Annotated in this window: 52 protein-coding genes (2 of these 52 cut by a window edge); 22 read left to right on the forward strand and 30 right to left on the reverse strand. The window is 71.5% G+C overall.

Translation table 11 applies throughout. The features are described from left to right. Window positions 1-314 carry the end of an Rv2231c family pyridoxal phosphate-dependent protein CobC gene (gene cobC, locus ACIQM4_RS20650; RefSeq protein WP_401593424.1) on the forward strand. It extends 736 nt beyond the left edge of the window, so only the last 314 of its 1,050 coding nucleotides appear in the window; its start codon lies off the left edge, out of view; the stop codon is at window positions 312-314. 83 nt (window positions 315-397) lie between these two features. Here cobC and ACIQM4_RS20655 read toward each other — a convergent pair whose 3' ends face one another. After that, on the reverse strand, window positions 398-949 hold the full coding sequence (locus ACIQM4_RS20655; RefSeq protein ID WP_401593426.1) for a MarR family winged helix-turn-helix transcriptional regulator: 552 nt from the start codon (window positions 947-949) through the stop codon (window positions 398-400). A gap of 130 nt (window positions 950-1,079) precedes the next feature. Between ACIQM4_RS20655 and ACIQM4_RS20660 the strand changes: the two genes are divergently transcribed. Continuing rightward, a complete protein-coding gene (locus tag ACIQM4_RS20660) occupies window positions 1,080-2,165 on the forward strand; it encodes an alkene reductase (protein ID WP_401593429.1) in 1,086 nt (361 codons plus the stop codon). A 166-nt stretch (window positions 2,166-2,331) separates the two neighbouring features. Here ACIQM4_RS20660 and thpD read toward each other — a convergent pair whose 3' ends face one another. From thpD to ACIQM4_RS20685, 5 genes are all read right to left on the reverse strand, one after another. Beyond that, the gene (thpD, locus tag ACIQM4_RS20665) at window positions 2,332-3,252 is read right to left on the reverse strand and encodes an ectoine hydroxylase (RefSeq protein WP_401593431.1); all 921 of its coding nucleotides are present in this window, start codon (window positions 3,250-3,252) and stop codon (window positions 2,332-2,334) included. A gap of 3 nt (window positions 3,253-3,255) precedes the next feature. Next, entirely contained in the window at window positions 3,256-3,654 is a 399-nt protein-coding gene (locus ACIQM4_RS20670) for an ectoine synthase (protein WP_401593433.1), read from the reverse strand. A 50-nt stretch (window positions 3,655-3,704) separates the two neighbouring features. Beyond that, on the reverse strand, window positions 3,705-4,973 hold the full coding sequence (gene ectB, locus ACIQM4_RS20675; protein ID WP_401593436.1) for a diaminobutyrate--2-oxoglutarate transaminase: 1,269 nt from the start codon (window positions 4,971-4,973) through the stop codon (window positions 3,705-3,707). 127 nt (window positions 4,974-5,100) lie between these two features. Next, window positions 5,101-5,652, reverse strand: coding sequence for a diaminobutyrate acetyltransferase (gene ectA, locus ACIQM4_RS20680; RefSeq protein ID WP_401593439.1), 552 nt, complete (start codon window positions 5,650-5,652; stop codon window positions 5,101-5,103). A gap of 337 nt (window positions 5,653-5,989) precedes the next feature. Continuing rightward, complete coding sequence (locus tag ACIQM4_RS20685; RefSeq protein WP_401594136.1) at window positions 5,990-7,096, reverse strand: pyridoxal-phosphate-dependent aminotransferase family protein; 1,107 nt, start codon at window positions 7,094-7,096, stop codon at window positions 5,990-5,992. A gap of 73 nt (window positions 7,097-7,169) precedes the next feature. Between ACIQM4_RS20685 and ACIQM4_RS20690 the strand changes: the two genes are divergently transcribed. Continuing rightward, complete coding sequence (locus tag ACIQM4_RS20690; RefSeq protein ID WP_401593442.1) at window positions 7,170-8,267, forward strand: amidohydrolase family protein; 1,098 nt, start codon at window positions 7,170-7,172, stop codon at window positions 8,265-8,267. Between the two features lie 280 nt (window positions 8,268-8,547). Further along, window positions 8,548-9,504: an SCO1860 family LAETG-anchored protein gene (locus tag ACIQM4_RS20695; protein WP_401593445.1), complete on the forward strand. Its 957-nt coding sequence runs from the start codon at window positions 8,548-8,550 to the stop codon at window positions 9,502-9,504. A 195-nt stretch (window positions 9,505-9,699) separates the two neighbouring features. Here the strand turns inward: ACIQM4_RS20695 and ACIQM4_RS20700 are convergent, their stop codons facing one another. Further along, a complete protein-coding gene (locus tag ACIQM4_RS20700) occupies window positions 9,700-10,779 on the reverse strand; it encodes an aminotransferase class V-fold PLP-dependent enzyme (RefSeq protein WP_401593447.1) in 1,080 nt (359 codons plus the stop codon). Between the two features lie 134 nt (window positions 10,780-10,913). Next, entirely contained in the window at window positions 10,914-11,618 is a 705-nt protein-coding gene (locus ACIQM4_RS20705; protein ID WP_401594139.1) for a DsbA family oxidoreductase, read from the reverse strand. Window positions 11,619-11,819: 201 nt separating this feature from the next. On the opposite strand from ACIQM4_RS20705, the gene ACIQM4_RS20710 reads away from it, so the two are divergent. Beyond that, the gene (locus ACIQM4_RS20710) at window positions 11,820-13,277 is read left to right on the forward strand and encodes a peptidoglycan D,D-transpeptidase FtsI family protein (RefSeq protein ID WP_401593450.1); all 1,458 of its coding nucleotides are present in this window, start codon (window positions 11,820-11,822) and stop codon (window positions 13,275-13,277) included. Window positions 13,278-13,337: 60 nt separating this feature from the next. On the opposite strand, the gene ACIQM4_RS20715 is transcribed toward ACIQM4_RS20710, so the two are convergent. Beyond that, window positions 13,338-14,678 (reverse strand): S28 family serine protease, encoded by a 1,341-nt coding sequence (locus ACIQM4_RS20715; protein ID WP_401593452.1) that lies wholly within the window; start codon window positions 14,676-14,678, stop codon window positions 13,338-13,340. Window positions 14,679-14,788: 110 nt separating this feature from the next. Further along, on the reverse strand, window positions 14,789-15,475 hold the full coding sequence (locus ACIQM4_RS20720) for a TIGR03086 family metal-binding protein (protein ID WP_401593455.1): 687 nt from the start codon (window positions 15,473-15,475) through the stop codon (window positions 14,789-14,791). 216 nt (window positions 15,476-15,691) lie between these two features. Here ACIQM4_RS20720 and ACIQM4_RS20725 point away from each other — a divergent pair, with 216 nt between their 5' ends. Further along, window positions 15,692-16,504, forward strand: coding sequence for an NAD-dependent epimerase/dehydratase family protein (locus ACIQM4_RS20725; protein WP_401593458.1), 813 nt, complete (start codon window positions 15,692-15,694; stop codon window positions 16,502-16,504). 238 nt (window positions 16,505-16,742) lie between these two features. Here ACIQM4_RS20725 and ACIQM4_RS20730 read toward each other — a convergent pair whose 3' ends face one another. Continuing rightward, on the reverse strand, window positions 16,743-17,714 hold the full coding sequence (locus ACIQM4_RS20730; RefSeq protein WP_401593461.1) for an AraC family transcriptional regulator: 972 nt from the start codon (window positions 17,712-17,714) through the stop codon (window positions 16,743-16,745). Between the two features lie 93 nt (window positions 17,715-17,807). On the opposite strand from ACIQM4_RS20730, the gene ACIQM4_RS20735 reads away from it, so the two are divergent. The 3 genes from ACIQM4_RS20735 (at window position 17,808) to ACIQM4_RS20745 (ending at window position 19,773) form a co-directional block, all read left to right on the forward strand. Then, on the forward strand, window positions 17,808-18,026 hold the full coding sequence (locus ACIQM4_RS20735) for a hypothetical protein (RefSeq protein WP_401593464.1): 219 nt from the start codon (window positions 17,808-17,810) through the stop codon (window positions 18,024-18,026). A 223-nt stretch (window positions 18,027-18,249) separates the two neighbouring features. After that, the gene (locus ACIQM4_RS20740) at window positions 18,250-19,488 is read left to right on the forward strand and encodes a TerD family protein (RefSeq protein WP_401594142.1); all 1,239 of its coding nucleotides are present in this window, start codon (window positions 18,250-18,252) and stop codon (window positions 19,486-19,488) included. A 99-nt stretch (window positions 19,489-19,587) separates the two neighbouring features. Next, the gene (locus ACIQM4_RS20745) at window positions 19,588-19,773 is read left to right on the forward strand and encodes a hypothetical protein (protein WP_401593466.1); all 186 of its coding nucleotides are present in this window, start codon (window positions 19,588-19,590) and stop codon (window positions 19,771-19,773) included. 107 nt (window positions 19,774-19,880) lie between these two features. Here the strand turns inward: ACIQM4_RS20745 and ACIQM4_RS20750 are convergent, their stop codons facing one another. Then, window positions 19,881-20,108 (reverse strand): hypothetical protein, encoded by a 228-nt coding sequence (locus ACIQM4_RS20750; RefSeq protein WP_185025425.1) that lies wholly within the window; start codon window positions 20,106-20,108, stop codon window positions 19,881-19,883. A 358-nt stretch (window positions 20,109-20,466) separates the two neighbouring features. Between ACIQM4_RS20750 and ACIQM4_RS20755 the strand changes: the two genes are divergently transcribed. Further along, a complete protein-coding gene (locus ACIQM4_RS20755) occupies window positions 20,467-23,001 on the forward strand; it encodes a PQQ-binding-like beta-propeller repeat protein (protein WP_401593469.1) in 2,535 nt (844 codons plus the stop codon). A gap of 269 nt (window positions 23,002-23,270) precedes the next feature. Continuing rightward, entirely contained in the window at window positions 23,271-24,041 is a 771-nt protein-coding gene (locus ACIQM4_RS20760) for an SDR family NAD(P)-dependent oxidoreductase (protein ID WP_401593472.1), read from the forward strand. Window positions 24,042-24,228: 187 nt separating this feature from the next. On the opposite strand, the gene ACIQM4_RS20765 is transcribed toward ACIQM4_RS20760, so the two are convergent. Next, window positions 24,229-25,701 carry a hypothetical protein gene (locus ACIQM4_RS20765; protein WP_401593475.1) on the reverse strand — a complete coding sequence of 491 codons (1,473 nt, stop codon included), beginning with the start codon at window positions 25,699-25,701 and terminating at the stop codon, window positions 24,229-24,231. Between the two features lie 234 nt (window positions 25,702-25,935). On the opposite strand from ACIQM4_RS20765, the gene ACIQM4_RS20770 reads away from it, so the two are divergent. Then, window positions 25,936-27,798, forward strand: coding sequence for an endonuclease/exonuclease/phosphatase family protein (locus ACIQM4_RS20770; protein WP_401593478.1), 1,863 nt, complete (start codon window positions 25,936-25,938; stop codon window positions 27,796-27,798). Window positions 27,799-27,969: 171 nt separating this feature from the next. Here ACIQM4_RS20770 and ACIQM4_RS20775 read toward each other — a convergent pair whose 3' ends face one another. After that, window positions 27,970-28,704, reverse strand: a complete 735-nt coding sequence (locus ACIQM4_RS20775; protein ID WP_401593480.1) for a DUF4232 domain-containing protein — start codon at window positions 28,702-28,704, stop codon at window positions 27,970-27,972. 145 nt (window positions 28,705-28,849) lie between these two features. Between ACIQM4_RS20775 and dapA the strand changes: the two genes are divergently transcribed. Continuing rightward, window positions 28,850-29,752 carry a 4-hydroxy-tetrahydrodipicolinate synthase gene (gene dapA / locus ACIQM4_RS20780; protein WP_401593482.1) on the forward strand — a complete coding sequence of 301 codons (903 nt, stop codon included), beginning with the start codon at window positions 28,850-28,852 and terminating at the stop codon, window positions 29,750-29,752. 41 nt (window positions 29,753-29,793) lie between these two features. Here dapA and dapD read toward each other — a convergent pair whose 3' ends face one another. After that, the gene (gene dapD, locus ACIQM4_RS20785) at window positions 29,794-30,783 is read right to left on the reverse strand and encodes a 2,3,4,5-tetrahydropyridine-2,6-dicarboxylate N-succinyltransferase (protein ID WP_401593485.1); all 990 of its coding nucleotides are present in this window, start codon (window positions 30,781-30,783) and stop codon (window positions 29,794-29,796) included. A gap of 92 nt (window positions 30,784-30,875) precedes the next feature. Then, window positions 30,876-31,196: a DMT family transporter gene (locus ACIQM4_RS20790; RefSeq protein WP_401593487.1), complete on the reverse strand. Its 321-nt coding sequence runs from the start codon at window positions 31,194-31,196 to the stop codon at window positions 30,876-30,878. A gap of 296 nt (window positions 31,197-31,492) precedes the next feature. Here ACIQM4_RS20790 and ACIQM4_RS20795 point away from each other — a divergent pair, with 296 nt between their 5' ends. Then, window positions 31,493-32,653, forward strand: coding sequence for a hypothetical protein (locus ACIQM4_RS20795; protein WP_401593489.1), 1,161 nt, complete (start codon window positions 31,493-31,495; stop codon window positions 32,651-32,653). A 107-nt stretch (window positions 32,654-32,760) separates the two neighbouring features. Here ACIQM4_RS20795 and ACIQM4_RS20800 read toward each other — a convergent pair whose 3' ends face one another. The 8 genes from ACIQM4_RS20800 to ACIQM4_RS20835 all read right to left on the reverse strand — a co-directional run bounded on the left by ACIQM4_RS20800 (window position 32,761) and on the right by ACIQM4_RS20835 (window position 39,318). After that, complete coding sequence (locus tag ACIQM4_RS20800) at window positions 32,761-33,099, reverse strand: metal-sulfur cluster assembly factor (RefSeq protein WP_266655253.1); 339 nt, start codon at window positions 33,097-33,099, stop codon at window positions 32,761-32,763. Next, complete coding sequence (gene sufU / locus ACIQM4_RS20805; RefSeq protein WP_401593492.1) at window positions 33,096-33,560, reverse strand: Fe-S cluster assembly sulfur transfer protein SufU; 465 nt, start codon at window positions 33,558-33,560, stop codon at window positions 33,096-33,098. The genes ACIQM4_RS20800 and sufU overlap by 4 nt, the downstream gene beginning before the upstream one ends. 15 nt (window positions 33,561-33,575) lie before the next feature. Further along, entirely contained in the window at window positions 33,576-34,832 is a 1,257-nt protein-coding gene (locus ACIQM4_RS20810; RefSeq protein WP_401593494.1) for a cysteine desulfurase, read from the reverse strand. Next, window positions 34,829-35,593, reverse strand: a complete 765-nt coding sequence (gene sufC, locus ACIQM4_RS20815) for a Fe-S cluster assembly ATPase SufC (RefSeq protein ID WP_401593497.1) — start codon at window positions 35,591-35,593, stop codon at window positions 34,829-34,831. The genes ACIQM4_RS20810 and sufC overlap by 4 nt, the downstream gene beginning before the upstream one ends. A gap of 7 nt (window positions 35,594-35,600) precedes the next feature. Next, entirely contained in the window at window positions 35,601-35,918 is a 318-nt protein-coding gene (locus ACIQM4_RS20820; RefSeq protein WP_401593499.1) for a non-heme iron oxygenase ferredoxin subunit, read from the reverse strand. Beyond that, window positions 35,918-37,099, reverse strand: coding sequence for a Fe-S cluster assembly protein SufD (gene sufD, locus ACIQM4_RS20825; RefSeq protein ID WP_401593502.1), 1,182 nt, complete (start codon window positions 37,097-37,099; stop codon window positions 35,918-35,920). The genes ACIQM4_RS20820 and sufD overlap by 1 nt, the downstream gene beginning before the upstream one ends. Window positions 37,100-37,162: 63 nt before the next feature. Next, window positions 37,163-38,587, reverse strand: coding sequence for a Fe-S cluster assembly protein SufB (gene sufB, locus ACIQM4_RS20830; RefSeq protein WP_401593506.1), 1,425 nt, complete (start codon window positions 38,585-38,587; stop codon window positions 37,163-37,165). Then, window positions 38,584-39,318 carry a helix-turn-helix transcriptional regulator gene (locus ACIQM4_RS20835; RefSeq protein ID WP_401593508.1) on the reverse strand — a complete coding sequence of 245 codons (735 nt, stop codon included), beginning with the start codon at window positions 39,316-39,318 and terminating at the stop codon, window positions 38,584-38,586. The genes sufB and ACIQM4_RS20835 overlap by 4 nt, the downstream gene beginning before the upstream one ends. A 334-nt stretch (window positions 39,319-39,652) precedes the next feature. On the opposite strand from ACIQM4_RS20835, the gene ACIQM4_RS20840 reads away from it, so the two are divergent. The 3 genes from ACIQM4_RS20840 to ACIQM4_RS20850 are packed head-to-tail and all read left to right on the forward strand — an operon-like array spanning window position 39,653 to window position 42,388. Continuing rightward, complete coding sequence (locus ACIQM4_RS20840; RefSeq protein WP_401593510.1) at window positions 39,653-40,579, forward strand: ABC transporter ATP-binding protein; 927 nt, start codon at window positions 39,653-39,655, stop codon at window positions 40,577-40,579. Beyond that, window positions 40,576-41,343, forward strand: coding sequence for an ABC transporter permease (locus tag ACIQM4_RS20845; protein WP_401593512.1), 768 nt, complete (start codon window positions 40,576-40,578; stop codon window positions 41,341-41,343). Before ACIQM4_RS20840 ends, ACIQM4_RS20845 begins: the two co-directional genes overlap by 4 nt. 55 nt (window positions 41,344-41,398) lie before the next feature. After that, window positions 41,399-42,388 (forward strand): heme A synthase, encoded by a 990-nt coding sequence (locus ACIQM4_RS20850; protein ID WP_401593515.1) that lies wholly within the window; start codon window positions 41,399-41,401, stop codon window positions 42,386-42,388. Here the strand turns inward: ACIQM4_RS20850 and ACIQM4_RS20855 are convergent. From ACIQM4_RS20855 to ACIQM4_RS20865, 3 genes are all read right to left on the reverse strand, one after another. After that, entirely contained in the window at window positions 42,368-43,462 is a 1,095-nt protein-coding gene (locus ACIQM4_RS20855; RefSeq protein ID WP_401593517.1) for an amidohydrolase, read from the reverse strand. The genes ACIQM4_RS20850 and ACIQM4_RS20855 overlap by 21 nt on opposite strands. A gap of 76 nt (window positions 43,463-43,538) precedes the next feature. Continuing rightward, entirely contained in the window at window positions 43,539-43,919 is a 381-nt protein-coding gene (locus ACIQM4_RS20860; RefSeq protein WP_401593520.1) for a hypothetical protein, read from the reverse strand. Window positions 43,920-44,011: 92 nt separating this feature from the next. Next, window positions 44,012-44,968 carry a heme o synthase gene (locus tag ACIQM4_RS20865; RefSeq protein ID WP_401593523.1) on the reverse strand — a complete coding sequence of 319 codons (957 nt, stop codon included), beginning with the start codon at window positions 44,966-44,968 and terminating at the stop codon, window positions 44,012-44,014. A 358-nt stretch (window positions 44,969-45,326) separates the two neighbouring features. Between ACIQM4_RS20865 and tkt the strand changes: the two genes are divergently transcribed. Genes tkt through pgl form a run of 5 tightly spaced genes read left to right on the forward strand, consistent with a single transcriptional unit; the run spans window position 45,327 to window position 52,007 of the window. Further along, a complete protein-coding gene (gene tkt / locus ACIQM4_RS20870) occupies window positions 45,327-47,414 on the forward strand; it encodes a transketolase (protein WP_401593525.1) in 2,088 nt (695 codons plus the stop codon). Window positions 47,415-47,454: 40 nt separating this feature from the next. After that, window positions 47,455-48,573: a transaldolase gene (tal, locus tag ACIQM4_RS20875; protein WP_401593527.1), complete on the forward strand. Its 1,119-nt coding sequence runs from the start codon at window positions 47,455-47,457 to the stop codon at window positions 48,571-48,573. 4 nt (window positions 48,574-48,577) lie between these two features. Then, window positions 48,578-50,101 carry a glucose-6-phosphate dehydrogenase gene (gene zwf, locus ACIQM4_RS20880; protein ID WP_401593530.1) on the forward strand — a complete coding sequence of 508 codons (1,524 nt, stop codon included), beginning with the start codon at window positions 48,578-48,580 and terminating at the stop codon, window positions 50,099-50,101. After that, window positions 50,098-51,225 carry a glucose-6-phosphate dehydrogenase assembly protein OpcA gene (gene opcA, locus ACIQM4_RS20885; protein ID WP_401593533.1) on the forward strand — a complete coding sequence of 376 codons (1,128 nt, stop codon included), beginning with the start codon at window positions 50,098-50,100 and terminating at the stop codon, window positions 51,223-51,225. Before zwf ends, opcA begins: the two co-directional genes overlap by 4 nt. After that, window positions 51,225-52,007 (forward strand): 6-phosphogluconolactonase, encoded by a 783-nt coding sequence (pgl, locus tag ACIQM4_RS20890; RefSeq protein WP_401593535.1) that lies wholly within the window; start codon window positions 51,225-51,227, stop codon window positions 52,005-52,007. Before opcA ends, pgl begins: the two co-directional genes overlap by 1 nt. 361 nt (window positions 52,008-52,368) lie before the next feature. Here pgl and ACIQM4_RS20895 read toward each other — a convergent pair whose 3' ends face one another. The 3 genes from ACIQM4_RS20895 to pgi all read right to left on the reverse strand — a co-directional run. Next, window positions 52,369-53,892 (reverse strand): PH domain-containing protein, encoded by a 1,524-nt coding sequence (locus tag ACIQM4_RS20895; protein WP_401593537.1) that lies wholly within the window; start codon window positions 53,890-53,892, stop codon window positions 52,369-52,371. Further along, a complete protein-coding gene (locus ACIQM4_RS20900) occupies window positions 53,889-54,347 on the reverse strand; it encodes a PH domain-containing protein (RefSeq protein WP_401594145.1) in 459 nt (152 codons plus the stop codon). The genes ACIQM4_RS20895 and ACIQM4_RS20900 overlap by 4 nt, the downstream gene beginning before the upstream one ends. Window positions 54,348-54,425: 78 nt before the next feature. Continuing rightward, a protein-coding gene (gene pgi / locus ACIQM4_RS20905) for a glucose-6-phosphate isomerase (RefSeq protein WP_401593539.1) crosses the window boundary here: on the reverse strand, window positions 54,426-55,907 show its 3' portion. The gene runs 210 nt beyond the window's last position; only the last 1,482 of its 1,692 coding nucleotides appear in the window; its start codon lies off the right edge, out of view — the gene reads right to left on this strand; its stop codon occupies window positions 54,426-54,428.

The raw sequence follows: 55,907 nt of genomic DNA on the forward strand, positions 1-55,907 counted from the left end.
CGACGCCCGAGGCACTGGCCGAGGCCGCGCGGGCCGCGGTGCGGACCGACGCGGACCGGGAGCACCTGGTCACCGGGCTCCGCGGGCTCGGCCGGGACCGCGTACGGGTGGTCGAGGGGGCGCGGGCCCCGTTCGTGCTGGTGCGGACGGTGGACGCCATGGCGGTACGGGCGCGGCTGCGCGCACGTGGTTTCGCGGTACGCAGGGGGGACACCTTCCCCGGGCTCGGCGAGGACTGGCTGCGGATCGCGGTCCGGGACACCGGAACGACGACCCGCTTCCTCACCGAACTGGAAGCCGCACTACCCGGCTGAACGCGCCCACGAGTGCTGACCGCCGGCATGAGTGCGCAAGCGCGCCCACTCCAATGACCGACCACCCTCCCCCGTCGCGCCCGCTACCCGGCGCATCCCCGCGTGCCCGGCTCCGTCGGCCCGCTCTCCTCGCACGGCATTCCCTCCGCGCCGGGCACCGCCCGGTCCCCCTCCGGGCAGAGGTTCGTCTCCACCTTCCCCAGCAGCCGCAGCAGCTCCTCCCGCTCCCCCTGATCCAGCCCCGCCAGCGTCCTCGCCTCCAGCTCGGCCCAGGCGGCCACCACCCGCTCGCGCAGTCCGCAGCTCTCGCCCGTCGCCTCGACGAGTGAGGCGCGCCGGTCGGCGGGGTCCGGTCGGCGGCGTACGTGACCCGCCTGTTCCAGCCGCTGGAGGGACTTGGTGACCGTGGAAGGGTCGAGGCCGACCGACTTGATGAGTTCGGACTGGCGCACCGCCCCGGCCTCCCACAGGTGCATCATCACGAACTCCTGGCCCGGGTAGAGCCCCAGGCACCGCAGCACCCTGCCCGCCGCGATCCGGTGCAGTCTGGCCACCACCGACAGGGAGTGGCTGACCGGGCCGCCGATGGCGGCCGCGGGGACGGGGGCGGAACAGAGCGGGTCGTCGGAGTTCATGGCGGTTCCTCGGGTGCGGGGAAAGTTCTCTCCCCCACTTTAACTTGGTCGGCCAAGTAATGAGCTACAGTGAGTCCATCGGTATTACTTGGCCGACCAATAGTCGGCTGTTCCCCTGGAGGCATCCGCCATGACCAGCACCGCGTTCCAGTCCTACGACCTCGCAGGCACCACTCTCGCCAACCGCATAGCGATGGCGCCGATGACCCGCAGCCGGGCCGGCGCGGGCGGCGTGCCGACCGAGCTGGTGGCCGAGTACTACGCCCAGCGCGCCTCCGCCGGGCTGATCGTCACCGAGGGCGTGCAGCCGTCCGTCGTCGGACAGGGCTACCCGTTCACGCCGGGCCTGCACACCCAGGAGCAGCTCGCCGGCTGGCGCAAGGTCACCGACGCCGTGCACGCCGAGGGCGGCGTGATCTTCGCCCAGCTGATGCACGCCGGCCGGATCGGCCACCCGAGCCTGCTGCCGGACGGCCTGACCCCGGTCGCGCCCTCCGCCGTGACGCCCGCGGGCCAGCTCTTCACCGCTGCCGGCCCCGTCGACTTCACCGAGCCCCGCGCCCTCACCGCCCACGAGATCACCGAGACGGTACGGGACTTCGCGCGGGCCGCCCGTAACGCCGTCGAGGCCGGCTTCGACGGCGTGGAACTGCACGGCGCGAACGGCTACTTGATCCACCAGTTCCTGTCCGCCAACGCCAACCTGCGCACCGACGAGTGGGGCGGCGAGGTCCAGAACCGGATCAGGTTCGCCGTCGAGGCCGTCAAGGCGGTCGTGGCCGAGATCGGCGCGTCCCGGACCGCGATCCGGCTCTCGCCCGGCAACCCGTACAACGACGTCGTCGACGTCGAGAACGCGCGCGAGGTGTACGAGGCCCTGGTCGACGCCATCGAACCGCTCGGCCTCGCCTATCTGCACACCCTCGAAACGGGCCCCGAGCAGCGGGAGTTCAGCACCGCGCTGCGGGCGAAGTTCTCCGGCACCTTCATCCTGAACCCCTTCACCGAGGGGCCGACCGACCACCGTGCGCTCAGCCTGCTGGACGACGGGGCCGCGGACCTGCTGGCGTTCGGCGCGCTGTTCCTGGCCAACCCGGACCTGCCCGCCCGGCTGGCCACCGAGGGCCCCTACAACACCCCGGACCCGGCCACCTTCTTCGGCGGCACGGAACAGGGCTTCACGGACTACCCGGCGCTCAACGAGGTCGCCGCGTAAGGCCACGTAAGGCCGCGTAAGGCCGCGTAAGGCCGAGCGGAGCTGCCGGACGGCGGGAAGCACGGAAAAGGTGGGGCGGAACCTCTTCGCGAAGAGGTCCCGCCCCACCTTGTCCTACGGCCTTGTCCTGCGGCCTTGCCCTACGGCCCTGTCGCCTCCGCCGTGGTCAGCGCACCGGGGTGAAGTCCCGTGCGCCGATGAAGTCCGGGCGGCCGACCGGGGCCGCGAACGGCTCCACCGCCTGGTTCTCCACGCTGTTGAACACGATGAAGACGTTGCTGCGGGCGTAGGGGGTGATGTTGTCCCCCGAGCCGTGCATGCAGTTGCAGTCGAACCAGGTCGCCGAACCGGCCCGCCCGGTGAAGAGCTTGATGCCGTGCGCGTCGGCCATCCTGGTCAGCGCCTCGTCGGACGGGGTGCCCGCGTCCTGCATCTGGAGCGACTGCTTGTAGTTGTCCTTCGGCGTCTCGCCCGCGCAGCCCAGGAAGTGCTTGTGCGAGCCGGGCATGATCATCAGCCCGCCGTTGGTGTCCAGGTTCTCGGTGAGCGCGATCGAGACCGACACGGTCCGCATGTTCGGCAGACCGTCCTCGGCGTGCCAGGTCTCGAAGTCCGAGTGCCAGTAGAAGCCGGAGGCGCCGAAGCCGGGCTTGACGTTGATCCGGGACTGGTGGACGTACACGTCCGAGCCGAGGATCTGGCGGGCCCTGCCCACCACCCGCGGGTCCCGCACCAGCTGGGCGAAGACGGTGCTGAGCTTGTGGACCTCGAAGACCGACCGTACGTCCTGCGACTTCGGCTCGATGATCGAGCGCTCGTCGGCCCGCACCGCGGGGTCGGCGACCATCCGGTCCAGCTCCGCCCGGTACAGCGCGACCTCGTCGTCCGAGATCAGCTGGTCGACGGTGAGGAAGCCGTCCCGCTCGAAGCCGGAGAGGTCACCTGCCGAGATCGGGCCCTCCGCGTCCGGGACCCAGAGGACCGGGTCCTGGCGGGGGGTGGTCACCTCGGTGGCACCGCGGGTCGGGTAGAGATCGCCGGTCACGGAGCCCGTCGGGTTGGTGACGTCCGTCGAAAGCGCACTCATGGCTCAGACCTCCTCGGTCAGCAGCGGGTACACGCCGTTCTCGTCATGGTCCTCCCGTCCGGTCACGGGCGGGTTGAACACGCACACGCACCGGAAGTCGGTCTTCGGGCGCATGGTGTGACGCTCGTGGCCGTCCAGCAGGTACATCGTGCCGGGCTCGATCCAGTGGGTCTCGCCCGTCTCGTCGTTGGTGAGTTCCGCCTCGCCCTCGACGCAGAGCACGGCCTCGATGTGGTTCGCGTACCACATCTCGGTCTCCGTACCCGCGTAGAGGATGGTCTCGTGGAGGGAGAACCCGACCTTCTCCTTGGCGAGCACGATGCGCTTGCTCTCCCAGGTTCCGGTCTTCGCCTTCACATGGCGGTCGGTTCCTTCGATGTCCTTGAACGAGCGGACAATCACGGTGACTTGGACCTTTCTCTTACGACGAAAATGGCAGGGGTGACGAGGTGTCAGGCGGTCTCGCGGACCGCGCGCGCCAGGATGCGCAGACCCTCGTCGAGTTCGTCCGCGGAGATCGTGAGCGCCGGGAGCAGCTTCACGACCTCGCTCTGCGGCCCTGAGGTCTCCAGGAGCATCCCGAGTTCGAAGGCGCGGCGGCACACCGCGGTGGCCCGCTCCTTGTCGGTGAACTCGATGCCCCAGACCAGGCCGCGGCCGCGGAAGCTCACGCCGGCCTCGGCGTTCTCGTCGGCGATGGCGAGCAGCGCGCGCTCGACCAGCTCGCCGCGGGCCTGGGTCTGCTTCTCCATCTGGCCGTCGGCCCAGTAGGCGTTGAGGGCGGCGGCGGCGGTGACGAAGGCGGGGTTGTTGCCGCGGAAGGTGCCGTTGTGCTCGCCGGGCTCCCAGACGTCGAGCTCCGGCTTGAACAGGCAGAGCGACATGGGCATGCCGTAGCCGCTGATCGACTTCGAGAGGGTGACGATGTCCGGCGTGATGCCCGCCTCCTCGAAGGAGAAGAACGCGCCGGTGCGGCCGCAGCCCATCTGGATGTCGTCGACGATCAGGAGCATGTCCTGGCGGTGGCACAGCTCCTGCAGGGCGCGCAGCCACTCGGCGCGGGCGACGTTGATGCCGCCCTCGCCCTGGACCGTCTCGACGATCACGGCGGCGGGCTTGTTGAGGCCCGAGCCCTGGTCCTCCAGGAGGCGCTCGAACCACATGAAGTCCGGGACCGTGCCGTCGAAGTAGTTGTCGAACGGCATCGGGGTGCCGTGCACGAGCGGGATGCCGGCGCCGGCGCGCTTGAAGGCGTTGCCTGTGACGGCGAGCGAGCCGAGCGACATGCCGTGGAAGGCGTTGGTGAAGGACACGACCGACTCGCGGCCCTTGACCTTGCGGGCCAGCTTCAGCGCCGACTCGACGGCGTTGGTGCCCGTCGGGCCGGGGAACATCACCTTGTACGGCAGGTCCCGGGGCCGCAGGATCACGTTCTGGAAGGTCTCCAGGAAGGCCCGCTTGGCGGTGGTCGCCATGTCGAGGCCGTGCGTGATCCCGTCGCGCTCGATGTAGTCGATCAGGGCGCGTTTGAGGACCGGGTTGTTGTGCCCGTAGTTGAGGGAGCCCGCACCGGCGAAGAAGTCCAGGTAGGTGTGGCCGTCCTCGTCGTGGAGGTGGCTGCCCTGCGCGCGGTCGAACACGGCGGGCCAGCTGCGGCAGTAGCTGCGGACCTCGGACTCAAGGGTTTCGAAGACACTGAGGGCGGGGGGCGTGATGGTCACTGCGGTCTCCTGGGATGGGGAGAGGGCGGGTGTACGAAAAAGAAGTTCAGGGGCCGCGGAGCTCGGGCCGCGACGGGTCCGCCGCCGGTGTTGTCACCGGCGTCGGGAGCTGGGCCGGACCTGACGTTCAGGCCGCGACGGGGCTGATCCGGTACAGCACCTCGGGCAGGTGCGTCTCGCCCGAGTCCGCAGGGAACAGCCCTCCGTCGAAGAGGACCTCGCGGGTCAGGGACGCGCCGCGGCGCTCCGCGTAGGAGGTGAACAACCGGTCGGACGGGACGTTGTCCGGCGTGATGGTCGTCTCCACGGTGCTGATGCCGTGACTGGCGGCGACCTTCGTGGTCAGCGCCTCCAGCAGGGTGCCGGCCAGACCGCGGCCGCGGTGCTCGCCGTCCACCGCGACCTGCCAGACGACCAGCGTCTCGGGGCGCTCCGGGCGGACGTACCCGGTGATGAAGGCGATCGGGTCGCCGCCGGGCCGGTCGCGGGCGACCACCGAGGTCGTCGCGAAGTCGCGACACCACAGGAGGTAGCTGTACGAGGAGTTCAGGTCCAGGACCTCGGAGTCGCGGGCGATGCGCCAGATCGCTGCTCCGTCCTCCACTCGTGGGCTGTCGATCTCCAGGCTGCTGTTTTCCAGAAGCTGCGTAGTTGCTGGGTCTGCTTGTGCGGCAGTCATGTCGATGAAATTTACCGAGGGAATTCAAAAAATGCATGGTGGTGCGGGGTTGGCCAAGGACGCCTTTCGTGTTATCGCGCGAGGTTGATCTTGAGGCGCACCGGTCGCAAATCAAGACGATTTGCCCGGTAATTTCCGGGCAAATCTCCTTGCGTGTGGGGTCGGTCACACCCCCGTAACCAGCGCGAACCAGCCGCGAAACCTGGGTGTTTAGCCCCAGGGGAAGCGGGCATAAGGAAACGGGAAGCTGCGGAGGATAAGCAGCTTCCCGTTTTCTGTGAATTCCCTTGGAGACCGAAGTGGCACCACAGGGAATTCCGCGTAATGCAATCGCGAATTATTCGCCCGGCCAGGTTTCCGTCACCGCGTTCCGGGCAGAAGCGAGGTCCGGCTCCTGCCCGAGCGCCGCCAGCGCCCCGCCGATGGCCGCCAGTGCGGCGAGCACCACGTCGCGCGTCGCGTCGACGCCGTAGTGGTTGACCCGGATCATCTCCTTGGCGAGCGCGCCGCCGCCCGCGACGAGCGGGACGGCCGGGTCGAGGGCGAGCGCCTTCGCGACCACCTCGCTCGCGTCCGGTCCGCCGGTCACCCGCAGGGTCGTCGCCACGGGTGCGGCGTCCTTGCTCTCGTACACGAACGGCTCGATGCCCCCGCCGAGCGCGAGCGCGCCCGCCCGGGTCGCGGCGGCGGCCTTGGCGTGCCGGGCCGTCACGGCGTCCAGGCCCTCGGCCCCGATCCGCTCCAGGCACGCCTCCAGCGAGAGCATCTCCAGCTGGGCGGGGGCGAACAGCAGCGCCTTGCGGCCGCCGTCGATCCAGCGCTCCTTCCAGTCCAGGAGCGAGAGGTAGGAGGCGCGGGGCGCGTCCGGGTTGGCGGCGAACCGCTCCCAGGCGCGGGCGCTCACCGAGACGGCTGACACACCGGCGGGGCCTCCCATCGCCTTCTGTGCGCCGATCACGCACAGGTCGACACCCCACGCGTCGGGGGTGACCGGTTCGGCGCCGACCGACGCCACCGCGTCCAGGTAGAACAGCGCGCCGTGCGCGCGCACCACTTCGCCGATCGCGGCGACCGGGTTGGTGTTGCCCGTCGCGGCCTCGGCGTGCACCAGCGACACGAAGTCGATCTCCGGGTGCGCCGCGAGCGCGTCGCGCACCTGCTCCGCGGTGACGGCCGTGTGGAACGGCACCACGAGGTCGGTCACGGTGGCGCCGCAGCCCCGCAGCCAGTTGCCGAAGGTCTGCCCGTAGGGGCCGGTGACGATGTTCAGCGCGCTCGATCCGCGCGGGGCGCCGGCCCTGATGCACGCCTCCAGCGGCAGCAGCGCCTCGCCCTGCATGATCACCACGTCCTGCCCGGTGCCGAGCAGGGCCGCCACCCGCTGCTCGATGCGGGCGAAGTCCGCGGCGGTGACGGGCGGCAGGTCCAGCAGAGGATGTGTCACGACGGTGCTCATCTCGGATCAGTGTTCGGTGCTCCTCGGCCGAGCGTAGTCCCCCGCTCGTACAGTGCTGGACATGAGTGATCACGAGGTGCTGCACGTGAAGGGGCGGGTACTGGCCGGGCCCGACGACGTACGGGGCGAACTGTGGGCGGTGGACGGCCGCATCACCTACGAGCGCCCCGCCGGACTGCGGGTGGGCGCCACGGTCGAGGGCTGGGTGCTGCCCGGGCTCGTCGACGCGCACTGCCACGTGGGGCTCGACGCGCACGGGGCGGTGGACGCGGAGACGAGTGAGAAGCAGGCCCGCACCGACCGGGAGGCGGGCACGCTGCTGATCCGGGACGCCGGTTCCGCGGCCGACACCCGCTGGATCGACGACCGGGAGGACCTCCCGAAGATCATCAGGGCGGGCCGGCACATCGCCCGCACGCGCCGCTACATCCGCAACTACGCGCACGAGATCGAGCCGGGCGACCTCGTCGCATATGTGGCGGCCGAGGCGCGCAGGAGCGACGGCTGGGTCAAGCTGGTCGGCGACTGGATCGACCGGGAGGCCGGTGATCTGACGCCCTGCTGGCCGCGCGGCGAGGTCGAGGCGGCGATCGCCGAGGCGCACCGGCTCGGCGCCCGGGTCACGGCACACTGCTTCGCCGAGAACTCCCTGCGGGACCTGGTAGAGGCCGGGATCGACTGCGTCGAGCACGCCACGGGTCTCACCGAGGAGACGATCCCGCTCTTCGCGGAGCGGGGCGTGGCCATCGTTCCGACCCTGGTGAACATCGCGACCTTCCCGCACCTCGCGGACGGCGGCGAGGCCAAGTTCCCGCGTTGGTCGGCCCATATGCGGGAGCTGCACGCGCGTCGTTACGACACGGTGCGCGCGGCCCACGACGCGGGCATCCCGGTCTTCGTCGGCACGGACGCCGGCGGCTCGCTCGCACACGGGCTGGTCGCCGAAGAGGTGGCCGAACTGGTGAGGGCGGGCATTCCGGTACGGGACGCGCTGGGCGCCGCCGCGTGGGACGCCCGGCAGTGGCTGGGCCGGCCGGGACTTGAGGAGGGCGCACCCGCCGACCTCGTCGTTTACGACGCGGACCCGCGGGCGGACGTGCGTGTCCTGGCAGCGCCGCGGCACGTCGTCCTGAACGGGCGCGTGACGGACGGGGGGTGACACGGGGGTGTCCGGGGGCGGCTCCGTTCGTTGTACGTCCTCATGGGCGCGCCCCTCCGACGGCGGTACCGGAGGGGCTGAGACGAACGCCCGTGCTTGAGGAAGCGAACGTACGGCCGGAAACCCCCCTTTGGAGTGAACTCACGCCGCGTGCCTGTCCATTCACCCACAGTGCGTAAAGATTCCGGTGTCCCGGTCGTCAACGGCACGCACCCACGGTGTCCCCCGTGGCGGGTGGTGCTGCTCGGCGACCCCTTTCACTTGTGGGGGTTCCACCACCTTGAACAGCTCTCTCTTCCTCCTGCCGGCCCGCCGGAGCGCCGCAGGAGTCGTTGCCGCCGGTCTGCTCGCCGGGCCGCTGGCACTGCTGGCCGCCGGTTCCGCGCAGGCGACCGGCCACCCGTCGGAGTCCGGGCGGGCGAACGCCTCCGTCCTGCGGGTCGGGCTCGACGTTTCACTCCTGAACAAGACGGTGAACGTACCGGTGAAGGCCGCCCTCAACGAGGTGCAGGCACCGGCGAGTGCCGAGCGCACGGCGCTGACCGTACGGGTGGACGGCGTCGACCAGGGGCGGCCGGTCTCGATGCTCAAGGCCGACGTCGCGACCGCGAAGGCGACCGTGGAGGGGGACAGGGCCGAGGGCAGGTCCGAGCTCGCCCACGCGAAGGTGCACCTCCCCGGACTCCCCCTGCTCTCGCTCATCGAGGTCGAGAAGGTCACCTCGAAGTCGGTGTGCGTCGCGGGTTCCCGCCCCGAGGCCGAGGCGAACGTGCTGGGGCGGGTGACGGTCCTGGGCAAGCGGATCACGCTGAGCGCGGGCGGGGTGACCCGGGTCACCGTCCCCGCGGTGGGCGAGGTCGCCCTCACCCTTTCCAAGACCAGCACCTCCACCCGGACGGCGGCCGCGGCCGCGCTGGAACTGAAGGTGTCGGTGAACCCGCTCAAGCTGAACGTCGCGGAGGTGGAGGGGGTGGTGACGCTGGCGGAGACGGGCTGCACCGTGCCGGACGTGCGGACGAGCAAGCCGACGCCGCCCGCCCCGGCGGCGCCTGACGCCCCCGCGGAGGTGAAGCCCCAGACGGTCGGGGTGAAGCAGGCCGGCCCGGCACCGGTCAACCTGGCCGAGACGGGCGGCAGTTCGGCCACGCCGTACCTGGTGGGCGGCGCGGCGCTCCTGCTGGCCGCGGGCGGCGGCGCGCTCGCCCTGACCCGCAGCCGCAGCCGCGGCCGCGGCTGAGCGGAGCTCCGCCGGGAGACGGTGACGGCGGTACTGGACGGGAGACGGTGACGGCGGTACCACCGGGAGCCGGTGACGGCGGTACTCACGGGAGACGGTGACGGCGGTACCACCGGGAGCGGTGACAGCGGTGCCACCGGGAACCCGTATGGGCGGTACCGCCGGGAGCCGTCCCCCGGCGGTGCCGCCGTTCCCCTACTCCGCCGTCGCCAGCACCTCCAGCACCCGCTCCACGTCCTGTGCCGTGTTGTACAGGTGGAACGACGCCCGCAGGTTCCCCGCCCGCGCGGACACCATGACCCCGGAGCGGGCGAGGGTCTCGGCACGGTCGCCGAGCCCCGGTACGGCGACCACCGTCGAGCCGGGCGCGTCGACCGGTGTGTGCCCCAGCGCCGCCAGGCCGTCCCGGAAGAGATCCGCCAGAGCGACGTTGTGCGCGTGGACGGCGTCGACGCCCAGGGACTCCAGCAGCCCGAGCGACGCCACCGCCCCCTCGTAGCAGAGGAACGGCGCGGCGGCGTCGAACTTCCGCGCGGTGGGAGCGAATTCGGTCACCGGGCCGTACGTGCTCCCCCAGGTGTCCGCCGCCGCCAGCCAGCCCGCCTGCACCGGCACGGTCCGCTCCTGGACCTCTTCCGAGACCGTCAGGAACGACGTCCCGCGCGGGCTGAGCAGGTACTTGTAGCCCCCGGCCACCGTGTAGTCGTAACCCCCGGCCGAGGTCGCCAGCCAGCCCACGGACTGGGAGGCGTCGAGCAGCGTGCGCGCGCCGTGCGCGGCGGCCGCGGCGCGTACGGCTGCGCCGTCGGCGATCCGGCCGTCCGCGGACTGCACCGCGGACCAGGCGACCAGGGCCGTTTCCGGGCGCACCTCTGCGGCCAGTTCCGCCAGCGGGACGTAGCGCACCTTCAGGTCGCCGCGCGCGGAGAAGGGAGTGACCAGCGACGCGAACTCACCCTCGGGGGCGAGCACTTCACTGCCCGCCGCGAGGGAGGCGGCGACCACGGCCACGTGCACCGCGACCGAGGTGCCGAGCGCGACACGGTCCGCGCCGACGCCGACCAGCCGTCCGTACGCGGCGCGCGCCTCCTCGAAGGACTCGAAGGAGCCGGGGTTGGCGTGGGCGCCGGTGGCGTTCTGCCGGACGAGCGCGGTGACCGCCTCGACCGTACGGCGCGGGGTCAGGCCGTACGACGAGGTGTTGAGGTAGGTGGTCTCAGGGGCGAATTCCTCGGGAGCCAGGTTGCCGAGTGCGTGCGCGGGAGACGTCGTCATGCACAAGACTGTGCCCGCGCGGACAACTCCCCGTCCACCGGGAATCACTCCCGGCGCTCAACTCCCCGTCCGCCGGGGACCGCTCCCGGCGCTCAACTCCCCGTCCGCCGGGGACCGCTCCCGTGGCGGACTCCCTAGGAGCAGTTGCCGTCCGCGTCACAGGTTTCGCCCTGCTCAGACCCGCCCAGGGGGGTCAGCGGGGCGCGCCCCTGCCACGCCTGCTCCAGCGCCTGGGTGAAGACCTCGGCGGGCTGGCCGCCTGAGACCCCGTAACGGCGGTCGAAGACGAAGAACGGCACGCCGTTCGCGCCCAGTTCGGCCGCCTCCCGCTCGTCGGCGCGCACCTCGTCGGCGTACGCCTGCGGATCGGCGAGCACCTCGCGCGTCCGCGCCTCGTCGAGCCCGGCCGCGACCGCCAGCCCCACCAGCACCTCGTCGTCGAAGACGGAGTGCTCCTCGGCGAAGTTCGCCCGGTATGCGAGATCGAGCAGCTCGCTCTGCAGACCGTGCTCCTTCGCCAGGTGCAGGATCCGGTGGATGTCGAAGGTGGAGCCGTTGTCCCGGCCGTCGACCAGGTAGCCGAGGCCTTCCGCGTGCGCGTGGGAGGCGACGGTGGCCTCCATGGTCCGCGCCTCCTCGGGGGTGCGCCCGTACTTCTGGGCCAGCAGGTCCACGACGGGAACGACGTCGTCCTTGGCCCGGCCGGGGTCCAGCTCGAAGGAGCGGTGCACCACCTCGACGTCGCCGCGGTGAGCGAAGTCGGCCAGCCCCTTCTCGAAGCGGGCCTTGCCGACGTAGCACCAGGGGCACGCGATGTCGGACCAGATCTCTACGCGCAGGGGGGCGGGCGTGGTCATGATTCTTCGTCTCCCGGTCTCACACAAGTACAAGCATCAACAAAAGGAACAACAAGGGGGTCAACCGGAGCGGCCCGGCGCGCATTCCCGCAGCGCGCCCGCGAGGCCATGCCGTATGAAGAAAACATGAGAAGAGGTACGTAACGGAACTACTGCCCTTGCTCGCTCGTCCTCCAGGTCAGGATGAACAAGACGATCAGGCACGCCGCTGTCTTCTGTCTGCTGCTCGTCCTCGCGCTGCTGGTGCGGGTGACCTGGGTGCAGGCGTACGACGGCAAGGCACTCGCGGACAACCCGGACAACCGGCGGAACATCATCGCGCAGTACGCGAACCCGCTCGGGAACATCATCGTGGCCGGCTCACCGGTCACCGGATCGACGAGGACGGAGGGCGGTGACCTCGCGTACAAGCGCACCTACACCGACGGCGAGCTCTACTCGGCCGTCACCGGCTACAGCTCACAGGTGTACGGGGCCAGCCAGCTGGAGGGCATCTACAGCAAGGTCCTCGACGGCACCGACGACCGGCTGAAGAACCCCGCGGACGTGCTCACCGGCAAGCACACCCGGCCGGGCAACGTGGTGACGACCATCGACCCGGCCGTGCAGAAGGCCGGTTTCGAGGCGCTGGGCGACAACAAGGGCGCCGCCGTCGCGATCGATCCGAAGTCCGGCCGGATTCTCGGCATGGTGAGCACCCCTTCGTACGACCCGTCGAAGATCGCCGGGCAGGGCGACGGCGAGGCCTGGCGGAAGCTGTCGGCCGGGGACGACGAGGACAAGGCGATGACCAACCGGGCGATGCGCCAGCCGCTGCCCCCCGGCTCCACGTTCAAGCTGGTCGTGGCGTCGGCCGCACTGGAGAACGGCCTGTACGACTCGGTGGACACCGCGACGGACAGCCCCGACCCGTACACCCTTCCCGGCACCAGGACCGTCCTGCACAACGAGAACAGGTCCGCCCCCTGCGAGAACGCCACCCTGCGTACGGCCCTCAAGTACTCCTGCAACAACGTCTTCGCGAAGCTGGCCGCCGACCTCGGCCAGGACAAGGTGAGGGCGATGGCGGAGAAGTTCGGCTTCAACAACGACAAGCAGGACGTGCCGGTACGGGCGTACGAGAGCGTCTACCCCAAGGGCATGGACAAGGCGCAGACGGCGCTGAGCGGCATCGGCCAGTTCGACGTGACGGCGACGCCGCTGCAGATGGCGATGGTGTCCGCGGCGCTCGCCAACGGCGGGGAGCTGGCGGACCCGCACATGGTGTCCGAGGTGACGAACGCGGGCGGCGACGCGCTGGAGAAGTACGAGGACGGCGAGAGCACCCGGGTCGTCTCGGAGCACACCGCCGAGCAGCTGCGCAGCGCGATGGTCACGGTCGTCGAGGACGGCACGGGCACGAACGCCAAGGTCCCCGGCGCGGAGGTCGGCGGAAAGACGGGCACCGCGCAGCACGGCGTGAACAACAGCAAGACGCCGTACGCCTGGTTCACGTCGTACGCGAAGGACTCCGCCACCGGCAAGGAGGTCGCGGTGGCGGTCCTGATCGAGAGCTCGGGCGCGGCCCGCGAGGAGGTCAGCGGAAACGGTCTGGCCGCACCGGTGGCGCAGAAGATGATGAAGGCCGCACTGAGCGGCTGAGGCACGTGCGGCGGGTGCGGCGGCGGAGCTGCACCGCCGCCGCCGCACCCGCCCCGTCGGCTACTGAACGCCCGCCCACCGCTTCACGGTCGCCTCGGCCTCGGCGCGCTGCTCCGGGACGAGCTTGGAGATCAGGGCGCCGTGGTTGGAGTTCGGCGCCACGTACAGGTGCGAGTCGTGGCGCGAGGGACGGTAGCGCTCCGCGCTCCACGGGTCGTTCTGCCCGTACACGAACATCATCTGCCTGCCCTGCTTGCTGACCCAGCGGTCGACGTCCTTGGCCTCCCAGCCGCTGTACGAGGTGCGCATGCCGGCGGGCAGCAGGGAGTTGGGCTGATAGATGTCCGGGTAGTTGCGCACGTCCCGCAGGTGCTTGAACTTCAGGTCGGCCCAGCCCAGCTGGGAGGCGGCCTGACGGTAGTACGGGCCGGTGCCCGCGGGGCCCGCGTCGGCGTCCGAGTAGATGGACAGGCCGTGGCCGAGCGACCAGTCGTACAGCTCCTTGTCGGTGGCCTTCTTGGCGTCAGGGACGGTCGGGCAGTTGGTGTACGAGCCGGACTGCCAGAAGTTCCAGACCTGGTCCAGGACGGAGAACTCGTAGGCCCTGTCGCTCGTGCCGAGCTGCTTGAAGGTGAGGCCCTGCTCCTTGGACGTGGCCTCGAACAGCGGCAGGATGCTCTCCCGGCGGACCAGCATCTCGCGCTGCACGGCGTCGAGCGCGGCACGGCACTCGGGCGTGCCGACGGTCTTGAAGAAGTCGTCGTAGACCCGGTCGTCTCGGTTGTTCGCGTCGTTGGGCGCGACGTAGGCGACGACGGCGTCGAGGTCCTCCGGGTAGAAGCGCTCGTGGTAGACCTGCGTCATGCCGCCCTTGCTGGCGCCGGTGCCCAGCCACTTCGCCTTGTAGACGCGCTTCATGGCCTGCACGATGCGGTGCTCGTCGGCGGCCTCCTGCTCGATGGTCAGCTTGCGCCAGTCGGTCTTCCCCGCGGGGACCGACTTGTCGAAGAAGCGGTGCTCGACGCTGATCTGGTTGGCACCGAGGAGCGTGGTGATCTCACGGGTGCCGGAGGACAGGGTGTAGCCGCCGGTGTAGTGCACCATGGGGGCGGTCTCGGCCTGGTGCCACAGGGTGAACTGCTGCTCGAAGGAGCCGCGGCGCGGGTTGTCGTGGTCGATGGGCTGTCGCAGCGTCAGGGTGAAGAAGGGGCGGCCCTCCTTCTGGGTCTCCGAGACGATCCGCAGCCCGGGGATCTTCTCCAGCTTCTCGCGAATGGTGGCAGCCGGGGCCGCCGCACCCGCTTCCGCGGTGGGCGCCGCGGTGGCGGCGCCTCCGGTGAGCACGCTGGTGGCGGCTATGAGACCGGCGCAGAACAGGGCGGGAACTACTCTCGTACGCACGCTGATTCCCCTCGGGCGGATGGTGACGCAGTGAGGTGTGCGCCACAGCCACGCATCGTATGCGCGGCCGTCCGCCCGGTGTCAGCCCTCCGGCTGGAGAACCGGGATCTTCACCCGGTACGCCCCTCGCTCCCCGGCACACCTTCGCCTCCTTCGCCTCCTTCGCCTCCTTCGTCCCCTTTCGGGCCGCACGCCCGCGGTGACCATCCCGGGTCGCGGCCGCCGAGGCCCACCACACGGTCCAGGAAGGGCGATCCGTACGGCACGTCGACGACCGGGGCGAACATCGGGGCACGGGCGGGGTTGTCGGCCTCCGGGGCGAGCAGGGCGTACACCACCTGGAGGCTCGGCTTGTCGCAGTGGAAGGCCTGGCCGGTGGCGCGGGCCAGGTCCCAGCCGTGCAGGACGAGTTCGCCCAGCGAGATCTGGGCGACGACCCCGGCGGGCAGCGTCGTGCCGTCGACGACGGCCGCCCCCTCCCAGGCCTCGTGGCGGTGCCAGCAGTCGGCGAGCTCGGCGATCCGGCGGGGCAGCTCGCGGCGCCAGTCACCGGACAGCACGCACGCACCTGCCCCCGCCGCCGTCCCCGTCCGCACCCTCTTCGCCGCGGCGTCGCTCAACACCGCGCTCAGCCCGTGGAGATGGCCCAGCAGGTCCCGCACGGTGAACTCCTCGCAGGGCGTGGCCGCGTCCAACCAGCCGTCGTGGACCCCTTCGACGAGCCGGGCGAGCCGCCGCGCCGCGGGCCGGAGGTCGAACACGACGGCGGTGGCGGCGTCGGTCGTGATGGTGGCCATGAGGTCCCTCTCCCTGGGGTCGCCGGCCGCAGCCGGCAACGGCGTCCAAGGAGAGACCCCGCCCGCCCCGAGAACTCATCGGCCGCCCGGGAATTTCTCCGCGAAACGCCGTGCAGCGGCGACCACTTGACTCGGTACGACCGCGCTACCTAGCGTCACGACGTTCGGCCGGCCCCGTCGGCGCCCCACCGCGGACACTCCCGAGGAGACTCCTCCATGCCCGATGCTCCCCGCACTCTCCTGCTCACCGGCGCGGCCGGCGGCATCGGCACCCTGATGCGGGGACTGCTGCCCGCGTACGGATACGAGCTGCGGCTCTTCGACGCGACGCCGATCGAGGGCGAACCCACCGCGGTGACCGCCGACCTCGGTGACAAGCACGCGTTGCGTGAGGCCGTCGAGGGTGTCGACGCGATCGTGCACCTGGCGGGCATCTCGCTGGAGGCCCCGTTCGAGAAGATCCTCAGGTCGAACATCGAGGGGACCTACAACCTCTTCGAGGCGGCCCGCGAGGAAGGGGTGCGCCGGGTCGTGTACGCCTCCAGCGTCCACGCGGTCGGCTTCACCCCGATGCCGGGCCCTGAGGGCCCGCCGGTGCCCGTGGCGACCCCGCACCGCCCGGACACCTTCTACGGGCTGTCCAAGGCGTTCGGTGAGGACCTCGCCCAGCTGTACCGGGACCGGGACGGGCTGGAGACGGTGTCCGTGCGGATCGGCGCGTGCTGCATGGAGCCGACCTCGGTACGGATGCTCTCCACGTGGCTGAGCCCGGGGGACGCCGCACGCCTCTTCGACGCGGCGCTGACCGCACCGGACGTGGGGCACACCGTGGTGTACGGGTCGTCCGCCAACACCCGGCTGCGCTGGGACCTCTCCTCCGCGCGCGCCCTCGGCTACGTGCCGCGGGACGACTCCGAGCAGTACGCGCCCAAGCTGCTCGCCGAGCACGGTGAACCCGTGCCGGGGGACGCGGAGCACGACTTCCTGGGCGGCTCGTTCTGTACCGACCCGCCGCAGTGGCCCTACTGATCCCTGGCCGAAAAGATGTGCGGGCCCGGCCGTCAACGGTTGGGGGGAGCCGGCCGGGCCCGTGCTCGCGGGGTCTTCCGCTCCCGGCGACCCGGTCCGCCGATGAGTATCGCCGACGAACTCACCGGGCGGCCGGTTGCTGCGAACGTGCCCGCGATGCGATCAACCTAGAACGGTTCGCCCCGCCGCCCGATCCGCATCGCGCGCCCGCTGTCCGGATTGCGCGGCGAACCGCGCGTCACCGGCCCCTGAGGGTCTGCGAAGGCGTCTCGCCGAAGCGCGCCCGGTAGGCGGCCGCGAACCTGCCCAGGTGCGCGAACCCCCACCGGTAGGCGACCTCGGCGACCGTGGGCGCGCCGGCGCCGTCGAAGTTCCGCGCGCCGGAGTCCAGTTCCTGGTGCACCCGGTCCAGCCGTACGTCCCGCAGGTACGCGGTCGGCGACTTCCCCACATTCTTGCGGAAGCCCTCCTGGAGGCTCCGCACGCCGACCTGCGCGACGGCGGCGAGCGAGGCCGCCGTGTACGGGTGTTCGGGGTGCGCGTGGATGGCGTCCAGCGCGCGCTTGACCGGGGCCGGCCGCAACGCGGGGGCGGGCGCGAGCAGTTCCTCGCGGTACGGGTGGTCGGCAGCCAGCAGCAACCCGTTGAGCAGCGCCTCCTGGAGCGGTCCCGCCATCAGGGGTTGCGCGCCAAGTCCCCCGGCGTCGCGGGTCTCCTCCACCGCCCACCGCAGCAGCCGGGCCCAGCCCAGGCCCGCACCGCGGGCGATGTCGAGCTGCGGGGCGAACTCGACGCGCTCCGGCAGATCCCGGTCGAGCAGGCGCTCCAACTGGGCGTGCAGCGCGGCCGGTTCGATCTTCACGGCGAGCAGCCGGCAGTCGTCGCTCCAGTGGTCGATGCCGGTGTCGCCCGCCGGGTCGAGCACGGCGGCGTGGCGCGCGGTGGCGACGGCTGCCGCCCGCCCCTCCTGCCGCCAGGCGAGGCTGCCGGACAGCGGCACGTTCACGTGGTAGGAGCCCAGCTCACCCACTCTCATCCGGATGTCGGTGCCTATCCGTATGTCGCCGACCGTCAGCGCGCCGACCCGCGCGCTGTCGATCCTGGCCTCGAACGCGCCCGGGGTGCCGAGCGGGTCGATGAAGGTGCTGTAGAACGACTCGGCGATCGCCAGGCGCACCTGGTCGAGATCCGAGGTCACGAAGGTCTCCACGTCCGCCAGGGTAAGACGCGGCAGAGACCGTACGGGCAGCCCCGGGGCTGAAATTCGCTCGCGGAACGGCCCGGCTGCGCTCAGGCTGTGCGCATGCCCAAGCCTGCTGGATTCAGTTACGTGCGCCGCCCGGACGGCGCTGTCCTCATCACCCACCGCGCGCGTGCCGCGACGACGCTGCGGGGCGGCCGCGCGGAGAAGTTCCTCGCCGAGGTGGAGTCGGGGGACGCGCAGCTCGTGATGGCCCGGTGGACCGGCGCCTACAAGTTCGGCAACGAGCGCCGGGCCCGCGAACATCCACGGAACCGCTGATCACCCCCGTGGTACCGGGCCGGTGAGGACCGGGAGGGACCGCCGCCGGGGCACCCGGTCACCGGGAGGGACCGCCGCCGGGGCACCCGGTCACCGGAAGGGACCACCGGCGGGGCACCCGGTGGCGTACCGTCCGGCCGTCCCGGCTGGGCCGTGCGGGGAATTCGTCGCAAGGTAAGGGAACGGCAAAGCCGTCCCGGTCGTTACCTGTGACATGACCGCAATGACCCCTGGCTCGAACATTCCGCTTCCCACCGCCCGCGTGGCCGTGGACGTGGCCGCACCGGTGCGGCTCGACGTATCGGGCCTGCTGCTCACCGCCGACGGCAAAGTGCGCTCCGACGACGACTTCATCTTCTACAACCAGCCCGCGGGCCCGGGTGTGAGTTACCGCTCCGGCGGCGGCACCGCCCCGGACGCGATCGTGGTGGACACCGGGGCGCTCCCTCCCGGCATCGAGCGGGTCGTGGTCACCGCGAGCCCGGACGCGGCCGGCCAGACCTTCCAGGGCATCGAGCCCACCGCCACGGTGCGCGGCGCCGACGACAACGGTGTGATCGCGTCCTTCACACCGCCGAAGCTGGGCTCCGAGACGGCGCTGGTGGTCGTGGAGGTCTACCTCCGTAACGGCGCCTGGAAGGTCCGGGCGGTCGGCCAGGGATATGCGAACGGCCTGGCGGGCATCGCCACCGACTTCGGTGTCTCGGTGGAAGAGCCCGCCCCCGCCGCGGCCCCCACCCCTGCCGCCGCACCCGCGCCTCAGGCTGCCGCCGCGCCGCCGTCCGCCCCCACGCCTTCCTACGACCCCCGGGTGACCGCCGCGCAGACCCCGGCCGCGCCCCCGGCCGCAGGTGCGCCCGCCGCGCCGGCGTCCGCGGGCTCTGGCAAGATCAACCTGGACAAGGGGCGGGTCAGCCTCCAGAAGAACCAGACGGTGTCCCTGGTCAAGGGCGGCAAGCCGCTGCTGTCCCAGGTCAAGATGGGTCTCGGCTGGGAGCCCGCGTTCCGCGGCAAGGACATCGACCTGGACGCCTCGGTCATCGCGTACGACTCGAACCGCAAGCACATCGACAGCTGCTACTTCGGCAAGCTCTCGATCCTCAACGGAGCGATCAAGCACTCCGGCGACAACCTCACCGGTGAGGGCGCGGGTGACGACGAGGTCATCGTGGTCGACCTGGGCCGGATCCCGACGGAGGCGATGGGGCTGGTCTTCACGGTGAACTCCTTCACTGGGCAGAAGTTCAGCGAGGTGGCGAAGGCCTACTGCCGTCTGCTGGACGCCGCGACCGGCGAGGAGCTGGTCCGGTTCGACCTGACCGGTGCCGAGCCGCAGACGGGCGTGATGATGGCCAAGCTGGTGCGGCAGTACAGCGGCGAATGGGAAATGACCGGAATGGGCAACTTCGTCAAGTCCCGTACGGTGCGCGGCATGGTGAAGCCCGCGGCGCAGGCGCTGTAGCGGGGGCCGGGTTTCCGGGGGACGGAGCGGTGGGGCGCGTGACAGACACCACGTGCGCGAAGGGTTTGGGTACCGGTGCCCGGACGTAGCCTGGAAGACATGTCCACCACCTCTCCGTCCGCCTCCGGGCCCCAGGCCCCCGGGGTGGATCAGACGAACACGGCGATACGCCGCCTCGTGGACGCGCAGACGACGGACGCGGCCTGGCCCTCGGAGGAGTACGAACTACTTCTCGTCGAATGGGCTGCCGCGATGCGCGACGAGGCGACGGAACCCGTCTCATAGCTCCGGCTCCGCCGGGCTCCCCACCCAGAAAAACGCCTCCGCCCCGTATCCCGATCGTGATGATCGAAGTACGGGGCGGAGGCGTTTTTTCCCGGAGCCGCGGAGGCTCAGAGCTTGGTCAACTTGGAGTAGGGGCTGAGAATCCGCCCCTGACGTCCGGAGAAGTCGATGAGTACGGCGAGGTCTCCCTCGACCCCCACGACTCTTCCGAGTCCGAATTGATCATGCGAAACCCGGTCTCCCACCTCATAGTTCTCAATGGGCGGGGCGGCCGGGGCCGGGACGTTGAAGGGACTGGACGGCAGGTGTCGCCGGGCTCCGGCTGGCTTTGTCATTACCTTCAGTATGCGCCCACCGGACGGCAGATGCCATGCCCGTCTCCCTGCCGCCTCCCTGGTCCGGCCCCTCACAGCCGTCCCACCGGCCCCACCAGGGGCGCTGAGCGGACCGTCCCGCTCCGGGCGGGAGAACCATTCCGGGCAGCCGCCCCGGCGGTCCCCCGACGGTGCACCGACCCGGGCGTGCCGGACGGAGTGAGACCGGGCGCACGCCCTTGACGCCGGCTTCGACAGGCGGCGTCCGGGGCAGCATGTGGTGCGTCACAGCGTGCCCCGCGCCGCAACCGTGCGCCCCTCGCGAGGCGTCGCACACAGCGTCCGGCGCCGTCCGGGCGAACGGGAGGGAACCGAGGAAATGGCAGCCGCAGCGTCCGCAGCCGGGCCGACGCAGTACCACGTCGTCGCGCCGCTCGGAGAGGGCGGCACGGGCCGGGTGCAGCTCGCTCGCAGCCCTGCCGGGCGGCTGGTCGCCCTGCGCACCGTACATCCGCACCTGGCCGCCGATCCGGGGTTCCGGGAGCGGTTCCGCCGGGAGGTCGTGGCGGCCCGCGCCGTGGACGTCCGCTCCGCCGCAGCCGTGCTGGACTGCGGCACGCAGGACGAACTCCCCTGGCTGGCAGTCGAGTTCTGCGCGGGGCCGTGCCTCGTCGACGCGATCAGCACGCTCGGCCCCCTGGACCCGGCAGCTCTCGGCAGTCTCGGTGCCGCACTCGCAGAGGCGCTCGCCGCGATCCACGCCGCGGGGCTCGTGCACCGCTGCCTGGGGCCCTCGAACGTCGTCGTCACCCGGGACGGCCCGAAGATCCTCGACTTCGGCATCGCGCAGGACGCCGTCCAGGCGCGGGACGACCGGGCGGGTGGCGCGGGCGGCCGAGCGAGTGGCGCAGGCGGCGCGGGCGGCCAGGCGGGCACGCTCGGCTTCGTCGCGCCCGAGCAGCTTCCCGGCGGGCCGGACGCGGAAGTGGGCCCGCCGGCCGACGTGTTCGCCCTCGGCGCGCTCCTCGCCCTGTCGAGCACCGGCCGCAATCCGTACGGGTCGGGGACCGCCGCACAGGTCCTGCACCGCACTTTGCACGAGCCGCCCGACCTGGTGGGCGTGCCGGGCGAGGAGTGGCCCGGCTTCCTGCGGCGCTGCCTCGCCATGGAACCGGCGGACCGCCCGTCCGTGGCGGAGGTGCTCGCCTGGTGCGCCGGGCGGGCAGGGCCCCCGTGGTGGGAGTCGGAACCGATCACCGGGGCGGTGCGCGAGCACGAGGAGGCGACGGCCGAACTTGTGGCCGCCGAAACGGAGTTCGACGAGAAGGCAGAGGAGATACCGGAGGCGTTCCGGACGCCGCCCCCGTCCCGCACCTCGGCCGACGCACCGGGCCGACGGCCGACGCCCACGCCGTACGAACGACGGCCGAGAACAGCGCCCGCACCGCACGGGCGCCAGTCGGCGACACCTCCCGTATCGCGCGGGCAGCGGTCGGCAACACCTCCCGCATCGCGCGGGCAGCGGTCGGCGCCCGCCCTCGCCCCATCCGCTCGGTCCGCCCGCCCGGCGGCCCCTCCCGTCGATGCGGGCGCCACGGCCGTCGCGGCCGTGCCCGCTGCCCCTCGTAGGCGGTTTCTGGCCTGGGCGGGTGCGGTGGCGGCCGCGGTGACGGGTACGACGGCGGCGGCCGTGCTCCTGGCCGACGACGACGCGCCCCCCGCTGCCGAGGCTGCCCGGTCGAAGTCGCTCGCGCGCGGCGGGCGGCAGGGGATCACGGTCTGGAGCCGCACCCTCGCCACCCCGACCGGCCCCGGCGACGAGCTGCTGCTCGACGGTGACGCGCTGTACGTCCGTACGGACCGGGCACTGACCCGGCTGCACCCGGCGACGGGCGAGGTGCGTTGGCGGTACGAGGCCGGCGGCGCCCCCCTGAGCTGCGTACGGCCGCAAGGGGCCACGGTGTTCGTACTGCGGCTGCCGCCGGGGGCGCCGGAGATCGTCGCGCTGGACGCGGCGACCGGGGCTCGCCGCTGGTCGACCGGTGACCCGGCGAAGAATCCCTTCCGTCCCCCGGCGGTCGACGAGCCGGCCGTCGAGTCCGAAGGGCCCTCCGCCCACCTGGCCGTCTCCCCCGCCGTCGTCTGCCTCGTCACGCACGCAACGGCGAGCACCCTGGCGGAGCAGCGCGCGACGCCGGGCAACCGCTGGCGCGCGTACGGGTTCGGGGCGCGGGACGGCGAACCGCTCTGGCACCGGGCGGGAGGTGTGACGGGGGTCCCCGCGGTCCATCAGGACGGCGGCAGGCTCGCCGTCGCCACCTCCGAGCGGCCGGTGTCGCCGCGCGATCCGGCGGGTGGACCGCTGGTGGTGCTGCGGGACCGGGACGGCACGGTGGAGCGGGAGATCGAGAACGGCTCGGCCCACCCCCAGGCCCATCCCGGTTCCTCGGGGTTCCGCCACTACCCGGGGCGCGCGGCGGTGGAGGCGGTGGAGCTGGCGACCGGGAAGCGGCGCTGGTCGCGGCCCGCGCACGCCGGGGTGAGCGTCACCCCGGCCGCGACGGCGGGGCTGGTGCACACCGGTTCCCAGGGCGATCTGCGCGCCCTGGACGCGGCCACCGGCCGGGAGCGCTGGGTACGCACGGACGTCCGTCGCGTCGACGGCGCCGAGGGGGCGCCGCCGCTGGTGGCGGACGGCCTGCTGTACGCCTCGGGCCCCGACCCGTCCGCCACCGGTTCCCCCGGGCTGCACCGGGCCTGGGGCCTGCACGCGCTGGACGCGAGGACGGGCGCGCCGGTGTGGGCGGCGCCGGTGGAGGGGCTGACCGGGGCACGGGCCGTGGCGGGCGGCGGCCTGGTGCACCTGTACTTGGCGGGCACCGTACGGACCTTGCGCGGCCCGGCCGACGATTGAACGGACAAGGCGAACACCGCGGACGCGGCGAGCACACCGAACGCCGCGAACACCGCGAACACGGCGGACACGGCGGACATCGGGGCCGGCCGCGGGTGCCGGCGCACCTCCGGGGCATGATCGACAGCAGCGCCGGCTTCACGCGTCCCGGCACGGGCGACCCGGACCGAGCGACCCGGACCGGGTGGCCCGGACCCGGTGGCCCGGGCACGGGTGACCCGCCCCGTGCGGTCCGCTCCCTCTGCTTCCCTTCCGAAAGGCCCCGCCCCATGACTCCCTTCCCCGCCACCCGCCGTCGCGTTCTCGTCAGCGGGGCCTCCCGCGGGCTCGGCCGCGCACTCGCGCAGGCCTTCGCCGCCAACGGTGACCGGGTGGCTGTGCACTTCGGCTCGCGGCATCCCGAGGCCGAGGAGACGTATGCGTCCCTCGCCGGTACGGGTCACGTGCTCGCCGGCGGTGACCTGTCCACGCCGGCCGGGGCACGGGCCGTCGCGGACGCCGCGGCCGAGGGACTCGGCGGGCTCGACGTCCTGGTGAACAACGCGGCCGTGAACCTCGCCCACCCGCTCGCCACCACCTCGTACGAGGACTGGGCGGCGCTCTGGCAGCAGCACGTCTCGGTCAACCTCCTGGCGACGGCCAACCTCAGCCATCTCGCGGCACGCCGGATGATCGAACAGGGCGGCGGCGGGCGGATCGTGAACGTCGGCTCGCGCGGGGCGTTCCGCGGGGAGCCCGACCACCCGGCGTACGGGGCCACCAAGGCGGCGGTGCACGCCCTGGGCCAGTCGCTCGCGGTGCACCTGGCGCCGCACGGCATCGCGGTCGCGTCCGTGGCGCCCGGTTTCTTCGAGACGGAGCGGGTGGCGCACCGGCTGTCCGGCGCCGAGGGCGAGGCGATCCGGGCGCAGAGTCCGTTCGGCCGGGTGGCGTCGGCGGACGAGATCGCGTCGGCGGTGCTGTGGCTGGCCTCCCCCGCGGCGGAGTGGGCGTCCGGGACGGTGCTGGACCTCAACGGGGCTTCACACCTGCGCACCTGAGCCCGCACACCCGGGCCGACGCCGTTACCGCCCGAAACCCCGTACCTGTCCGGCTCCCCCGCCGCCGCCCACGGCCTGCCGCACCTCCAACCGACCCCTGCCGACGGCGACCGCGCCCCGTACGCCGATGCCCGCGGCCGACCGCACCTCCGGTCCCAACGCCCCCCGCCAACGGCCGTCGGCCGCCCTACCCCCTGGACCGTGCCTTGAACGCCGCCTTCTTGGCCTCCTTGGCCACCTTCTTCTCCGGGTGCAGCCGTCCCATCGCCTCCAACACCCCTGCCGTCGCCGGGTGTTCCACCCGCCATGCCGAGTCGAAGAAACCGGTGTGCCGGCCGACGAGGCCCACCACCAGCTCCTCCAGCTCCGGCGTCTCGCCCGCCGCGTCCAGCTGGGCGGCGATCGTGTCGACGGCCAGCCAGAACACCATCTCCTCCGGCGGGGCGGGCACCTGTGCCGCGCCGCGCTCGGCGAGCCAGACCCGCGCGAGCCCGCCCAGTTCCGGGTCGTCGAGCACCGCCCGTACGGACGGCTCGGCCGTGTCCCCCACCAGGGACAGGCCCTGCTGGCAGCGCAGCCGGCGCAGCGGGGCGCCCGGGTCGGTGCCGCGCGCGGCCGCCAGCAACTCCCTTGCCGCCTCCACCGGTTCACGCCGCGCGAGCCACTGCTCGGTCTCGGCCCGGCCCGCCAGTTCGGGGAAGTACGCGATCTTGTCGAGGAGGACGTCGGCCCCCTTGTCGGCGAGGTCGCCGACCGCCGGGGCGTCGACACCGGCCTCCAGCATCCGGGCCCGTACGCCGTACAGCCCGAGCGGGGTGAGCCGTACCATCCCGTAGCGGGAGACGTCCTCCTCGTCGGGCTCCAGCGCCCCGCCGCCCTCCTCCGGCTCCTCGGCCAGCAGTGCCTCGTCCACCGGCGTGTACTCCACCAGGCCCACCGGCTCCAGCACCCTGAACTGGTCGTCGAGGCGCATCATCGCGTCCGAGACCTGTTCCAGCACGTCGTCCGTCGGCTCACCCATGTCGTCGGGGACGATCATCGAGGCGGCCAGCGCGGGCAGCGGCACCAGGCCGTCGCCGGACCCGCCGTCGGCGACGCTCAGCAGGTACAGGTTGCCGAGGACGCCCTCCAGGAAGTCCGACTCCTGCTGCGGGTCCCAGTCGAGCGCGCCGAAGTCGATCTCGCCGTCCTCGCCGAGGAGCGCGCCGAGGTCGTCGAGCACCGGCGCGGTCGCGTCGGCGAACGCCGTCTCGAAGGCCTCCAGCCACAGCCCGAGCACGTCCTGCGGGCTGCCGCCGGCGAGCACCGCGAGTGCCTCCCCGGGTGCGGCCGTGCCGTGGGCGTCCGGCGCGTCGGGGTCCACGGGGTCGGTGACGTCGACGAGCCCGGTGTCCACCGCGGTCCGCCACGCCTCGCTCGCGAACGCGGCCGCGTCCTGCTCGTCCTCCACCCCGTCCGCCACACCCAGGGCCAACTCGGCTGCGGCGAGGGGTAGTTGCTCCTCGACGAGCTCACCGCCCGCACCCACCCGGGTGTCCGGAGAGGCCCAGCGGGCGAGCTTGACGGCGCGCGCGAACAACGGCGCGGCCAGCGCGTCCCGCGCCAGCTCCGCCTCCGGGTGCAGCCGCACCGGCGGCAGGGTGGGACGGTCTTCGGACATCTGGGGGTTCTCCTCGGGGCACGTGCCTGCGGGCGCATCGGTTTGAGCGGACCCCAGCGTAGACGCATTTGCACCGATCCCATGGGGTTCATGTACCCGTCAGGTTTCGTGCACCCCGCGCTCACTCGCCGAACCTTGACAACACCCGTACGCACGCAAGAGATTGACGCGCGTAGAACTCTTTCCTGCGCGGCTGTGCAGCCGTCCAGCAGCCCTCACCCCCGGAGTCCACAGATGACGTCCCGCCGCTCTCTGCCGAAGGCCCGCCTGCCGAGAACCACCGCGGTCGCCACCCTCCTCACCACCGCCCTCGCCGCCGGACTGCTGTCCGGCGCCGGTTCCGCCACCGCGGCGGACGCCGTGGCCGGCGAGGTCCGTATCCACGACATCCAGGGCTCCACCCGCCTCTCTCCGCTGGCCGGGCAGCAGGTCGCCGACGTGGCGGGCGTGGTCACCGGTGTCCGGACCTACGGCTCGAAGGGCTTCTGGTTCCAGGACCCGAAGGGTGACGGCAATCCGGCCACCAGCGAGGGCATCTTCGTCTTCACCAGTTCGAACCCGACGGTCGCCCCGGGCGACGCGGTCCAGGTCTCGGGCACGGTCACCGAGTACGTTCCCGGCGGCGCGGCCTCGGGCAACCAGTCCCTCACCCAGCTCTCGAAGGCCACGGTGACGGTCCTGTCGTCCGGCAACGCGATACCCGCCCCGGTCACCGTCTCCGCCCGCACCGTGCCCTCCCGCTACGCCCCGGCGGGCGACCCGGCCGCCGGCGGCAGCATCAACGCGCGTCCGCTGGAACCCCGCCGCTACGCCCTCGACCTCTACGAGTCCCTCGAAGGCGTCAACGTCCGCGTCGGCACCTCCCGCGTGGTCGGCGCCACCGACGCCCACGCCGAGCTGTGGGTGACCGTCAAGCCCCACGAGAACGGCAACAGGCGCGGCGGCACGGTCTACGGCTCGTACGACGCGCAGAACACCGGCCGCCTGCAGATCCAGCAGCTGGCACCGCTCGCCCAGCAGCCGTTCCCGAAGGCGAACGTCGGCGACGTGCTGTCCGGCGGCGCGAGCGGCCCGCTCGACTTCAACCAGTACGGCGGCTACACGATCGCCGCGAACACCCTGGGCAAGGTGGTCGACCGCGGGCTTGAGCGCGAGCGGACCCGGGCGCAGGGCCGCGGCGAGCTGGCCGTCGCCACGTACAACGTGGAGAACCTCGACCCGACCGACCCGCAGGAGAAGTTCGACGCGCTCGCCAAGGCGGTCGTGGACAATCTCGCCTCGCCCGACATCATCGCGCTCGAAGAGATCCAGGACGACAACGGCGCGAAGAACGACGGCACGGTCACCGCGGCGGCGACGGTACGAAAGTTCACGGACGCGATCGCCGCGGCGGGCGGGCCCTCGTACGCCTGGACGTCGATCGACCCGCAGGACAACAAGGACGGCGGCGAGCCCGGCGGCAACATCCGTCAGGTGTTCCTGCACAACCCGGCCCGGGTCTCCCTCACCCACCGCGCGGGCGGCGACGCGACGACCGCCACCGGTGTCGTGCGGGAGAAGGGCCGCGCCGCCCTCACGCTCTCCCCCGGCCGTGTCGACCCGTCCAACACCGCCTGGGAGAACAGCCGCAAGCCCCTGGCGGCCGAGTTCCGCTTCCGTGGCGAGCCGGTGATCGTCGTCGCCAACCACTTCGGCTCCAAGGGCGGCGACGAGGCGCTGACCTCGCACCACCAGCCGCCGGTCCGCTCCTCGGAGGCGCGCCGCCTCCAGCAGGCTCAGACCGTCAACGGCTTCGTCAAGGACGTCCTGAAGGCCGACCGCCGCGCGAAGGTCCTGGTGCTCGGCGACATCAACGACTTCGAGTTCTCCGCGACGACGAAGGCCCTGACGGCGGGCGGTGCACTCAACGCGGCCGTCAAGTCCCTTCCGCGCAGCGAGCGTTACTCGTACGTCTTCCAGGGCAACACCCAGGTGCTGGACCAGATCCTGACCAGCCCCGCGATCGACGACTTCGCCTACGACAGCGTGCACATCAACGCGGAGTTCGCCGACCAGAACAGCGACCACGACCCGCAGGTGCTGCGCCTGCGCCCGTAGGTTCCGCCGCGGCGGGGGGGGGGGGGGGGGGGGGGGGCCGCGGCCCCCCCCCCCCCCCCCCCCCCACCGCCCGTCGCCGCCGAGGCCCGCGAGCCCCGTCGCCCGTCGCCGCAGAGGCCCGCGAGCGCCACCGCCCGTCGCCCCCGTCGCCGCCGAGCACCCGGCGGACCGTCAGCGGGGCCTGCCCGGCGCCCACGGGGTGACGTCGAACGCGTCGACCATCCGCACGTCGTCGGCCAGCGTGAAGCTGCGCGCGTGGTGGCCTGGACCCGCCGCGATCTCCAGTGCCCGCGCCTCCTCCACCCCGTCGTAGGGCCGCCAGTCGAGCCGCGAGTACGCGACGCCGCCGGGCGGCAGTACGACCACGGTGTCCGTCTTCTTGCCCTCCTCGCGGACGTTCACCTCGACGTCGAGCGCCCTGCCCTCGGCGTCGTAGGCCTTGACGGATGGCCGGCCCGAAAGCTTGTAGGGCGTACTGCCGCAGTTGGTGAGCGTGAGGGTGGCCAGCCGGTGCATCAGGGCGGCCTGGATCTCGCCCATGTCCACCCGCAGGCCCGCGGGACAGTCCTGCGCCACGGGCGGGCTGTACGAGGCGCCGGGCGGGCGCGCCGGGGCCGGCGGGGCGGCCGGGCGCCCGGGGCGTGCCGCCGCGGTCTCCGACGGGGCGGCCGGGCGGCCTGCCGGGGGCTGCATCGGGGTGGCCGGGCGGCCTGCCGGGGGCTGCGGCGGGGTGGTCGCACCACGCCCGCCCCTCGCGGCGGTCCGCGTCGGCGACGGCGGCGCGTCGCTTCCGGCCGACCGCTGCTCCCCCTCGCCCGCCGGCACGAGGAACCCGTCGCAGCCGGTCAGGGCCATCGTGCCGAGCAACAGCACCGCTGCCGCCCGCACGCTCGTACGCGCACCCACGTCGCCGTTCCCCCCGCCCGCACGGACCGCTCCGTGCTCCCATGACGCGATCTTGCCAGAGCCCGACAACCGTCCACCTGCGCCCACCCTTTGAGCGGAAGAATCCCGGTGGACCGTTACGGTGCCCGGGCGCGAGACTGCGATCATGACCACACCCGCCGCCCCGTTCGGCCGCGCCCTCTGCGCGATGATCACGCCCTTCACGCCCCGCGGTGACGCGCTCGACCTGCCGGGGGTCCAGCAGCTGGCCAGTCGTCTGGTCTCCAACGGGGGCTGCGACGGCCTCGTCCTGAACGGCACCACCGGCGAGTCCCCGACCACCAGCGACGCCGAGAAGACCGCTCTGGTACGTGCCGTGCGCGAGGCGGTCGGTCCGGACGTCCCGGTCCTCACCGGGGTCGGCAGTGCGCACACCGCGCACACCGTCGAGCTCGCACGGCAGGCCGAACTCGCGGGCGCCGACGGCCTGCTGGTGGTCTCCCCGTACTACAGCCGGCCGCCCCAGGCCGCGCTCGAAGCGCACTTCCGCCGGGTCGCCGACTCGGTCGGCGTCCCCGTCATGCTGTACGACATCCCGGGCCGCACCGGCGTCCGCATCGAACCGGACACCGTGCTGCGGCTCGCGGAGCACCCGCGCATCACCGCGCTCAAGGACTGCGCGTTCGACCTGCTCGGCAGCGCCAAGGTGATCGCCAGCACCGGCCTCGCGTACTACGCGGGCAGCGAGGAACTGAACCTGCCGCTGCGCGCGGTCGGCGCCGTCGGTTTCGTCAGTACGGTCGCGAACGCCGCCCCGCACGCCCTGCGGGCCGCCCTCGACGCGTACGACCGGGGTGACGTCGCGGCGGCGACCCGCCACCACGGGCGCACCCTGCCGCTCGTCGAGCTGATGATGGCGGCCGGTCTGCCCGGCACGGTCACCGCGAAGGCGCTGCTCACCGCGCTCGGCCTGCCCGCGGGACCGGTCCGCGAACCGCTGCAGCCCGCCGCCACGGAGGTGACGGACGGGCTGCTGGCCGCCTACGAGGAGCTGACGCGTCAGGACTGATCCGGGCCTTGGAGGAAGCCCGGGAGGGCCACGGCGAGTACCTAGTTGTGGCTGTGCAGCACGTCGTTGAGTCCGCCCCAGACCGCGTTGTTCGGGCGGGCCTCGACGGCGCCGGAGACCGAGTTGCGGCGGAAGAGGATGTTCGAGGCGCCGGAGAGCTCGCGGGCCTTCACGATCTGCCCGTCGGGCATCGTGACGCGCGTACCGGCGGTGACGTAGAGGCCCGCCTCGACGACGCACTCGTCGCCGAGCGCGATGCCGACCCCGGCCTCGGCGCCGACCAGGCAGCGCTCCCCGACGGTGATGCGGACGTTGCCGCCGCCGGACAGGGTGCCCATCGTCGAGGCGCCGCCACCGATGTCCGAGCCGTCACCGACGACGACACCGGCCGAGATGCGGCCCTCCACCATGGAGGTGCCGAGCGTGCCGGCGTTGAAGTTCACGAAGCCCTCGTGCATCACGGTGGTGCCCGCCGCGAGGTGCGCGCCGAGGCGCACCCGGTCGGCGTCGGCGATCCGCACGCCCTTGGGCGCGACGTAGTCCGTCATGCGCGGGAACTTGTCGACCGAGGTCACCTGGAGGTGCAGGCCCTCGGCGCGCGCGTTGAGCCGCACCTCTTCGAGCGAGTCCACGGCGACCGGGCCGAGCGAGGTCCACGCGACGTTGGCGAGGAGGCCGAAGAGGCCGTCCAGGTTCTGGCCGTGCGGTCGCACCAGGCGGTGCGAGAGCAGGTGCAGGCGCAGGTACGCGTCGTGGGCGTCCAGCGGCTTGTCGTCCAGCGAGGCGATGACCGTACGGACGGCTACGACCTCCACGCCCCGGCGGGCGTCGGGGCCCACGGCCTTGGGCGCGGCAGCCCCGAGGAGTTCGGTCGCGCGCTCGGCGGAGAGGCGCTCGGTGCCCGAGGGGCCCGGTTCGGCGACGAGTTCGGGGGCGGGGAACCAGGTGTCCAGGACGGTGCCGTCGGCGGCGAGGGTGGCGAGTCCGGCGGCGACGGCGCCGGTGGTACGAGATGCAGTCGTATCGGTCATGACAGGAAACCTAACCGGCGGCCCCCCGCAGGGTCGAACCGGTCTCGTCCTGCGGGCGCACCGGCGGCGGGGGCCGACAGCCGGCCCACCGCTCAGTGCGCTCCACCGAGGTTGAGCAGTACCACCCCCGCGATGACCAGCACGATCCCCGCGAGCTTGACCGCGTTCGCCGTCTCGCCGAGAAAGAGCATCCCGATGGCGGCCACGGCCGCGGTGCCGATGCCCGCCCAGATCGCGTAGGCGGTGCCGACCTCGATCGACTTGAGCGTCTGTGCCAGCAGCCCGAAGGCCACCAGATACCCCGCGACGGTGATCAGTGAGGGCCACAGCCTGCTGAAGCCGTCGCTGTACTTCATGGCCGTGGTGCCGGCCACCTCCGCCGCGATCGCCGCGGCCAGCAGAACGTAGGGCATGCGCCGAAGCGTACGCACGCACACCCCTGCGCACGTGCATGGCGCACCTGGTTCCGGCCGCCCACCGGAGCACCGCTCCACAGCCCGCACGAAGGCTTGCCACCGCCTAGCCCCCGCCGCCCTACAGCCCGCACGAAGGCTTGCCACCGCCCAGCCCCCCACCGCTCCCCAGCCGGCCCGAAGGCTTGCCACCGCCCAGTTCCCCACCGCTCCACAGCTCGCCCGCCCGCCACTGCACAGTCCGTACGAACCCGGATACGGTGGGCCGCCGTTCCCCCATTCGGACCAGCCACCCCATGGAGCACGCAGTGACGCACTACTCGGGCGGACCCCACGAAGGCCCCCCGCCCGGACCGTCCGGGCCGCCAGGACCCGGCCCCGCCCAGGGTGGCGGCCGGGGCGGCGGCTGGGGCGGTGGCTGGGCGCCGCCGCCCGAGGCTCCCAAGCCCGGGGTGGTTCCGCTGCGCCCGCTCGGCGTGGGCGACATCCTCAACGGCACCTTCGCGGCGTTCGGCCGGCACTGGGCACAGCTCATCGGCATCGCGGCACTGGCGTACGGGGCCGCGCTCGCGGTCACCGGCGGCGCCGTGGCCCTCGCGCTCTCCTGGCTCACCGACGAGTTCCAGGTGATCGAGAGCGCCCTGCGCGACGGGGCCGACAGCCGCCTCGTGACCCCGTTCACCACCCTCGCCTGGACCTTCGCCGCGGTGGCGCTGATCGGCTCGATCTGCCTGCTGCTCGCCACCGCGCTGACCCAGGCCGCCTCCCCCGCCGTTCTCCAGGAGGCCGTGCTCGGCCGTCGGACCACCTTCGGGGCGGTGTGGGGCCGCGCCGTGCGCAGGCTGCCCGCGGTGCTCGGGGCGCTGCTGCTGCCCTGGGCGGCCGGTCTCCTGGTGGCCGGGCTGCTGGCGACCGGTTACGTGGCCCTGATGTTCGCGCTGCTGGACGGGCGGAGCAGCGGAACGGCCACCGCCTGGGCCGTGACCGGCCTCGCGGGCGGGCTGCTGCTCGTTCCCCTCGCGGTCTGGCTCTGGGTGAGGTTCACCCTGGCCCCGGCCGTCGCGGTCTTCGAGGGCGCGGGTCCCGTGCAGGCGCTGCGCCGCTCGGCCCTGCTGGTGCGGGGCGCGTGGTGGCGGACCTTCGGGATCTCGCTGCTGGCCATGCTGATGGCGGCGGTCGCGAGCTGGCTCATCCAGATCCCGTTCAGCCTCATCGGGATGTTCTCGATGCTCCCCAGCATCGGCTACACAGGCAGCGACGAGGCCGCCGCGCTCCAGGCACTGACGTCCGCAGGCTGGTACCTGCTGATCAGCCTGCTGGGCGGCTTCGTCTCGCAGATCGTGGTGGCGTTCGTCCCGCAGCTCACCACCGGCCTGCTGTACGTGGACCGGCGCTTCCGCAGCGAGGGCCTGGCGCCGACGCTGGCCGAGGCCGCGTACGGGCCGCCGCAGTACTGACCGTCCGGCGTCCCCGGACACCGCCCCCGGACACCGCTGTGCCCCCGGCGCTCGCGAGGAGCGCCGGGGGCACAGCGGTACGACCGTCCACCGGGGGGGGACGGGACTCAGACGTTGAAGCCGAGCGCGCGCAGCTGCTCGCGGCCGTCGTCCGTGATCTTGTCCGGGCCCCACGGCGGCATCCAGACCCAGTTGATCTTGAGCTCGTTGACGATGCCCTCGGTGGCCGACTTGGCCTGGTCCTCGATGACGTCGGTCAGCGGGCAGGCCGCGGAGGTGAGCGTCATGTCGATGGTCGCGATGTTCGCGTCGTCGACGTGCACCCCGTAGATGAGGCCCAGGTTGACGACGTCGATGCCCAGCTCGGGGTCGACCACGTCGTACAGGGCTTCGCGGACCTCTTCCTCGGAGGCCGGCTTGGTGGTCAAAGTCGTCTCGTCACTCATGCCGTCTCCTTCTTCGCGCTCTCGCCCAGGGCCTGGGCGGTCGCGTCCTTCCATGCCATCCAGCTCAGCAGGGCGCACTTGACCCGGGCCGGGAACTTCGAGACCCCGGCGAACGCGACCGCGTCCTCCAGGATGTCCTCCATCGCCTCGTCCGGCTCCAGGGCGCCCTTCGACTGCATCAGCTCCAGGAAGGTCTCCTGGATCTTCCGCGCGTCGGCGAGCTCCTTGCCGACGAGGAGGTCGTTCAGCACCGAGGCGCTGGCCTGGCTGATCGAACAGCCCTGCCCCTCGTAGGAGACGTCCTCGATGCGCTCGCCGTCGTACTTCACCCGCAGCGTGATCTCGTCGCCGCAGGTCGGGTTGACATGGTGCACCTCGGCATCGCCGTCGCGCAGGCCACGCCCGTGCGGGTGCTTGTAGTGGTCCAGGATGACTTCCTGGTACATCGAATCCAGCTTCACTGTGTGCTCCCCGCCCTACCCGAAGAAGTTCCGTACGTGCTCCAGGCCGTCGACGAGGGCATCGACCTCGCCGGGCGTGGAGTACAGATAGAACGACGCCCGCGTGGTCGCAGGAATTCCGTACCGCAGGCAGACCGGACGCGCGCAGTGGTGGCCGACGCGTACCGCGATGCCCTCCTCGTCGAGGACCTGGCCCACGTCGTGCGGGTGGATGTCGCCGAGCGTGAAGGAGATCGCCGCACCGCGGTCCTCGGCCGTCGCCGGGCCGATGATCCGCAGGTCGGGCACCTCCAGGAGGCGCTTGACCGCGTACTCGGTGATCGCGTGCTCATGGCGCGCGATGTTCTCCATGCCGATCGCCGAGAGGTAGTCCACGGCCGCGCCCAGGCCCACGGCCTGCGCGATCGGGGGCGTACCCGCCTCGAACTTGTGCGGCGCGGGGGCGTACGTCGACGAGTGCATCGACACGGTCTCGATCATCTCGCCGCCGCCGAGGAACGGCGGAAGGTCCTCCAGGAGTTCCTGGCGGCCCCAGAGCACACCGATGCCGGTCGGGCCGACCATCTTGTGACCGGTGAAGGCCACGAAGTCGGCCTGCAGCGCCTGCACGTCCAGCACCATGTGCGGCGCGGCCTGCGAGGCGTCGATGCAGACCATCGCACCGACCTGCTGCGCGCGCCGGATGATCGTCTCGACCGGGTTGACGGTGCCCAGCAGGTTGGAGACCAGCGTGAAGGAGACGATCTTCGTCTTCTCGGTGATGATCTCGTCGATGTTGGACAGGTCGAGCCGGCCGTCGTCGGTGAGGCCGAACCACTTCAGCTTCGCGCCCGTGCGCTGCGAGAGCAGCTGCCACGGCACGATGTTGGAGTGGTGCTCCATCTCCGTGATGACGATCTCGGTGTCGCGGTCCACCCGGTAGGGCTCGTCGGCCCAGCCGAGCATGTTGGCGACGAGGTTGAGCGACTCGGAGGCGTTCTTCGTGAAGATGACCTCGTCGCGGCTCGGCGCGTTGATGAAGGCGGCGACCTTGTCGCGGGCACCCTCGTACAGCGCCGTGGCCTCCTCGGCGACCGTGTACACACCGCGGTGCACATTGGCGTTGTGCCGCTCGTAGTACTCGTTGAGCGCGTCGAGCACCTGGCGCGGCTTCTGCGAGGTCGCGGCGGAGTCCAGGTAAACGATCTTCTTGTCCCCGTGGACGATGCGGTCCAGCAGGGGGAAGTCCTTGCGGATCGCGTCCGTGTCGAGGAGGCCCGGCAGTTGTGTCACGCGGCTGCGCCACCCTTCGTGTACTTCTCGTAGCCTTCGGCCTCAAGCTGGTCGGCCAGCTCCGGGCCACCGGACTCGACGATCCGGCCCGCCGAGAAGACGTGCACGAAGTCCGGCTTGATGTAGCGCAGGATGCGCGTGTAGTGCGTGATCAGCAGCGTGCCGACCTCACCGGTCTCGCGGACGCGGTTGACGCCGTCGGAGACCTGGCGGAGCGCGTCGACGTCGAGGCCGGAGTCGGTCTCGTCGAGGATGGCGATCTTCGGCTTCATGAGCTCCATCTGGAGGATCTCGTGACGCTTCTTCTCACCGCCGGAGAAGCCCTCGTTGACGTTGCGCTCGGCGAAGGTCGGGTCCATCTGGAGCTGCTCCATCGCGGACTTGACCTCCTTCACCCAGGTACGCAGCTTGGGGGCCTCGCCGCGCAGGGCGGTGGCCGACGTGCGCAGGAAGTTGGACACCGAGACGCCGGGGACCTCGACCGGGTACTGCATGGCCAGGAACATGCCGGCGCGGGCGCGCTCGTCGACGGACATCTCCAGGACGTCCTCGCCGTCGAGCGTGACGGTGCCGCTGGTGATCGTGTACTTGGGGTGACCCGCGATCGAGTACGCGAGGGTGGACTTGCCGGAGCCGTTGGGGCCCATGATGGCGTGGGTCTCGCCCTGCTTCACGGTCAGGTCGACGCCCTTGAGGATCTCCTTGGTGCCGTTCTCGACATCGACGGAGACGTGCAGGTCGCGGATTTCAAGCGTTGCCATGGGGTACTCAGGACTCCTGGGTGACGGAGACGAGCACATCGTCCCCTTCGATCTTTACGGGGTAAACGGGGACGGGGCGCGTCGCGGGAAGGCCGGACGGCTTGCCGGTACGGAGGTCGAAGCTGGAGCCGTGCAGCCAGCATTCGATCGCGCAGTCCTCCACCTCGCCCTCGGACAGCGAGACGTTCGCGTGCGAGCAGATGTCGTTGATCGCGAAGACTTCGCCCTCGGTGCGGACGAGCGACACCGGCGTGCCGTCGATCTCGACCCGCTTGGGGGTGTCGGTCTCCAGCTCGCTCAGCGCGGCCACTCGTACGAACGCCATCAGACGGAAGCCTCCAGCTCCTCGTCGATCTTCGCGAGCAGGCGCTCCTCGACGTCGTCGACGCCGATCTGCTGGACCAGCTCGGCGAAGAAGCCGCGCACCACCAGGCGGCGGGCCTCGTCCTCGCGGATGCCGCGGGACTGGAGGTAGAACAGCTGCTCGTCGTCGAAGCGGCCGGTCGCCGAGGCGTGGCCAGCTCCGGCGATCTCACCGGTCTCGATCTCCAGGTTGGGGACCGAGTCGACGCGTGCGCCGTCGGTGAGCACCAGGTTGCGGTTCATCTCGTACGAGTCGGTGCCCTCGGCGGCGGCCTGGATGAGCACGTCGCCGATCCACACCGCGTGCGCGTCCTGGCCCTGCAGCGCGCCCTTGTAGGCGACGTTGGACTTGCAGTGCGGCACGTTGTGGTCGACCAGGAGGCGGTGCTCCTGGTGCTGGCCCTTGTCGGTGAAGTACAGGCCGAAGAGCTCGGCCTCGCCGCCGGTGCCGGCGTACGAGACGCGCGGGTGCAGCCGGACGACGTCACCGCCGAAGGTGACCACGACGGACTTGAAGGAGGCGTCGCGGCCGACGAGCGCGTTGTGCTGCGCCACGTGGACGGCGCGGTCGTCCCAGTCCTGCACGGACACGACGGTCAGCTTGGCGCCGTCACCGAGCAGGTAGTCGACGTTGGCGGCGAGGACGCCGTCACCGGTGTGGTCGATGACCACGACAGCCTCGGCGAAGGCGCCGAGCTCGATCACCTGGTGGCCGTAGGCGGTGCCGCCCTCGCCGTGCACCGCGATGCGGATCGGCTCGCTCAGCACGGTCTCCTTGGGCACCGAGACGACCGAGGCCTTCTCGAAGGCGCTGTACGCCTGGGCGGCGACCCGGTCCACCGGGGTGCCGGCCTTGCCGAGGCGGGCGTCGGTGCGGTCCACCGTCTCGACGGTGACACCCTCGGGGGCGTCGACCTGGACGGTGAGCACGCCGCCGGCCTCGGCGGTGCCGTCGTGCAGTCCGCGCAGCCGGGCGAGCGGGGTGAACCGCCACTCCTCCTCCCGGCCGTGCGGCACCGGGAAGTCCGCCACGTCGAAGGACGGCGGCGCACTCATGCGGGTGGCGACGGTGGACTCCGCGGCCACCGCGACGGAGCCGGCGGTGGTGGAACCCACCGGGATGTTGGTCTGGGCCTCAGCCATGGCTGTCGTGGTGCTCTCTCTCTGGATCAAGAAGTCGGGGCGTGCGGAGGGAGGGTGGGACGGTCAGCCGACCGAACCCTCCATCTGCAGCTCGATCAACCGGTTGAGCTCCAGGGCGTACTCCATCGGGAGCTCCTTGGCGATCGGCTCGACGAAGCCGCGCACGATCATCGCCATCGCCTCGAACTCGGTCATGCCGCGGCTCATCAGGTAGAAGAGCTGGTCCTCGGAGACCTTGGAGACGGTCGCCTCGTGACCCATCGACACGTCGTCCTCGCGGACGTCCACGTAGGGGTAGGTGTCCGAACGGGAGATCGTGTCGACCAGCAGCGCGTCGCAGAGCACGTTGGACTTGGAGCCGGGCGCGCCCTCGCCGATCTCGATGAGACCCCGGTAGGACGTACGGCCACCGCCGCGCGCCACCGACTTCGAGACGATGTTGGACGACGTGTTCGGCGCCATGTGCACCATCTTCGCGCCGGCGTCCTGGTGCTGGCCCTCGCCCGCGAAGGCGATGGACAGGGTCTCGCCCTTCGCGTGCTCACCCATCAGGTAGACGGCCGGGTACTTCATGGTGACCTTGGAGCCGATGTTGCCGTCGACCCACTCCATGGTCGCGCCCTCGTACGCCACGGCGCGCTTGGTGACGAGGTTGTAGACGTTGTTCGACCAGTTCTGGATCGTCGTGTAGCGGCAGCGGCCGCCCTTCTTCACGATGATCTCGACGACGGCGGAGTGCAGGGAGTCCGAGGAGTAGATCGGCGCGGTGCAGCCCTCGACGTAGTGCACGTAGGCGTCTTCGTCGACGATGATCAGCGTGCGCTCGAACTGGCCCATGTTCTCCGTGTTGATACGGAAGTAGGCCTGCAGCGGGATCTCGACGTGGACGCCCTTGGGCACGTAGATGAACGATCCGCCGGACCACACGGCCGAGTTGAGCGACGCGAACTTGTTGTCGCCGACCGGGATGACGGTGCCGAAGTACTCCTGGAAGAGCTCCGGGTGCTCCTTCAGCGCGGTGTCGGTGTCCATGAAGATGACACCCTGCGCCTCCAGCTCCTCGTTGATCTGGTGGTAGACGACCTCGGACTCGTACTGGGCGGCGACACCGGCGACGAGGCGCTGCTTCTCCGCCTCCGGGATGCCGAGCTTGTCGTACGTGTTCTTGATGTCCTCCGGCAGGTCCTCCCACGAGGCGGCCTGCTTCTCGGTGGAGCGCACGAAGTACTTGATGTTGTCGAAGTCGATGCCCGACAGGTCCGAGCCCCAGTTCGGCATGGGCTTCTTGCCGAACAGCTTCAGGCCCTTGAGACGCAGCTTCAGCATCCACTCGGGCTCGTTCTTCTTCTCCGAGATGTCGCGGACGACAGCCTCGGACAGGCCGCGCTTGGCCGCGGCGCCTGCCGCGTCGGAGTCGGCCCAGCCGAACTCGTACGTACCCAGGCCCTCAAGTTCGGGGTGGGCAGTCTCCTCGATAGGGAGAGTCATGCGGGGTTCCTCCCGGCCGTGCTTGCTGATGCTGAATGACTGGTCTGGCTGGTCTTCGGGATGTACGTCGTGCAGACCCCGTCACCGTGGGCGATCGTGGCCAGCCGCTGGACATGTGTCCCGAGCAGTGCGGAGAAGACCTCGGTCTCCGCCTCACAGAGCTGCGGGAACTTCTCCGCGACGTGGGCGACAGGGCAGTGGTGCTGGCACAGCTGCTCTCCGACCGGTGCGCTACGCGCCGTAGCAGCGTACCCGTCGGCGCTCAGGGCCCTTGCCAGAGCCTCGGTGCGCTGCTCGGGCGGTGCGGCGTCGACCGCGGCGCGGTACGCCTGGGCCTGCGCGGCGATCCGGGCACGGGCGAAGGCGGTGACGGCCGCCTCGCCCTGTTCGCCGCCGCCCGCCGCCCGGGAGATCCAGGTCAGGGCGTCGGCCGCGAGGGAGTCGTAGGACTGGTCGAAGGCGTCCCGGCCGCAGTCGGTGAGCGCGAAGACCTTGGCGGGGCGTCCGCGCGTGCGCGCGCCGTACACGCGCTGCTCCTTCGCCTCGACCACGGCGTCCGCGGACAGCGCGTCGAGGTGGCGCCGCACGGCGGCCTGGGTGAGGCCGAGGCGCTTCGCCAGGTCGGCGACCGTCGACGGGCCGTGGTCCAGGATGGACCGCGCGACGCGGTTGCGGGTGGACCGCTCACCGGTCGCGACATCCTCCTGGGGGACCTCGCCTTCGTATTTCACAACGCCATTGTTGCGTAATTCTTCTGGGCGTGACAACCCGGATCCCGAGCAAGATCGGTGGACTGTGTCACTTAGGTAAACCTAAGCTGACCTGCGAAAACGATCACCGGCCACCGCCGCGACAACTGTCCCCGCGGGGACCCGGAGGCCTCCCGCACCGGCCGAGGAAGCCGCCTCCGCCCCTGGTCACCGACCGGAAGGAGCCCTCGCCCCGGCCACCGCCGCCGCCCGCGCCCCGGCCCGTACCGGCGCCCCTTCTCCCGGTGACTGCCTCCCCCGGCCGACGCCCGCCCCGCGCCACGGCGGCCCCCTGAGCCTGCCTAGACTTCCGGGCATGTCACTTGAGCCCGTCGTCCAGGTCACCGGCCTGGTCAAGCGGTACGGATCCAAGACCGCGGTCGACGGCCTCGATCTCACGGTCGCCGCCGGCACCGTCACCGCCGTCCTCGGCCCCAACGGCGCCGGCAAGACCACCACCGTCGAGACGTGCGAGGGCTACCGCAGGCCCGACGCGGGCACCGTCCGCGTGCTCGGGCTCGACCCGGTGGCCGACGCGGCGAGACTGCGGCCCCGGATCGGCGTGATGCTCCAGTCGGGCGGGGTCTACTCCGGCGCCCGCGCCGACGAGATGCTCCGCCACATGGCGAAACTGCACGCACACCCGCTCGACGTGGACGCCCTGATCGACCGGCTCGGACTCGGCAGCTGCGGCCGGACGACCTACCGCCGGCTCTCGGGCGGCCAGCAGCAGCGGCTCGCGCTCGCCATGGCCGTGGTGGGCCGCCCCGAGCTGGTCTTCCTGGACGAGCCGACCGCCGGGCTGGACCCGCACGCCCGCCGCTCCACCTGGGACCTGGTGCGCGAACTGCGCGCCTGCGGCGTGAGCGTCATCCTGACCACCCACTTCATGGACGAGGCCGAACAGCTCGCCGACGACGTCGCCATCGTGGAGGCCGGCCGGGTCATCGCCCAGGGCTCGCCCACCGACCTGTGCCGCGGCGGCGCCGAGAACACCCTGCGCTTCACCGGCCGCCCCGGCCTGGACGTGGCCTCCCTGCTCAAGGCGCTGCCGGCGGACACCGTCGCGGAGGAGCTGTCCCCGGGGACGTACCGCATCGGCGGCAAGATCGACCCGCAGCTGCTGGCCACCGTCACCACCTGGTGCGCCCAGCACGGGGTGATGCCCGACGGCATCTCGGTCGAACGCCGCACCCTCGAAGACGTCTTCCTCGATCTGACCGGTAAGGACCTGCGCCCATGAGCACCGCCCCTTACACCCCCATGCCGGGAGCGGCGCCGCTCGGCCGGATGATCGCGGCGCAGACCGCGCTCGAAACCAGGATGCTGCTTCGCAACGGCGAACAGCTGCTCCTCACGGTGATCATTCCGGCGCTGCTGCTGGTGCTGTTCTCGGCCGTGGACATCATCGACACGGGCGCCGGGAAATCCGTGGACTTCCTGGCCCCCGGCATCCTCGCGCTGGCCGTCATGTCGACCGCGTTCACCGGACAGGCCATCGCCACCGGCTTCGAACGGCGTTACGGAGTGCTCAAGAGGCTGGCCGCCTCGCCGCTGCCGCGGTGGGCGCTGATGACGGCGAAGACGCTGTCGGTACTGGTCACCGAGGTGCTTCAGGTCGCCCTGCTGACCGCGATCGCGTTCGGGCTCGGCTGGTCGCCGCGGGGCGGCCCGGTCGCCGTACTCCTCCTCCTGGTCCTGGGCACCGCGGCCTTCTCCGGGCTCGGGCTGCTGATGGCGGGCACCCTCAAGGCGGAGGCGACGCTGGCCGCCGCGAACCTGGTGTTCCTGCTGCTGCTGGTCGGCGGCGGGGTCATCGTGCCGCTGGAGAGGTTCCCCGGGGCGGTGCAGGACGTGCTGGGTCTGCTGCCGATCTCGGCGCTCTCCGACGGGCTGCGCGACGTGCTCCAGCACGGGGCCTCGATGCCGTGGGGCAGCCTCGGGATCCTCGCGGTGTGGGCGGTGCTCGCCCTGGGCGCTGCGGCGCGGTTCTTCCGCTGGGAGTGACATCACACCGCTGCCCGGCCCCCCTCGTGAAAACCTGCACAAGCTCCGGCCTACGATGGTTCGCGTGTTGACCCCCCTCGCCCTCATCGCCAAGCGATGGACGCCCACGCCCCGTACGCTCCAGCGCGCCGCGATGTCGGCCGTCGTGATGAGCGTCTTCATCATCGTGACCGGCGGCGCGGTCCGGCTGACCGGTTCCGGTCTCGGCTGCGACACCTGGCCCAAGTGCACGGACAGCAGCCTGATCGCGACGCCCGAACAGGGCCTGCACGGCTACATCGAGTTCGGCAACCGCATGCTGACCTACGTCCTGTCGGCCGCGGTCGGCTGGGCGATCATCGCGGCCCGCTCGACGAAGCCCTGGCGGCGCGGTCTCACCCGTACCGCATGGATCATGTTCTGGCTGGTGATGAGCAACGCCGTGCTCGGCGGCATCACCGTATGGATGGGCCTCAACCCCTGGACGGTGGCAGGCCACTTCCTGGCCGCCAACTGCCTCCTCACGGTCGCCGTCATCACCTGGCAGCGCACCCGCGAGGGTGACGGCGCACCGAGGCCGCGCGTGCCGGGGCCGGTCCGCAAGCTGGCCTGGGCGATCCTCGCGGTCACCGTGGTGCTGATCGTGCTGGGCACCTCGGTGACCGGTTCCGGCAAGCACGCGGGTGACAAGAGCGAGGTCCCGCGGATGCCGTGGGACTGGACCGACGCGGCCCACGTCCACGCGGTGGCCGCCTGGGCGGTCTGCGCGCTGGCCATCGCGATGTGGTTCGTGCTGCGCATGGTGGACGCGCCGAACGACATCCGCTCGCGCTCGCGCGACCTGCTCGTCGTGCTGGTGCTCCAGGGCGCGGTCGGCTACGTCCAGTTCTTCACGCACGTCCCGGAGCTCCTGGTCGGCGTGCACATGCTGCTGTCCTCGCTGACGCTGATCTCGGTGCTCCGGCTCGTCCTGAGCCTGCGCGAGCGCCCCGCGGTGCCGTCCGCGGACCCGCTCGTGCCGGAGCCCGGCGCCCGTTCGGACGCCTCAGCCGTCACCACTGTCTGACAGCCGGTAGACGCGGCGGGCGTTGCCCGACGCGATCATGCCCGCGACCCGTTCCGCGTCCGCCCTCGACCACGCCCCGTCGGCCACCCAGCCGCCGAGCACCCGGCCGAGGGCCTCGCGGAACACCTGTGCCCCCACCACGTGGAGCTCCGGCAGCCCGCGCGCCCCGCTGGAGAACAGCACCTTGCCGAACGGCGCCAGTTCCAGGATCTCCGCGAGCACCGCGGCCGCCCGCGCGCCCGTGTGCGCGGGCGCGGGCCCCAGATCGGCGTACACGTGCGGGAAGGCCCCCGCCAGCCGGGCCGCGTGCCGGTGGTACGGATAGCCGTGCAGCAGCACCAGGTCCGTGCCGAGCCCGGCGCTCGCCGCCGCGAACTCCGTCAGCCGCTCCGGGTCCCCCGCCACGTGCAGCTGCAACGGCAGCCCGCAGCTGACCGCGTTCCACAGCAGGTGCCGCAGCAGTACGGGATCGGTCAGCCGGCCGCCCGCCCGGCGGCCCGCCAGCCACCGCGCCGCCGCGCCGCGCACCTCGCCGGGGCCCGGCGGATGGGCCGCGGGCGCGAGCCCGTGCCGTACCCCCGCCACCGAGGTGAAGGCCACCGCCGTGCTGCTCGCCGCGTGCATCGCCTCGGCGAGGTTGGCGAGGAACCCCTCCGCCGTGCCCGAGGTGTCCGCGATCTGCTCCGCGAGCGGCTCCAGGCGTACGATCTCGCGCGCCCGTGCGTCGCCCGCCGACGCCAGCTCCTGCGGCCCCGTGCGGTCCCCGGGCAGCCCCGTGTCCACGAGGTAGGTCGAGATCCCGGTGCCTCTCAGCAGCCGCCGCCCCGCCTCCCCCACCCCGAGCTCACGGCGCCTGGCCAGATACCGGGCCGGTGTGCAGTGGGGCTCCAGGCCGAGCAGGGGCGGGCACCAGCGGCGTACCGCGAACCCGGCCTGGGTGTCGAAGAAGGTGGTGCCCGCGGCGGGCGGCTCGGGGGTGCAGCCGAGGTGGGCCTCGAAGGTGCCGAGGCCCAGCTCGGTGCGGAGCACCCCGTGGCAGTACTGGTCCACCAGGGACGACGGGGTCGTGATCAAGGGGGCTCCCGGGGTGGCTGGACTCTTCCGCAGGGCCTAACGGGTGAGGCCCGCCCCGGGGTACTCCTGGCGGGGCCTAGGAAGCGGGAGCCGCGGAGGGCTTGTTCGAGGGGCCGCCGATCTGGATTCCGGCCATCCGCTTCCACTCGTAGGGGCCGGTCTCGACCTTGGCCGCGAAGTCTCCGTCGAAGTCCTCGTGGACGGTGATCCCGGCCTTCTCGGTGGCCGCCTTGGCCACGTCGTAGGTGGGGGCCACCAGGTCGCCCCAGGCGCCGTCCTCGCCGACCAGGACGATGCGGGTGCCCCGCTGCCCGATGTACGCGAGCTGCCCCTCGGCGCCGCCGTGCCGTCCGGCGAAGGTGACGATCTGCTTGGCGAGCTTGGCCGTCCTGCGCCCGGCCGGCCCGCCGGGGGGCGCCTGCTCTGCCTGCTCGTCTGCCTGCTTCGTGTCTGCCATGAGCAGGATGCTACCGACGGGTAGCGAAACTGGCGACGGGCGGGCCACGTGGCCTTGACCACGTGACCCGCCCGTCGCGGGGGTACGTACGACTACCAGCGCAGGAAGGGGTCCACGGCGACCGCGACGAAGAGCAGCGAGACATAGGTGATCGACCAGTGGAACAGCCGCATCTCCTTCAGCTTCGCGCCCGTGACCTCGGCCTTGGCGCGGGCCTGGAGGCCGTGCGCCTCCCACAGCCACCAGCCGCCGGTGACGGCCGCGACCGCGGTGTAGAACCAGCCCGTGTACCCGAGCGGCTGGAGCAGCAGGGACACGGCGACCATGACCCAGCTGTAGAGCACGATCTGCTTGGCGACCGCCTTGTTGCCCGCCACCACCGGCAGCATCGGCACGCCCGCGCGGGCGTAGTCGTCCTTGACCTTCATCGAGAGCGGCCAGTAGTGCGGCGGCGTCCAGAAGAAGATGACCAGGAAGAGGATCAGCGCGGCCCAGGACAGCGAGTTGGTCACCGAGGACCAGCCGATGAGGACCGGCAGGCAGCCGGCGATGCCGCCCCAGACGATGTTCTGCGCGGTGCGGCGCTTCAGGATCATCGTGTAGACGACCACGTAGAAGAGGAGCGCGCCCAGCGACAGCGCGGCGGACAGCCAGTTGACCAGCAGCCCGAACCAGAGCGTGGAGATCACCGCGAGCGAGATGCCGAAGATCAGGCAGGCCCGCGGGCTGACCGTCCCGGTGACCAGCGGACGCTGCGACGTGCGGTCCATCAGCGCGTCGATGTCGCGGTCGATGTACATGTTGAGCGCATTGGCGCCACCGGCGGAGAGATAACCGCCGAAGCAGGTGGCCAGCACCAGCCACAGGTCGGGGACACCCTGCTCCGCGAGGAACATCACCGGAACGGTGGTGATCAGCAGAAGCTCGATGATCCTCGGCTTGGTCAGTGCCACAAACGCCTTGACCCGTACTCCGAACGGCCGATGGCCCCCCGGGCTGGGAGTCAAGGCGACCCCTGCGGGTCGGGACTCGACGGCCGTCACGCACACCCCTGACAGAGAATTCTTGAAGCAAGCTCCGGGTGTGAAGGCCCGGTTAAGACTTGCGCGTACCACGCCACTCTAGACGTTGCCCATACGTCGCCCTTCGCCGGGGTGCGGTCGTGTTGGGCCGACCGTGAACAAGCGCCGGGGCTGGGTACCCGAGGAGTAGTGTCCGGATGTATACGGAAATGCGTTCGTCGAGAGGCGAACCCCGTTCGGCACGCGCACCCTGGTCGTGGACGCGTCTGTTTTCCATGGCGTGAACTCGAAATTTTGCGCGTTCCCACAGGGGTAGGCTCGACAGCGCCCGGTGCGGCGAACAGTCACCGGGACCAATCATTGTGGAGAGGAGCCCTGACCCAGGGTGAGCACCAAGCCGACCACCACAGACCTTGAGTGGACCGAATTGGACCAGCGGGCCGTAGACACCGCCCGCGTCCTGGCCGCGGACGCCGTACAGAAGGTCGGCAACGGCCATCCGGGTACGGCGATGAGCCTGGCGCCGGCCGCGTACACCCTCTTCCAGAAGGTGATGCGGCACGACCCGGCGGACGCCGAGTGGACGGGGCGCGACCGCTTCGTCCTCTCCGCGGGCCACTCGTCCCTCACGCTCTACACCCAGCTGTACCTGGCCGGCTTCGGTCTGGAGCTGGACGACCTCAAGGCGTTCCGCACCTGGGGCTCCAAGACCCCCGGTCACCCGGAGTACGGCCACACCACCGGCGTGGAGACCACCACGGGTCCGCTGGGCCAGGGCGTCGCCAACGCGGTGGGCATGGCGATGGCCGCCCGCTACGAGCGCGGCCTGTTCGACCCCGAGGCGGCGCAGGGCGAGTCCCCGTTCGACCACTTCATCTACGCGATCGCCGGCGACGGCTGCCTGCAGGAGGGCATCTCCGGCGAGGCGTCCTCGATGGCCGGCCACCAGAAGCTCGGCAACCTGGTGCTGCTGTGGGACGACAACCACATCTCGATCGAGGGTGACACGGAGACCGCGGTCTCCGAGGACACCATGAAGCGCTACGAGGCCTACGGCTGGCACGTCCAGCGTGTGGACCCCAAGCCGGACGGCGACCTCGACCCCGAGGCCCTGTACAACGCCATCCAGGCGGCGAAGGCCGTCACCGACAAGCCGTCGTTCATCGCGATGCGCTCGATCATCGCCTGGCCCGCCCCGAACGCGCAGAACACCGAGGCCGCGCACGGCTCGGCGCTCGGCGACGACGAGGTGGCGGCGACCAAGCGCGTGCTGGGCTTCGACCCGGAGAAGACCTTCGAGGTCTCCGACGAGGTCATCGGCCACACCCGCAAGGCGCTCGACCGTGGCCGTGAGGCCAAGGCCGAGTGGGAGAAGGGCTTCGCCGCCTGGCGCACCGCGAACGCGCAGCGCGCGGCGGAGTTCGACCGGATCCGCGCCGGCGAGCTGCCCGAGGGCTGGGAGGAGAAGCTCCCCGCCTTCGAGACCGGCAAGGGCGTCGCCACGCGTGCCGCGTCCGGCAAGGTCCTGGAAGCGCTGGGCGCGGTCATCCCCGAGCTGTGGGGCGGCTCCGCCGACCTGGCGGGCTCGAACAACACGACGATCGACAAGACCTCGTCGTTCCTGCCCGAGGGCAACCCGCTGCCGGGCGCCGACAAGTACGGGCGCACGATCCACTTCGGCATCCGCGAGCACTCGATGGCCGCCGAGATGAACGGCATCGCGCTGCACGGCAACACCCGTATCTACGGCGGCACCTTCCTGGTGTTCTCCGACTACATGCGCAACTCGGTGCGGCTGTCCGCGCTGATGCACCTGCCGGTGACGTACGTGTGGACGCACGACTCGGTCGGCCTCGGCGAGGACGGCCCCACCCACCAGCCGGTCGAGCACCTGGCCTCGCTGCGTGCCATCCCGGGCCTCAACGTCGTCCGTCCGGCGGACGCCAACGAGACCGCGATCGCCTGGCGCGAGATCCTCCGGCGCTTCACGAAGGTCTTCGGCAAGGGCGCCCCGACGGGCCTGGTGCTGACCCGCCAGGGCGTACCGACCTACGAGCGCAACGAGGACGCCGCCAAGGGTGGCTACGTGCTGTTCGAGGCCGAGGGCGGCGAGCCGCAGGTCATCCTCATCGGCACCGGTTCCGAGGTCCAGCTCGCCGTCGAGGCGCGCGAGGAGCTCCAGGCCGCGGGCGTACCGACGCGTGTCGTGTCGATGCCGTCCGTCGAGTGGTTCGAGGAGCAGGACCAGGGGTACCGGGACAGCGTCCTTCCCCCGTCGGTCAAGGCACGAGTCGCGGTCGAGGCCGGCATCGGTCTGACCTGGCACCGTTTCGTCGGTGACGCGGGCCGGATCGTGTCGCTGGAGCACTTCGGTGCCTCGGCGGACGGCAAGGTCCTCTTCAAGGAGTTCGGTTTCACCGGCGAGGCGGTCGCCGCCGCCGCCCGGGAATCGATCACCGCCGCCCAGCGCTGACGCCCGTAGAGACACAGACCAAGTAGGAGATGCAGAACTCATGACAGACGCACTCAAGCGCCTCTCCGACGAGGGCGTGGCGATCTGGCTCGACGACCTGTCGCGCAAGCGGATCACCTCCGGCAACCTCGCCGAGCTGATCGACCAGCAGCACGTCGTGGGCGTCACCACCAACCCCTCGATCTTCCAGAAGGCGATCTCGCAGGGCGACGGTTACGACGTCCAGCTGACCGACCTCGCCGCCCGCAAGGTGACCGTCGAGGAAGCCATCCGGATGATCACGACGGCTGACGTGAGGGACGCCGCCGACATCCTGCGCCCGGTCTTCGACGCGACGGACGGCCAGGACGGCCGGGTCTCCATCGAGGTCGACCCGCGCCTGGCCCACAACACCCGCGCCACGGTCGCCGAGGCCAAGCAGCTCGCCTGGCTGGTGGACCGGCCGAACACGCTGATCAAGATCCCCGCGACCCAGGCCGGCATCCCGGCGATCACCGAGGTCATCGGCCTGGGCATCAGCGTCAACGTCACGCTGATCTTCTCGCTGGAGCGCTACCGCGCCGTGATGGACGCCTACCTGGCGGGCCTGGAGAAGGCCAAGGCCGCGGGCCTGGACCTCTCGAAGATCCACTCGGTGGCCTCCTTCTTCGTGTCCCGGGTGGACACCGAGATCGACAAGCGTCTCGACGGCCAGGGCACGGACGAGGCGAAGGCCCTCAAGGGCAAGGCCGCGCTGGCCAACGCCCGGCTCGCCTACCAGGCGTACGAGGAGGTCTTCGCCTCCGACCGCTGGAACGCCCTGGACAAGGCGCAGGCCAACAAGCAGCGCCCGCTGTGGGCCTCGACCGGTGTCAAGGACCCGGCGTACAAGGACACCATGTACGTCGACGACCTGGTGGCGCCCGGCACGGTGAACACCATGCCGGAGGCCACCCTTGAGGCCGCCGCCGACCACGGCTCGGTCACCGGCAACACCATCGCCGGCAAGTACGAGCAGGCCCGCGCCGACCTGGACGCCCTGGAGAAGCTGGGCGTCTCCTACGACGAGGTCGTGGCGCTCCTGGAGTCCGAGGGCGTCGACAAGTTCGAGGACGCCTGGAACGACCTGCTCAAGTCGACCGAGGCCGAGCTCAAGCGCCTCGCTCCTTCGGAGGGCTGACCACTTGTCCAGCAGCAATCCGCTGCGTGACGCACAGGATCGACGGCTCCCGCGTATCGCGGGGCCGTCGGGCCTGGTCATTTTCGGCGTCACGGGCGATTTGTCCCGTAAAAAGTTGATGCCTGCCGTGTACGACCTGGCCAATCGCGGCCTGCTGCCGCCGGGCTTCTCGCTCATCGGCTTCGCCCGCCGCGACTGGGAGAACGAGGACTTCGCGCAGGTCGTGCACGACGCCGTCAAGGAGCACGCGCGCACGGAGTTCCGCGAGGAGGTCTGGCAGCAGCTGATCCAGGGCATGCGCTTCGTCCAGGGCGACTTCGACGACGACCAGGCGTTCGAGACGCTGAAGTCGACGATCCAGGAGCTCGACCAGGCGCAGGGCACCGGCGGCAACTTCGCCTTCTACCTCTCGGTCCCGCCGAAGTTCTTCCCCCAGGTCGTCCAGCAGCTCAAGAAGCACGGGCTGGCCGACCAGAAGGAGAAGTCCTGGCGGCGCGCCGTCATCGAGAAGCCGTTCGGCCACGATCTGGACTCCGCGCAGGAGCTCAACCGGATCGTGCACGAGGTCTTCCCGCCGAACGAGGTCTTCCGTATCGACCACTACCTGGGGAAGGAGACGGTCCAGAACATCCTGGCGCTGCGTTTCGCCAACCAGATGTTCGAGCCGATCTGGAACCGGTCGTACGTGGACCACGTGCAGATCACCATGGCCGAGGACATCGGCATCGGCGGCCGGGCCGGGTACTACGACGGCATCGGCGCCGCCCGCGACGTCATCCAGAACCACCTCCTCCAGCTGCTCGCGCTCACCGCGATGGAGGAGCCCGCCTCCTTCGACGCGGACGCGCTGGTCGCGGAGAAGTCCAAGGCGCTGGGTGCGGTCAAGATCCCCAAGGATCTGGGCCGGGACACCGTGCGCGGGCAGTACGCGGCGGGGTGGCAGGGCGGCGAGAAGGCCGTCGGCTACCTCCAGGAGGACGGTATCGACCCCAAGTCGAAGACCGACACCTACGCCGCGGTCAAGCTGGAGATCGACAACCGCCGCTGGGCGGGCGTCCCCTTCTACCTGCGTACCGGCAAGCGCCTGGGCCGCCGGGTCACGGAGATCGCGGTCGTCTTCCAGCGCGCACCGCACTCCCCCTTCGACCACACCGCCACCGAGGAGCTCGGCCAGAACGCGATCGTCATCCGCGTCCAGCCGGACGAGGGCGTGACGGTGCGGTTCGGCTCCAAGGTGCCCGGCACCTCGATGGAGATCAGGGACGTCTCGATGGACTTCGCGTACGGCGAGTCCTTCACCGAGTCGAGCCCGGAGGCGTACGAACGCCTCATCCTGGACGTCCTGCTGGGCGACGCGAACCTCTTCCCGAGGTTGGAGGAGGTCGAGCAGTCATGGCGGATCCTCGACCCGATCGAGGAGTTCTGGGACACGCACGGCAAGCCCGCGCAGTACGCGTCCGGCACCTGGGGCCCCGACGAGGCGGACGAAATGCTCGCACGAGACGGACGGAGCTGGCGCCGGCCATGAAGATCGACCTGACGGACACCACATCCAGCAAAGTCAACAAGGCGCTCGTGCAGGGCCGGCGGGCCATCGGCGCGCCGGCCGTGGGGATGGTGCTGACCCTCGTCATCGTGACGGACGAGGAGAACGCGTACGACGCGCTGAAGGCCGCCAACGACGCCTCCCTGGAGCACCCGTCGCGCACCCTGGTGGTCATCAAGCGGTTCTCGCGCTCGCCGCGCGACCGCTCCAAGGCGCGCCTGGACGCGGAGGTACGGCTGGGCGCTGCCGCGGGCAGCGGTGAGACCGTCGTCCTGCGGCTCTACGGCGAGGTCATCAACCACGCCCAGTCGGTCGTCCTGCCGCTGCTGCTGCCGGACGCCCCGACGGTGGTCTGGTGGCCGGTGAACGGTCCGGTGGACCCGGCGCGGGACCCGCTGGGCGCCCTCGGCCAGCGCCGGGTGACCGACACGTACGCCGCCGAGCAGCCGATACACGAGCTGACCGCACGCAGCGAGAACTACACGCCGGGCGACACGGACCTCTCCTGGGCCCGCATCACCCCCTGGCGTTCCATGCTCGCCGCCGCACTCGACCAGCTCCCCACCCAGGTCACCTCGGTGGAGGTGGAGGGCGAGGAGTTCAACCCGAGCTGCGAGCTGCTCGCCATGTGGCTGGCGGACCGGCTGGACGTGCCCGTACGACGCACGCTCTCGTCCGGGCCCGGTCTGACGGCCGTACGGATGGAGACCAAGGACGGCCCGATCGTCCTGGACCGTGCCGACGGCTCACTGGCCACGCTGTGCATGAACGGCCAGCCGGACCGCGCGGTCGCGCTGAAGCGTCGCGAGACGGCCGAGCTGATCGCGGAGGAGCTGCGCCGCCTCGACCCCGACGACACGTACGCGTCCGCGCTGAAGTTCGGCGTGGACCGGCTGGGTGCTGTCGTGGACAAGGCGGAGGCGGAGGCTTCCACCACCGGCGAGGGCAAGTCGGCTGCGGCGAAGTCGGCTGCGGCAAAGTCCGCCGCGGAACCGGCGGACGGTCCGGACGGTACGGACGGGAGCGCGGCTGCGGCTTCGGCGGACAAGAAGGCTGCGCCCGCGACGAAGAAGGCCGCCCCCGCGAAGAAGGCGGCGTCCAAGTGATGAGCGGTGCACCGCAGTTGGTGGTGCACCGGGACAAGGAGCTGATGGCCCAGGCCGCGGCTGCCCGGCTCATCACCAAGGTCGTGGACGCGCAGGCCGCGCGCGGGACGGCCTCGGTGGTCCTCACCGGCGGCCGTAACGGCAACGGCCTGCTGGCCGCGCTCGCCTCCTCGTCGGCCAGGGACGCGATCGACTGGTCGCGGCTCGACCTGTGGTGGGGCGACGAGCGTTACGTCCCCGCCGACGACCCGGAGCGCAACTACACCCAGGCAAAGGAGGCCCTGCTGGACTCGGTCCCGCTGGACCCGGCCCGGGTGCACGCGATGCCGGCTTCGGACGCGGGGTACGAGGACGCGGACTCGGCAGCCGCCGCCTACGCGGCCGAGCTGGCAGCGGCGGCGGGTCCCGAGGACCACGGTCCGGTCCCCACCTTCGACGTCCTCATGCTCGGCGTCGGTCCGGACACGCACGTCGCGTCGCTGTTCCCGGGTCACCCGGCGGTACGCGAGACACAGCGGTCGGTGGTGGGCGTCCACGGCGCCCCCAAGCCGCCGCCCACGCGGGTCTCGCTCACGCTGCCGGCGATCCGTGCGGCGCGCGAGGTGTGGCTGCTGGCGGCGGGCGAGGACAAGGCGAAGGCGGCGGCGCTCGCCCTCTCCGGCCCGGGTGAGGTCCAGGCCCCGGCCTCGGGCGCGTACGGACGCAGCCGCACGCTGTGGCTGCTGGACGCGGCGGCGGCCTCGGAGCTGCCGCGGGCGCTCTACCCGCCGGCGTCGGCCTGACCCTGGTGCTGTGCTGCGGCCCGGTCGCGTCCCTCTTCGGAGGCACGCGACCGGGCCGCAGCGGCGTGCAGGGGGCGCCGGGCGCTCCGCGCGGGGTGGAGCGCTCCGCGCGGGGCCGCCCCCTTGCCCACCCTTCCCCAAGCTCTCAACTCCGTTCGAGCAGGGGAGACCCCACTGCCCCCGGGGGGCGGCCCCGCTGCCCAAGAGGGCTCAGGGGCTAGGGGGCAGGCATTTAGGGGCGCGGGGAACTGCGCGACCAGCCACGACGCACCCGCACGTCACACGCACCCGCACCCGCACGTCACCCGCACCCGCCCCAGGGCTTACCGCCGCACCCGCACGTCACCCGCACAAGCGCCGCCTAAGCCCGCTCCAAGAACTCCCCCAGCAACCCCTCCACCGCGTCCTCCGCGAAGAGCAGCCCCTCCGCCGTCCCCGCGTCGTAGACCGAGTACGCCCCCGACCCGGCCGCGGTGGTCGCCACCACCGTGATCAGTCCCGCCCTGCGCTGGAAGACCGACTGCTTCACGGTGAAGCCGATCACCCCGTCCCGCCGCAGCGCCACCGTGGCCCGCTTCACCGTGCCAGACCTCATCACCAGGTACTCCCCGGTCAGCCCGTGCCCCAGCGCGCGGTACGCGTCGACCGCCAGCAGCACCGCCACCGGCAGCATCACCACGGCGAACGCCACGGCCACGTACAGCAGTACATCCGTCAGCAACAGCCCCAGCACCACCAGCAACAGGACCACCCCGAGCACCGTCCCCACCGACCAGCGCAGCCGTCGGCCCCGTGCGGCGATCGGGTGCGGCACCAGCCGGGCCGCCGACGTCGGCGACACCGGCTCGCGCAGCACCAGCGCCGCCACCGAGTCCGCGAGCGCCCTGGGGACGGCCGGGATCAGGGTCTTGTGGTCGGTGTGCTTGTCGGACTCGCCCTCCGCGAGGCCGGTGGCCACCGCGTCGACGCGGGCCGCGCCGACCAGCCGCACGCCCAGCGGCTCCACGACCTCCACCCCCCGCAGCCGCCGCTCCTCGATGGAGATCGACCGCGAGGTGAACAGCCCGCGCTGGACCCGCAGCGTGCCGCCCGGCTCCCGGTCGAGCCGGTAGCCCCACCACATCTCGACGAACAGCCCGAGCGCGCCGACCACTCCCGCGACCAGCAGCGCCGCCGCGAGCGTCACCACCATCCAGGCCACCGCGACCCCGCTGAACAGGTCACCGACCCAGTTGATGACCCCCATCTGCATGCCGACCCACTCGCTGCCCTGCATCACGGCGCCGCCGGCCGCGAAGCCGAGCAGCGGGGCCGTGAAGGACACCGGTGCGTACCGGATCCAGCGTGGGTCGAGGGTGGCGAGGCGGCCGTCGGTGTGGGTGCGTCCGGCGGTCGTGGCGGCGCGGCCGAGGAGTTCGCGGCGCAGCCGGTCGGCCTCCTGCCGGGTGACCGGCTGCAGTTCGAGGGTGGAATCGGAGCCGCCGCCGTTGTGCTCACCGGTGCCGATCCGCACCTTCACCAGGCCGAAGACCCGCAACAGCGGGTGGGCGGTGAGGTCGACGCTGCGGATCCGCTCACGGGCCAGTGAGCGCCGCTTCACCAGCAGCAGGCCGGTGTGCAGCTCGGCGCGCTCGGGGCCGATCCGGTACCGGGTGCGCCGCCACCTGACGTACTCGGCGCCCGCGCTGCCGCCGATGACGACGACGGCGCCGGCCAGCACCCAGCCGAGCGCCGCCCAGGCCCCGAACGGCACGGCGAGGGCGACGAAGGCCGGCACCCCGCCGCTGACCGCGATGCCGCCCATGACCAGCGCGGCGACGACGACCGTGCGCCGGTCAAGCTGCCGCCAGTCACCGTCGCCGCGCACGGTGTCCGGCTCGCTCACGTCGCGTCCCCCGGCGTCGCCCCGGTGATCCGGGTCAGCCGCTCGGCGAGCTCGGCCGCCACCTCGTGGTCCAGGCCCTCGATGCTCACCGCGCCCTTGGCCGACGCGGTGGTGACGACGACGGTGGCCAGCCCGAACAGCTGCTGGAGCGGGCCGCGTACGGTGTCCACCGTCTGGATGCGGGACATCGGCGCGATCCGCCACTCCTGCCAGAAGAAGCCGGTACGGACGTAGACCGCGTTCTCGGTGACCTCCCACCGGTGCACCCGGTACCACCACAGCGGCAGCAGGACCGAGACGAGCAGCCCCGGTACCGCGACGACGACCGCGGCCAGCACCAGCCAGAACCTGGCCGGCCCGATCAGGGCGCCCAGGACCGCGAGGACGAGTACCGGCGGCACGACCAGCACCAGCCACTGCACCTGCCACCAGCGGACGGACCGCCGGTCGAGCATGTTGTTCGGCGGCCTGAGCCGTACCGCCCCCGTGCCGGTCCCCGTCACCTTCACCCCTGTTCGGTCGTCACCCGGGGATCAACGACCCCGCAGCGTACGGTACTTGTCCACCAGTGCGGTGGTCGAACTGTCGAGCTGCCCGCCGTCCTCGCCCCCGGTCAGCACCGGCTCGATCTTCTTGGCGAGAACCTTGCCGAGCTCGACGCCCCACTGGTCGAAGGAGTCGATGTTCCAGATCGCGCCCTGGACGAACACCTTGTGCTCGTACAGCGCGATCAGCTGCCCCAGGACCGAGGGCGACAGCTCGTCGCTGAGGATCGTGGTCGTCGGGTGGTTTCCGCGGAAGGTCTTGTGCGGCACCAGCTCCTCGGCCACGCCCTCGGCGCGCACCTCGTCGGGCGTCTTGCCGAAGGCCAGCGCCTGCGTCTGGGCGAAGAAGTTGGCCATCAGCAGGTCGTGCTGGGCCTCCAGACCCGGGGTGAGGTCGGCGACCGGGCGGGCGAAGCCGATGAAGTCGGCCGGGATCATCTTGGTGCCCTGGTGCAGCAGCTGGTAGTAGGCGTGCTGCCCGTTGGTGCCCGGGGTGCCCCAGACGACGGGTCCGGTCTGCCAGTCGACCGGGTTGCCCGCCCGGTCCACGGACTTGCCGTTGGACTCCATGTCGAGCTGCTGGAGGTAGGCGGTGAACTTCGAGAGGTAGTGGCTGTACGGCAGGACCGCGTGCGCCTGGGCGTCGAAGAACGAGCCGTACCAGACGCCGAGCAGACCGAGCAGCAGCGGCACGTTCTCCTCGGCCGGGGCGGTGCGGAAGTGCTCGTCGACCCGGTGGAAGCCGTCGAGCATCTCGCGGAACCTCTCCGGGCCGATGGCGATCATCAGCGAGAGGCCGATGGCCGAGTCGTAGGAGTAGCGGCCGCCGACCCAGTCCCAGAACTCGAACATGTTGGCCGTGTCGATGCCGAAGTCGGCGACCTTCTCGGCGTTGGTCGACAGGGCCACGAAGTGCTTGGCGACGGCGGAGGCGTCGGCGCCCAGGTTCGTCAGCAGCCAGTTGCGGGCGGAGGTGGCGTTGGTGATGGTCTCGATCGTCGTGAACGTCTTGGAGGCGACGATGAAGAGGGTCTCCGCGGGGTCCAGGTCGCGGACCGCCTCGTGCAGGTCGGCGCCGTCCACGTTGGAGACGAAGCGGAAGGTCAGCTCGCGGTCGCTGAAGGAGCGCAGCACCTCGTAGGCCATGGCAGGACCGAGGTCGGAGCCGCCGATGCCGATGTTGACGACGGTCCTGATGCGCTTGCCGGTGTGCCCGGTCCACTCCCCCGACCTGACCTTGTCGGAGAAGGCGGCCATCTTGTCCAGGACGTCGTGCACGGCCGGGACCACGTTCTCGCCGTCGACCTCGATCACCGCTGTGCGGGGCGCGCGCAGCGCGGTGTGCAGGACGGCCCGATCCTCGGTGGTGTTGATCTTCTCGCCGCGGAACATGGCGTCGCGCAGCTCGGCCACCCCGGTGGCCTTGGCCAGTTCGCGCAGCAGCCCCAGTGTCTCGTCGGTGACCAGGTG

Source organism: Streptomyces sp. NPDC091272, assembly GCF_044757485.1.
Taxonomy (GTDB): domain Bacteria; phylum Actinomycetota; class Actinomycetes; order Streptomycetales; family Streptomycetaceae; genus Streptomyces.

Excerpts from the sequence above, each read along its gene's own strand:
- ACIQM4_RS20655 (WP_401593426.1), bottom strand. The coding sequence starts at position 949 with ATGAACTCCGACGACCCGCTCTGTTCCGCCCCCGTCCCCGCGGCCGCC.
- ACIQM4_RS20660 (WP_401593429.1), top strand. The coding sequence starts at position 1,080 with ATGACCAGCACCGCGTTCCAGTCCTACGACCTCGCAGGCACCACTCTC.
- thpD (WP_401593431.1), bottom strand. The coding sequence starts at position 3,252 with ATGAGTGCGCTTTCGACGGACGTCACCAACCCGACGGGCTCCGTGACC.
- ectA (WP_401593439.1), bottom strand. The coding sequence starts at position 5,652 with ATGACTGCCGCACAAGCAGACCCAGCAACTACGCAGCTTCTGGAAAAC.
- ACIQM4_RS20690 (WP_401593442.1), top strand. The coding sequence starts at position 7,170 with ATGAGTGATCACGAGGTGCTGCACGTGAAGGGGCGGGTACTGGCCGGG.
- ACIQM4_RS20700 (WP_401593447.1), bottom strand. The coding sequence starts at position 10,779 with ATGACGACGTCTCCCGCGCACGCACTCGGCAACCTGGCTCCCGAGGAA.
- ACIQM4_RS20710 (WP_401593450.1), top strand. The coding sequence starts at position 11,820 with ATGAACAAGACGATCAGGCACGCCGCTGTCTTCTGTCTGCTGCTCGTC.
- ACIQM4_RS20720 (WP_401593455.1), bottom strand. The coding sequence starts at position 15,475 with ATGGCCACCATCACGACCGACGCCGCCACCGCCGTCGTGTTCGACCTC.
- ACIQM4_RS20725 (WP_401593458.1), top strand. The coding sequence starts at position 15,692 with ATGCCCGATGCTCCCCGCACTCTCCTGCTCACCGGCGCGGCCGGCGGC.
- ACIQM4_RS20735 (WP_401593464.1), top strand. The coding sequence starts at position 17,808 with ATGCCCAAGCCTGCTGGATTCAGTTACGTGCGCCGCCCGGACGGCGCT.
- ACIQM4_RS20740 (WP_401594142.1), top strand. The coding sequence starts at position 18,250 with ATGACCCCTGGCTCGAACATTCCGCTTCCCACCGCCCGCGTGGCCGTG.
- ACIQM4_RS20745 (WP_401593466.1), top strand. The coding sequence starts at position 19,588 with ATGTCCACCACCTCTCCGTCCGCCTCCGGGCCCCAGGCCCCCGGGGTG.
- ACIQM4_RS20750 (WP_185025425.1), bottom strand. The coding sequence starts at position 20,108 with ATGACAAAGCCAGCCGGAGCCCGGCGACACCTGCCGTCCAGTCCCTTC.
- ACIQM4_RS20755 (WP_401593469.1), top strand. The coding sequence starts at position 20,467 with ATGGCAGCCGCAGCGTCCGCAGCCGGGCCGACGCAGTACCACGTCGTC.
- ACIQM4_RS20760 (WP_401593472.1), top strand. The coding sequence starts at position 23,271 with ATGACTCCCTTCCCCGCCACCCGCCGTCGCGTTCTCGTCAGCGGGGCC.
- ACIQM4_RS20765 (WP_401593475.1), bottom strand. The coding sequence starts at position 25,701 with ATGTCCGAAGACCGTCCCACCCTGCCGCCGGTGCGGCTGCACCCGGAG.
- ACIQM4_RS20770 (WP_401593478.1), top strand. The coding sequence starts at position 25,936 with ATGACGTCCCGCCGCTCTCTGCCGAAGGCCCGCCTGCCGAGAACCACC.
- dapA (WP_401593482.1), top strand. The coding sequence starts at position 28,850 with ATGACCACACCCGCCGCCCCGTTCGGCCGCGCCCTCTGCGCGATGATC.
- dapD (WP_401593485.1), bottom strand. The coding sequence starts at position 30,783 with ATGACCGATACGACTGCATCTCGTACCACCGGCGCCGTCGCCGCCGGA.
- ACIQM4_RS20790 (WP_401593487.1), bottom strand. The coding sequence starts at position 31,196 with ATGCCCTACGTTCTGCTGGCCGCGGCGATCGCGGCGGAGGTGGCCGGC.
- ACIQM4_RS20795 (WP_401593489.1), top strand. The coding sequence starts at position 31,493 with ATGGAGCACGCAGTGACGCACTACTCGGGCGGACCCCACGAAGGCCCC.
- ACIQM4_RS20800 (WP_266655253.1), bottom strand. The coding sequence starts at position 33,099 with ATGAGTGACGAGACGACTTTGACCACCAAGCCGGCCTCCGAGGAAGAG.
- sufC (WP_401593497.1), bottom strand. The coding sequence starts at position 35,593 with ATGGCAACGCTTGAAATCCGCGACCTGCACGTCTCCGTCGATGTCGAG.
- ACIQM4_RS20820 (WP_401593499.1), bottom strand. The coding sequence starts at position 35,918 with ATGGCGTTCGTACGAGTGGCCGCGCTGAGCGAGCTGGAGACCGACACC.
- sufD (WP_401593502.1), bottom strand. The coding sequence starts at position 37,099 with ATGGCTGAGGCCCAGACCAACATCCCGGTGGGTTCCACCACCGCCGGC.
- sufB (WP_401593506.1), bottom strand. The coding sequence starts at position 38,587 with ATGACTCTCCCTATCGAGGAGACTGCCCACCCCGAACTTGAGGGCCTG.
- ACIQM4_RS20840 (WP_401593510.1), top strand. The coding sequence starts at position 39,653 with ATGTCACTTGAGCCCGTCGTCCAGGTCACCGGCCTGGTCAAGCGGTAC.
- ACIQM4_RS20845 (WP_401593512.1), top strand. The coding sequence starts at position 40,576 with ATGAGCACCGCCCCTTACACCCCCATGCCGGGAGCGGCGCCGCTCGGC.
- ACIQM4_RS20850 (WP_401593515.1), top strand. The coding sequence starts at position 41,399 with ATGGTTCGCGTGTTGACCCCCCTCGCCCTCATCGCCAAGCGATGGACG.
- ACIQM4_RS20860 (WP_401593520.1), bottom strand. The coding sequence starts at position 43,919 with ATGGCAGACACGAAGCAGGCAGACGAGCAGGCAGAGCAGGCGCCCCCC.
- tal (WP_401593527.1), top strand. The coding sequence starts at position 47,455 with ATGACAGACGCACTCAAGCGCCTCTCCGACGAGGGCGTGGCGATCTGG.
- opcA (WP_401593533.1), top strand. The coding sequence starts at position 50,098 with ATGAAGATCGACCTGACGGACACCACATCCAGCAAAGTCAACAAGGCG.
- pgl (WP_401593535.1), top strand. The coding sequence starts at position 51,225 with ATGAGCGGTGCACCGCAGTTGGTGGTGCACCGGGACAAGGAGCTGATG.
- ACIQM4_RS20900 (WP_401594145.1), bottom strand. The coding sequence starts at position 54,347 with ATGCTCGACCGGCGGTCCGTCCGCTGGTGGCAGGTGCAGTGGCTGGTG.